Here is a 57671-nt window from a genome sequence, read left to right on the forward strand (position 1 = left end):
TGGATCAAACATGCGTAATCTGATTGGATCGTTGACCGGCTTGGTCAAAAAGGCTGATCCCCTGATGGATCCGCGTGCAACCAGCACATGGATGAAGGAGGTGCGCCAGCAGGATGTAACACGACAATTGCAGAATGTGCAAGAAGTGCTCAAACGCCTGGGAAGCATTGAGCGCCTCAATCTAGCTAACTTGCATGCCTTGCTGGTGATGGATGATGAGTCCCAGTATGCATTCGATATGCTGTGTCAGCAGTATGTGCAAAATCCTCACATGGGCAAGCAAGTTGAGGAGAAATTGTGGCAGGAAATTGTCACGCACATCAAGGCAATGCTGCATGCCTATCACCGCTTTGTTCGTCTGGAGGACATCAGCGAAGGTGAAGAGGCTGGCTTTCAAAAAGTCTCTGCGCTGATGCTGGCGCGTGGTCTTCGCTATATTGGCGTCTTGGTCAAGTGGCATCTTTTCAGATATGAGACCCCTGCTGCGAATCTATGGTCTGCTGCGAATCAATTCTACCGCTTATCCGAAGTGACACATGTTGATGTTGACCCTGTCGTACTTTACGGTGGGCAACAAGGGCAGCACACATCCTGTGCCGACGAATACCTGCATATTCAGATGCTCTGCACGCTGAACAGTGGTAATTTTAGTATCAGACAAATTGAATGGGCTGATCGCTGGCTTGGACTGTGGACGCATAATATCGAGATCGAACGAAAGTATCGGGCTGCTTTACATCAATTTTGTGCGGATTTATCCCAGACCCAGCCTGCAGTGAAAATTCACGAAGCAGTTCAAGGTGAAATGCTCCGTTTTTGGGGTGTGAATCAGCTAATTATCGAAATCACCCAGATTATTCAGCATCTGGAAAATGGTGAATCACCACAGAAAATTGGTCTGGGCGATGACGCGCGTATGCCTGGATGCCTGGATTTCATTCGCCAGCTTGAGATCATGTGGTCACGTGAGCCGAGCCGTCAGATTCAGCGTAGTACCCGCGAAAAGGTAAGTCAGACGGTTCTCGTTGTTCGTGGTCTGGATTCCATCTTCTCCGCAGTGCGGGGCGATGATGAGCGATTTATGGCCAAAGCTTCTAGCCAAGCCGTACCGGATAATGACGAGGCGCTTGATATGCGCCTGTACGGTTACGTCACTGAACGTACACGCCAGAAAATAGCCGCCGCACAGCAACGCCAGCAAGCCTGGGGCGTGCCTAAACCCAAAGCGCCTGAGGGTGAGCCCTGGGTACTGGAAAATGTATCGGAAGGTGGGTTCGGAGCGAATTTGCCATCGGCAAAAAATGACTGGGTAAGGCTATTCGCGCTCTTGGCTGTTAGAAATGATGATCAGTCGGGATGGAAAATTGCGGTAATCAGGCGTTTGATTCGCCAGAATCCGCAAGAACTGTACATCGGTGCGCAAATTCTGACCCCTGCAGCGGTATCCGTTAGTTTGATGCCAAAGCTGGAGGATATGGATACACCTTTGTCGACAGCGTTTGCCGGTCAAGCCAGTAATGCCATGCATGCCTTGTCGGCGTTGTATATTCCCTACCAATCAGCTGAACGACGTGCCAATACGATCCTAAGCAGGTCGTCAGACTATCAGCTTGGCAAGGTATATCAGGCGACCGCCCGCGATAAGCGCTTTATGCTGCGCATGGGTGAGGTACTTGAAAAAGGTGCAGACTGGATCTGGTGCGTAGTCAATATCGTCAAATGACATTGACCACGCCGTGAGGCTGATGCTGGCTGGTCAGGCAAAACGCTGATTGATCCAGCTGCCAATCAGACGAATTTCTTCAATGCATACCGAATGCTGCATCGGCCAGGTATGCCATTCCACCGGGTTGCCGCGTGTTTTGACGGCTTCCACTGCAGCTTGCCCTAATACCATCGGCACAACCGGGTCCATGCTACCGTGCCCTGCAAATACAGGTGTTGCTGCATTGGCTGGATGTGCTTGTTCCGCAATCAGTTCCGGCGACGGAATATAGGTGGACAGGGCAATAACCCCCGCCAGCTTCTCCGGATAGGTGAGGCCGACCGTATAGGCCATTGCGCCGCCTTGCGAGAATCCTGCAATCAGAATACGCTCAGTGGGAATACCGCGTTCATTTTCACGCTTGATCAGCGCTGTGATGTGCTCGACCGATGTCTCGATTCCCTTGCGGTCCGCGTGGCGTTTGATGTCCTCGAAGAACAAAATGTCGTACCAGGCGCGCATCACATAACCATTGTTGCAGGTTACTGGAATGGCAGGGGCATGCGGGAAGACAAAGCGGATGCCCTTGTCCTTGTTCAGACCCAACTCCGGTACGATCGGGGCAAAATCATTGCCATCAGCGCCAAGACCGTGCAGCCAGATCACAGCAAACTCGGGATTAGGACGCGTTTCGATTTCAATGGCGGGCAGGTAAGTGCTCACGAGTTGGATTCCTTGAGGTGGGCATGACGGAAGCAGGTGACGGGGTGGTCGTTGACCAGACCGGTTGCCTGCATCCATGCATAAATGATGGTGGGGCCGACAAAACGAAAGCCCATTTTCTTGAGTTCTTTGGAGATTGTTTCCGACAAGGCTGTTTGTGCGGGCGTCTCTTTCCCGCTGCCGAGATTCGACTGGATCGGGCGACCGTCCACAAAGCGCCATAGCCAAGCATCCAGCGTTTCACCGCGTTCGCGCATGCGCAGGTAGGCTTGTGCATTGCCAATAGTGGCATCTATTTTCAGGCGATTGCGGACAATACCCGCATCTGCCAGCAACCTTGCGCGATCAGTCTCATCAAAGCGGGCAATCGCCTCTGCGTTCCAGCCCGCAAAGGCATTGCGATAGCCTTCTCGCTTATTCAGGATGGTTTCCCAGCTCAATCCGGCTTGCGCACCTTCGAGATTCAACATTTCGAACAACTGAATCTCATTGTGGCAGGGTACGCCCCATTCTTCATCGTGGTAACGCAGATAAAGCGGATTAGTGGGATTGGCCCACGCGCAGCGTTCAATGGTCATGCGAACATCCAGGTTTTCCATGCCAGCCAGAGCTTGCGGATGGGTGTCAGACTGATACGCTGATTCAAGACCTTTCCGGCACCATCGGCGCGGATCTCCTCCAGCAAGGCGCGATAGATGGCGGCCATCATCAGCCCGGGCTTCTGAGTCTTGCGGTCGATCGCAGGGAGTTGCGCCAGCGCCTTCTGGTAGAACTGCTCCGCACGTTCGATCTGGAATTCCATCAACTGGCGGAACGCGTCGGATTCTTTGTATTGCTGGATGTCGGCGGCCAGCACATTGAAGCGCTGCAGGTCTTCAACGGGGAGATAGATCCGGCCGCGACGTGCATCCTCGCCCACATCACGAATGATATTGGTAAGCTGAAACGCCATGCCCAGATCATGCGCGTATTTGAGCGTTTGCTTGTCCTTCATGCCAAAAATCTGGGCAGACAAAAGCCCCACCACCGAAGCAACCCGGTAGCAGTACAGTTGTAAATCTTTGAAGGTCAGGTAGCGCGCGTGCTCCAGATCCATCTCCATGCCATCGATGATTTCGATGAAATGGTTTTGCTCTAGCTGCAGGCGTTGTACATGCGGCATGAGGGCCCGAGTGACTGGATGCTGCGGCTGTCCGGCATACATCTGGGCGATTTCATTACGCCACCAATTGAGTGTGGTGCGAGCGACGTTGTCATCGTGTGTTTCATCCACCACATCATCCACTTCACGACAGAAGGCATACAGCGCAGTAATGGCGCGTCTGGCTTCGTCGGGCAGGAAGCGGAAACTGTAATAAAAGCTGGAGCCGCTGCGAGCGGCTTTGTCTTCGCAATATTGATCGGGCGTCACGGTGGCTTCTCGTACGATATCGCCGCGATTGTAGCTGATCACGGCCTGCTTTGGCGCACTGCATCGTAAGCGACAGGGCAGGGTATGAAATGGTATCCTTATATGATCCTACCCTATTTAGAATCAGGTCCACCATGAGCATCAAATCTGATCGCTGGATTCGCCGCATGGCCGAGCAACATGGCATGATCGAGCCATTCGAGCCGAATCAGGTCAAGCAGGTTAATGGCGAGCGCATTGTGTCGTACGGCACATCCAGTTATGGCTACGATATTCGCTGCGCCGACGAATTCAAACTGTTCACCAATCTGAACAGCACGCTGATCGACCCTAAGAATTTCGATGAAAATAGCTTTGTCGATGTATCCGGCAAAGGCTACTGCATTATTCCGCCCAATTCCTTTGCGCTGGCGCGTACCGTCGAGTACTTCCGCATTCCGCGCAACGTGCTGACCGTGTGCCTCGGCAAGTCGACCTATGCCCGTTGCGGCATCATCGTCAATGTCACACCGTTCGAGCCGGAATGGGAAGGCTATGTGACACTGGAGTTCTCCAACACCACGCCGCTGCCGGCCAAGATTTACGCAGGAGAAGGTTGTGCGCAGGTACTGTTCTTTGAAGCCGATGCCGATGATGTGTGCGAAACTTCGTACAAGGATCGTGGCGGTAAATATCAGGGCCAAGTGGGCGTGACGCTGCCTAAGACGTGATCGGCTTATTTTGATGTTGCGACTAATCTGGCAACGTCAGATGTGAAAAAACCCGCTGCCACGCGGGTTTTTGTTTGAGCAGCTTTGTCGTTTAACCGACAAACTTGCGGGCATTGCGGAACATGCGCATCCAGCCGCCATCCTCGCCCCAGTTGTCCGGGTGCCAGGAGTTTTGCATGGCGCGGAAGACCCGTTCCGGGTGCGGCATCATGATGCTGAAGCGGCCATCAGCCGTGGTCACACCGGCTAGACCGTTTGGCGAGCCATTCGGGTTGAGCGGGTAGACTTCGGTCGGCAAGCCACGACCATCCACATAGCGCATTGCTGCGATGGTGCGAGCCGGATCAGCATTGCCCGTATAGACTGCACGGCCTTCGCCATGGCTGACCACCACCGGCATGCGCGAGCCCACCATGCCCTGGAAGAACAGGCTCGGGCTGGCCGGCACATCGACCATCACCAGACGCGCTTCAAACTGTTCGCTGGCATTGCGGCGGAACTTCGGCCAGTTTTCGGCACCCGGAATGATCTCCGACAAGTTCGACATCATCTGGCAGCCGTTACACACGCCCAGCGCGAATGTTTCGTTGCGGTGGAAGAAGGCGGTGAACTCATCGCGGGCCAGTGCGTTGAACAGGATGGACTTCGCCCAGCCTTCACCTGCACCCAGCACGTCGCCGTAAGAGAAACCACCACAAGCGGCCAGACCCTGGAAGTCGCGCAGGGACACGCGGCCGCTCAGAATGTCGCTCATATGGACATCGACCGCATTGAAACCAGCGCGGTCAAATGCAGCGCCCATTTCAATCTGGCCGTTTACACCTTGCTCGCGCAGGATAGCAATGCGCGGACGCACACCGGAGGCAATATACGGTGCGGCAATATCTTCTGCCGGATCGTAGTTCAGCTCGGCCCACAGACCACGCGCATGACGATCATTCAGCTGTTCGAATTCAGAATCGGCACAGGCTGGATTGTCGCGCAGACGCTGAATTTGGTAGCTGGTTTCCGACCAGGCACGTTGCAGGTCGACACGGGTCTCATTGAACACCAGACGATTGCGCTTCTTGATCTTAAGGCGGTCGTCGTCGTTCAGTGTACCGATCACATGCAGCTGGCTGCGGATACCGGCATTGAAGAAGGCGGCCATGACCTCAGGCGTGTCGCTGCGACGCACCTGAATCACCATGCCCAGTTCTTCGTTGAACAGGACACCCAGCATACGGCCATTTTCGGCGCGCTCGACGGTTTCCGGCGTGCTTTCACCGTATTCACGCTGATTGCGACGGCGTTCGATGCACAGCTCGTCGATGTCCAGTGTCACGCCAGTGTGACCCGCGAACATCATTTCGGTGACTGTGGCAAACAGACCACCATCCGAACGATCGTGATAGGCCAGAATGCGGCCTTCGCTCTTCAGCTTCTGGATGGTGTCGAAGGCAGCCCTCAGAATCTCGGCGCTTTCCAGATCCGGGGCATGACCACCGATCTGCTTGTAAACCTGTGCCAGCGCAGAAGCGGACAAGCGGCACTTGCCGTTACCGAGATCGATCAGGATCAGGTCGGTATCACCATCCTTGGTGCGCAGCTGCGGGGTCAGCGTCTTGCGTACATCCTGAACGGGTGCAAAGGCGGACACAATCAGCGACAGCGGCGATACCACTGCGCGTGACTCACCATTTTCCTTCCACACGGTCTTCATGGACAGCGAGTCCTTGCCAACCGGAATGCTGATACCCAGATCAATACTCAAATCACGCACAGCCTTGACGGTATCGTACAGCTTGGCATCTTCGCCTTCATGACCGGCGGCTGCCATCCAGTTGGCGGACAACTTGATGTCGGACAGGCTGGCGATATCGGCAGCGGCGATATTGGTGATGGCTTCACCAATCGACATACGACCCGATGCAGGGGCAGAAATCAGAGCCAGCGGTGTGCGCTCGCCCATCGACATGGCCTCGCCCAGATAGGTATTGAACCCCAAAGCGGTCACGGCCACGTCTGCCACCGGTACCTGCCATGGGCCAACCATCTGGTCGCGGGCAGTCATGCCACCCACCGAGCGGTCACCAATAGTGATCAGGAACGATTTGTTCGATACGGCTGGCAGGCGCAGTACGCGGTAGGCGGATTCTTTCAGGTCAAGCTTCGAAGAGTCGAATACCGGCTGTTCGCGTTCGACGCGCTTCACTTCGCGCGTCATTTTCGGCGGCTTGCCCAGCAGCACGTCCATCGGCATGTCGACAGGCTTGTTATTGAAATGGCTGTCTGCCACTTCGAGGTGTTCTTCCAGCGTCGCGTGACCCACAACTGCAAATGGACAACGCTCGCGCTCAGCCAGTTGGCGGAAAAGCGCCACATCTTCGCTGCGGATGGCCAGCACGTAACGCTCTTGCGATTCGTTACACCAGATCTGCATGGGCGACATGCCCTTTTCTTCCAGATGGATGTCGCGCAGATTGAATTTGGCACCACGGCTGGAGCCATGCACCAGCTCCGGCAGGGCATTGGACAGACCGCCCGCGCCCACGTCGTGAATCGACAGAATCGGATTCTTGTCGCCCAGTTGCCAGCAGCGGTCGATCACTTCCTGTGCACGGCGTTCGATTTCAGGGTTGCCACGCTGAACGGAGTCGAAGTCCAGATCCGCTGCATTGGCGCCGGTATCCATGGAGGAAGCCGCGCCACCACCCAGACCAATCAGCATGCCCGGGCCACCCAGCACGATAATCGCTGCGCCTGCCGGGATATCGTGCTTGCCAACCTGTTCAGCGTCGATGGTGCCCACACCGCCTGCGATCATGATCGGCTTATGATAGCCTCGCATTTCGCCATCCAGCACCTCTTCGAAGGTACGGAAATAGCCAGTCAGATTAGGACGACCGAATTCGTTATTGAATGCGGCGCCACCGATCGGACCTTCGATCATGATTTGCAGTGGCGACACAATGCGGTCCGGCCGGCCGTATTCGGCACGGAACGTGGAGAACTGCTCCCAGGGCTGTTTGAAACCCGGAATGTTCAGATTGGATACGGTGAAGCCAGTCAAACCTGCTTTCGGACGCGAGCCACGGCCTGTTGCGCCTTCGTCGCGGATTTCGCCGCCGGAGCCGGTCGATGCGCCCGGGAACGGGGAAATCGCGGTCGGGTGATTATGCGTTTCCACCTTCATCAGGATATGGGCTGTACGCTTGTTGTAGCCATACTGGTGCCCATTCGATGCCGGATAGAAACGCTCGACTTCTGCACCTTCGATCACCGAGGCGTTGTCCGAATAGGCAACAACAGTACCTTGTGGATGCGCTTTGTGCGTATCGCGGATCATGCCGAAGAGTGACTTTTCCTGCGCCACGCCATCAATCACGAAATCGGCATTAAAAATCTTGTGGCGGCAATGTTCGGAATTGGCCTGCGCGAACATCATCAGTTCGATGTCGTTCGGATTACGCTTCAGCTTCTTGAAGTTTTCGACCAGATATTCGATTTCATCTGCCGAGAGTGCCAGACCCATCTCGCGATTGGCGGCTTCAAGTGCAGCCAGACCACCGCCGAGGATATCGACCGATGCGAGCGGTTGCGGCTCAACGTGGCGGAACAGCACATCGGTTTCGTCCAGCTGCTGCCAGACGGCCTCGATCATGCGATCGTGCGCCAGTTCGGCCAGCTTGCTGCGCTCACTGGCGTCCAGATCACGTCCTGCATGAATCACCATGGCACGTTCTACACGGTTCAGCTTGCTCAGACCGCACAGGTGGATGATGTCCGATGCCTTGGATGACCACGGCGAAATGGTGCCTGCACGCGGGGTGACAACGATAGACGTGCCGACTGCCAGTTCGGGTTGAGCCGGATTTTCGTAGGTCAGAATACGTTCCAGCTTGGCCAGTTCATCGGCATCGAGATCTGCCGAGACTTCGGCGAGATGCCAGAACTCGGCATAGAGCGCCAGTTTGCCGACGCCAGCGGCTTCAAGGCTATTCTGGAGTTTATCGAGACGGAAGCGGGAGAGCGCGACACCGCCGCGGAGCTTGATCAAGGTGGGCATGGCAGGAACCGTGACTTGGGGTGCAAAAAATAGTCCGCAATTTTACCGGATGCGGGACGGAACTTGTCACATTCGTGACAAATGATTTTTCAATTCTAGCAAAGCATAAGGCGGACACATCGCTGGTCCGCCCTGATTTCAACTTCCTTATGCTGTCAAACTATCCAGACGGCGCAGCACTTCATCGCGTCCGAGTAACTGCAGTACGGCATCAACTGATGGTGTCTGCGTTGTACCGCACAACGCGGCGCGTACGGGCATGCCGACCAGCGGCATCTTGACGCCTTCCGCCGCGACGAATGCCTTGATTGCGGCCGCAAGGGTCGGAAGATCCCAATCTGGCAATGCGGCGAGCTCGGTGCGGAAGCGCCCCAGTCGGGCAATGCCTTCCTCGGTCAGATGCTGCTCGCGCAGGGCATCCGGCGCGGCATCGTGACGGTAGAAGTAGGTTGCCTGTGCAGCCAGATCACTCAGATTGGTCACGCGCTCTTTCAGCAAGCCAATCACACCAGCCAATGCCGGGCCGTGATCCGTATCGCAGCCAAGCGCACTCAGGAAGGGCTTGGTCAACGTGGCGAGGCGTTCGTTGTCCGCCGCCTTCATGTGCTGCTGATTCAGCCAGAGCAACTTATCGCGATCGAAACGCGAAGGTGAGGGGCTGACATCCTTGAGATCGAACCACTCAATGAACTGTGCCATGGTGAAGCACTCGTCATCGCCGTGACCCCAACCCAGTCGTGCCAGGTAGTTCAGGAAGGCTTCCGGCAACACGCCCTGATCGGCGTAATCCGCTACCGCCACAGGATCCTTGCGCTTGCTCATCTTCGAGCCGTCAGCATTGAAGATCAACGGCAGGTGACCGTAGACCGGCACCTGCGCACCGAGTGCTTGCAGAATGTTGATCTGGCGGGGTGTATTGTTTACGTGATCATCACCACGGATCACATGACTAATTCCCATATCCAGATCATCGACGACCACGCAGAAATTGTAGGTAGGCGTGCCATCCGGACGGGCAATGATCAGGTCATCCAGTTCGGTATTGCTGATCTCGATACGACCTTTGACGGCGTCTTCCCATACGACGCTGCCATCCAGCGGATTGCGGAAGCGGATGACGGGATCGACGCCTGCAGGCGCGGATGGCAATGTCTTCCCTGTTTCCGGACGCCACATGCGGTTGTAACGCGGCTTTTCGCCTTTTGCTTCTGCTTCGGCGCGCATCGCATCCAGTTCTTCGCGCGAGCAATAGCAGTAGTAGGCAGTGCCCGCTTCCAGCATCTGCGCGATTACCGCTTTGTAGCGATCCATCCGCTGCATCTGATAGAAGGGACCTTCATCGAAAGTGATGCCGCACCAGCTCAGTCCATCGAAAATGGTCTGGACGGATTCCGGTGTCGAGCGTTCGAGATCGGTATCCTCGATGCGCAGTACGGCTACGCCTTGATGGTGGCGAGCGTATGCCCATGCGAACAGGGCGGTGCGCACGCTGCCCAGATGCAGCATGCCGGTAGGAGAAGGTGCAAAGCGTGTACGTACAGTCATGTGTGCCGGGGATGCTTGAAATTGAACAAGAATCGCAATGGAACAATGCGAAAAAACGCATTTTACCCCATGCGTGCATCCTGCGCAGAACAGAAATGGTTGATTGGATGATGCAAGGGGCGCATCAAATGCTTAAAGCCCGCTTGCAGGCGGGCTTTAAGGGTTAGAAAGTAAAGTTGAGGTGACGTTCGGCATTCGCCGGGCCTGATCCAATCTGGTTGAGCAATGGCGCAAGCGCGGCCTCGCTTCCCTCGGCGGCCCGGAGTGTGAGATCAAAAATGAGCTTGCCGTTAATCTGCCAATTGCCATTGCCTTGCAGTTGCAGACTGCCCGATTGGGTGGATAGCTGGCCTTGCCATGATTTGCCATTCGGCATCAGATTGAGGCGGTAGTCTCCAAGGGGATTGGCACCTGTCACCAGGCTGGAGGATGCGTTTTGCCAATCGAGACTCATGCTGCCAGTGAGCGACTGACCATGTATGAGTAGCGTTGTGGCATTCAGGTGAAATGTACCACCTAAATTGAGAGGGTGTAGACGCTTGTCCAGTTGAAACAGTGGGGCTGCCGGTAGCGAGATACTTACATTTCGCAATTCAGTTTTACTGAAGCCGGCGAGTATCTCGGCATGCAAGCCGTTCGTGCCTTCGAGCGTATAGGCAAGCACGCCGCTGAGGAGCGATTTGGGCTGCCATTGCCAGTTAACCCTGTCAATCAAGCCTTGTTGCTGGAGTGCGAGCTGGGCGCCGCCTTGCCAGATCGTGCCTTCGGCGGAGTGCAGTGAGATGAGCCCGCCTGACTGCTTTTCGACAATGGATGCCATGATGCGTGCAGGCAATGTGGCAATCATCCAAGTCAGGCAGGCAATTACAAGGTAGGTCCACCACTTCCAGTTCAATCGAGTCATTGGGTCACCTCGATGTCAGCATCGATGATGTCTGGGGCATCCGTGGCTTTGACGTGCATGCGGGTGATGGAGACACCTTTTTGCTGGAGCTGCGCCAGTAGACCCACCACGAGCTTCCATTCGCAATGATTCAGGTGAAGTCTCGCTGACTTGCCATTGCTGCTATCTATCTGAAGGTGATCCGGCATGCCGGAGGCAAGCGAGCGTAAAATATCATCAAGTGATTTGGCTTGAGTGTCCTTGCCGCTAATCTGCTTGAGATCCCGCAGGAAGCTTGCCGTTTCGAGGCGCAAAGCGGGGAGATTGTTTCGAAGTTGCGACCTGACTTTAATGACGGGTTCAATGATTGCAAGGTCGATCAGTGCAATCGATACGACGATCGCAAAGGCGCCAATCATGCGTCGTTCGCCAGGTTCGCGCTGCTGCCAGTATTGCAATACAGGTGCCGGAATCTGAATTTTTTTCAGTATCGTATTCATCGTGATGTCACCACCTGCTTAATGTGCGGCTGACGCTTTAAACGTCAGACGGAAGGTGGTTGGGGTCAGGATGGTCATTTCTGCGCCTGTGCCTTGTGAAAGTTGCTGGGCTTTATCTTGAGCGCCCTGGTATTCGGCTGCCAGTGTCTGACCGTCGTAGGTGAGTCCGGTCAGCTTAATATCTGCAGGCTTGGGAACATTGCTCGCAAGTGAGATGAGTCTGCCAAGGCTGTCATCCGACGATTGATTCTGTTGGCCGGCCTTTAAGCGCGAGGCAAGGAGCAGGCGAGCATTGTGATTGACGGGTGTGCCGGGGAAGGCTTGCTTATAAGCGGCATCCATCGCGTCAAGCAGTGCCGCCTCCTCATGGCGCATGCTCAGTATGCTGGCAGCGATTGCAATGACCGCGCAGGCAAGTGAGGCACCGAGCAAGCGTGCAGGGAGCGCAAGTTTGCTCCAATCGATTTCCAGTTGAGTCCCGGATGCGAATTCACCCTGAAGCAGATTGATGGCATCGGCAGGTAGTGGGCGTGAGTAGGCATCGTGATCCTCAGTCTGGCCATTGAATGACTGCCATGCGTCAGTCATGTTCGAGCGAACCGAGTACGGAACATGCAATGTGTAGCCATTCTCCGGGGCAGATGGGAGGGTGGCTGGAGGGTAATCTGCTGATCGGACGTCGAGCCAGACCATCTGGCCTTGGTGTCTAACGCACCATCCATTGCCGCCCCACAGCAAATGACCGTCCTCTGTCGGGCATAGCTCGGCCAGGCTGAATGCGGCCTTGGCCTGGATGCCGGAGGCTTTAAGGGAGGCAAGTACTTCTGCAAGCCATGTGCGATCAATGATACGAAGGCGCGCAATGTCGCCCTGGCAATCAAAGGCTAAGTGTTGCGATTCGGCATCACCAATCAGGATGGTATCCAGTGAAAATGGCAGGAGCTTTCGCGCCTGCTTCTTTCCGCCGGGCGGTAGATCTGCTGTGGTGTGTAAAATGCGTGATGGCGGCAGGAAGAGTTCGATCCGCTTGGCATGCGGCAGTCGCGCCAACGTGGCGCGGCCGGACGTGACCCTGGTGTCCTCCAGCAGGTACCACAAGAGTTCAGCTTCATTGGCTGTGAATGTGTCGGGTACAAACAGTCTTAGTGTGCTCACGATGGCTGTCTTGGCTGCAAAATGGCCGCCAGTATGACACAAAGGCGCTGCATCACTTCAATTGAAACCGGCATGTGTCAGGTGATTACCTGGAAAGTGCATCGGAATTTTGATTGACCTATTTGAATTTATCCGCAGCTATCCTATAATCCGGAGTTCACTTTTTGTCGCCGTGTGCGCAAAGTGCGAGAGTGGCGGAATTGGTAGACGCACTGGATTTAGGTTCCAGCGCCGCAAGGTGTGGGGGTTCGAGTCCCCCCTCTCGCACCACAAACCGATTATTTTCACGCTGCCGATCGAAGCATCGGCGCTGGATCAGCTTACAGACAAGCGTTCTGACAGGATCGATCGAATATGCAAGCAAATTTGGAAGTTTTGGGCACCCTGGAGCGTCGTCTTAGCTTCTCCATCCCGATGGCGGAAATTGACACCGAAATCGAAGCGCGCCTGAAAAAGGTAGCACGTACCGCCCGCATTCAGGGTTTCCGTCCGGGCAAGGCGCCGCTGAAGATGGTTGCTTCCGTTCACGGCTTCCGCGTTCGCGAAGAAGTGCTGGGCGAGAAGGCTCAGGCATCTTTTGTAAAGGCTGCAAACGAGCAGTCTCTGCGCGTAGCCGGTTTCCCGCAGTTCGAAGGTGTGCCGGGCGATGCTGAGTCGTTCGCATTCGCTGCACGCTTTGAAGTGTTCCCGGAAGTGACCGTTGGCGATCTGGCTGCTAAGGAAGTTGAGCGCCCGGTTCTGACCGTTGGCGATGCCGAAGTCGACAAGACCATCGACATCCTGCGCAAGCAACGTACCCGTTTTGAACGTGTCGAACGCGCTGCCGAAAAGAGCGATCGCGTGATTATCGACTTCAAGGGCACCATCGATGGTGTTGCGTTTGAAGGTGGTTCAGCCAGCAACTACGCTTTCCCGGTTGGCGAAGGCCAGATGTTGCCTGAGTTCGATAGCGCCGTACTGGGTATGAAGGAAGGCGAAGCCAAGACGTTTGATCTGGCTTTCCCGGCTGACTACCATGGTAAGGATGTTGCTGGTAAGACCGCACAGTTTGAAGTGACTGTGAAGAATGTTGCCGCTCCGATCATGCCGGAAGTGGATGCTGACTTTGCCAAGGCACTGGGTGTGGAAAACGGCGACGTGGCAGAAATGCGCGCCGAAGTGAAGAAGAACATCGATCGCGAAGTGAAGCGTCGTTTGTCCGCACGCGCTAAAGAAGCGGTGATGCAGGCTCTGATCGATGTGACACCGCTGGAAGTGCCGAAGGCGCTGGTTGGCGAAGAAATCGGTCGTCTGATCGAAAATGCCCGTCAGGAAATGGCAAACCGCGGTTTCGATCCGAAGGAAATGCCGTTCCCGCCGGAACTGTTCGAAGAGCAAGCCAAGCGCCGCGTGTCCCTGGGCCTGATCCTGGCTGAAGTGGTTCGCGCCAATAGCCTGGAAACCAAGCCGGAACAAGTGAAGGCAATTGTTGACGAATTCGCTGAAGCATACGAACATCCGGAAGAGGTTGTGTCCTGGTACTACGCCAGTGCAGACCGTCTGGCTGGCCCGCAATCGCTGGCGCTGGAAGACAATGTGGTTGAATATGTATACAGCAAGGCCAAGGTGGTCGAGAAGCAATTGGGCTTCGACGAACTGATGGCCAACGCCTGAGGATAACGAATGAGCAACTGGCAACCGTCAGACTGGATCCGTCCCCAGCCGCAGAACAGCGGTCTGGTTCCCATGGTGGTCGAGCAAAGCGGACGAGGAGAGCGTGCATACGATATCTTCTCCCGTCTGCTTAAAGAGCGCGTGGTATTTTTGGTAGGTCCGGTAGATGATGTGTCTGCCAATCTGGTTGTTGCGCAGCTGCTCTTCCTCGAGTCCGAAAATCCGGACAAGGATATCTCGCTGTATATCAATTCGCCGGGTGGCTCGGTAACTGCTGGCATGGCAATCTATGACACCATGCAGTTTATCAAGCCCGACGTATCCACACTGTGTGTGGGGATGGCTGCAAGCATGGGTGCATTCCTGCTGGCAGGCGGCGCGAAAGGCAAGCGCTTCGCTCTGCCGCACTCGCGCATCATGATTCATCAGCCGCTGCTGGGTGGATTGTCAGGTCAGGCATCTGATATCGAGATCCATGCCCGTGAGCTGATGAAAACCAAGCATCTGCTGAACGAGTTGCTGGCAAGCCACACTGGTCAGGCCATTGAAACGATCGAGCGTGATACTGATCGTGACAATTACATGGCAGCCGCAGAGGCCAAAGAATATGGCCTCATTGATCAAGTCCTGACCACGCGTCAGGCACTTGAGTAAACACTCCGGGTAGTTTCAGAAAGCGGGTAGGATGAATGTCCTCCCGCTTTGTTCTCTTCGAATTCATTACGTCCGGATCTCGTGCATTGAGTGATGTGCGTATCGTGACGAGGCATCCATGTCCGATAACAAATCTTCCGATAAGCTGCTGTACTGTTCCTTCTGCGGGAAGAGTCAGCACGAAGTGCGCAAGTTAATCGCTGGCCCGCAGGTGTTTATCTGTGACGAGTGTATCGACCTGTGTAATGACATTATCCGGGACGAGCTTCAATCTGGTGCTGCGACAAAAAATCGTGGCTCAGCAGCCAAGCTGCCTGCGCCCAAGGAAATCAGCGAGACGCTGGATCAGTATGTAATTGGTCAGGAAAAGGCCAAGAAAGCGCTGGCAGTGGCTGTTTACAACCACTACAAGCGCTTGGCGAACCCTGCGAGTGACAAGTCAGATGTTGAGCTGGCAAAGTCCAATATTCTGCTGATTGGGCCAACGGGTTCTGGTAAAACCTTGCTTGCTCAGACTTTGGCGCGCTTGCTGGATGTGCCATTCGTGATTGCGGATGCGACGACACTGACCGAGGCTGGTTATGTAGGTGAGGATGTTGAGAACATCATCGCCAAGCTGTTGCAGAAATGCGATTACGATATTGAAAAGGCTCAGCGCGGTATCGTTTATATCGATGAAATCGACAAGATTTCCCGTAAGAGCGATAACCCTTCGATTACCCGTGACGTTTCCGGTGAAGGTGTGCAGCAAGCACTGCTGAAGCTGATCGAAGGTACTGTTGCGTCGATTCCGCCACAGGGTGGTCGCAAGCACCCAAATCAGGAATTCCTGCAGGTCGATACCACCAATATCCTGTTTATTTGCGGCGGTGCATTTGACGGCTTGGCCAACATCATCCGTCAGCGTTCGCAAAAGGGTGGCATCGGTTTTGGCGCCTCCGTGCATTCCAAGGACGATAGCCGTAGCACCGGCAAGGTACTGCGTGAAACCGAGCCAGAGGATCTGATCAAGTTTGGTCTGATCCCCGAGTTCGTTGGTCGTGTGCCTGTCGTGACTACCCTGGATGAACTGGATGAAGCTGCACTGATCACCATTCTTACAGAACCGCGTAATGCGTTGGTCAAGCAGTATCAAAAGCTGTTTGACCTGGAAGGTGCAGAGCTTGAAGTGCGTGAAGAGGCACTGATGGCGATCGCCAAACGTGCATTGGCGCGCAAAACCGGCGCGCGTGGTCTGCGCTCTATCATGGAAGGCGCACTGCTCGATACCATGTACGAGCTGCCAAGCGAACACAATGTGGTAAAAGTCGTCATCGACGAAAACGTCATTGAACAGTCTGGTAAGCCTTTGCTGATCTATAAAAATGATCAGGCAAATGCTGAAACAGCCTGACCAAAACTAGCCTACCATTGTAAAAACCGCCTCTCGCCGGGGCGGTTTTTGTTTTTGACCGTTGCAGCATGCCGTCGATTGGGTAATTATCCAACTCAGCGCAGTTGAAAATGCTTGATGCGCGCCCATCTAGCCATCAGACATAACGCATCTGGAAAAGCCATGTCCCAGCATAATGAACTCCCCGCCATTCCTCTTGACCTGCCACTGTTGCCTTTGCGCGACGTGGTAGTGTTCCCGTACATGGTCATTCCGTTGTTTGTTGGCCGCAGCAAATCCATCAAGGCGCTTGAGGCCGCGATGGGTGACGGCAAACAGATTCTGTTGTTGGCACAGAAAAATGCGGCTAAAGACGAGCCCTCGAAAGAGGACATGTTTGAAGTAGGCACCATTGCAACCATTCTGCAAATGCTGAAGCTGCCTGACGGTACCGTAAAGGTGCTGGTTGAAGGTAGCCAGCGTGCGGTGGCAGAGCATATCGCCGACGATGATGGACACTTCATTGCGACGGCACGTCCGGTCTCGATGGATGTTCAGGAAGGCAGCGAAAGCGAAGCCATGCGCCGTGCGTTGCTGGCGCAGTTTGACCAATTCGTCAAACTCAATAAGAAAATCCCTCCAGAAGTACTGACTTCGCTGTCTGGCATTGAGCGGGCAGGGCGTCTGGCGGATACCGTTGCAGCGCATTTGCCACTCAAGCTGGAACAAAAGCAGGAAGTGCTCGAGATGTTCAATGTGGTTGAGCGTCTTGAGCACCTGCTGAAGCAACTTGAAGGTGAAATCGACATCCTGCAGGTTGAAAAGCGTATCCGTGGTCGCGTGAAGCGCCAGATGGAGAAGAGCCAGCGTGAGTACTACCTGAACGAACAGGTAAAGGCCATTCAAAAGGAGCTCGGCGAGGTTGAGGAAGGTGCCGAGTTGGATGAGCTGGAAACCCGTATTCAGGCAGCCGGTTTGACGAAGGAAGCCAAAGCAAAGGCCGAGGCCGAACTCAAGAAGCTCAAGATGATGTCGCCCATGTCTGCCGAGGCAACTGTGGTGCGAAACTACATCGATACCTTGCTTGGCCTGCCTTGGAAAAAGCGAACCAAGATCAGCAAGGACTTGGCCGGTGCCGAGCTCGTGCTGGAAGAAGATCACTTTGGCCTCGATAAGGTCAAAGAACGCATTCTTGAATACCTTGCCGTGCAGCAGCGTGTAGACAAGCTGAAAGCACCGATTCTGTGCTTGGTGGGGCCGCCTGGTGTCGGTAAGACATCACTTGGGCAAAGTATTGCCCGTGCGACCAACCGTAAATTTGTGCGGATGGCGCTGGGTGGCGTGCGTGATGAGGCCGAGATCCGTGGTCACCGCCGTACCTATATCGGTTCCATGCCCGGTAAGATTTTGCAGAGCATGAGTAAAGCGGGTGTAAAGAACCCGCTGTTCCTGCTCGATGAAGTCGACAAGATGGGGCAGGATTTCCGCGGTGATCCGTCTTCGGCATTGCTGGAAGTACTGGATCCCGAGCAGAATAACAGCTTTAACGATCATTACATCGAGGTGGAATATGACCTGTCGGATGTGATGTTTGTGGCGACAGCCAATTCGCTCAATATTCCCGCGCCGCTGCTGGATCGGATGGAGATCATCCGTCTGGCCGGTTACACGGAAGATGAAAAAATCGGCATCGCTGAAAAATATCTTGTACCCAAGCAGATGAAGGCCAATGGGCTGAAGCCTGAAGAGCTGCTAATTCAGGAATCGGCGATTCGCGATATCGTGCGCTATTACACGCGTGAAGCGGGGGTGCGTTCACTTGATCGTGAAATCGCCCAGATTTGCCGTAAGGTCGTGAAGGCGACTCTGCTCAAGCCAACAGGCAAGCGTGTGCAGATCACTGCAAAGAATCTCGAAAAGTATTTAGGCGTCCATAAGTTTACCTATGGTCTGGCTGAAGAAAATAATCAGGTTGGTCAGGTAACCGGGCTTGCCTGGACCGAGGTGGGTGGCGAGTTGCTGACCATTGAGGCTGTGGGTCTGCCGGGTAAGGGCAAGATGATTACAACCGGCAAGCTGGGTGAGGTGATGACGGAATCAATCCAGGCTGCACTGTCTGTTGTACGCAGTCGTGCAGAAAGCCTGGGGATCGACGCCGACTTCTACCAGAAGCACGATATTCATATTCACCTGCCGGAAGGCGCTACGCCTAAGGACGGCCCATCTGCAGGCATCGCCATCGCGACTTCGCTGGTGTCTATCCTGACGGGTATTCCGGTGCGCGCGGATGTTGCCATGACGGGGGAAATCACCCTGCGCGGCGAAGTGCTGCCGATTGGTGGGCTGAAGGAAAAGTTGCTGGCCGCGCATCGTGGTGGAATCAAGCATGTCCTGATTCCTGAGGGAAACACCAAAGACCTCACGGAAATTCCTGATAACATCAAGCAGAAGCTGGAAATTCATCCGGTAAAATGGATTGATCAGGTGCTTTCGCTCGCTTTGGAGCGGGAGCCGCTGCCAAGCACCAAAACACAGGATTCTGCAATCGAATCCGACAATAGTGCTGCAACTGGGTCACCGACTGTTGCGCCGACCACGCATTGAGGGCCTAGGAAGAGTGTATATGGCGCAAACCGAGCATTGGCGCGGCTTTGCGCTTGACACCTAATTTTTGCCCTTGCTATAAAGCTCATGCGCTTGATCCACCGTTACACATCCTATTCATCTCGAAAGGGGACTGCAGTGAACAAATCCGAACTGATCGACGAGATCGCAGCACAAGCCGAAATCTCTAAAGCAGCAGCTGGCAAGGCACTGGATGCCGCTATCGTTGCCGTGACTAATGCACTGAAGGCTGGCGACCAAGTGACTTTGGTTGGCTTTGGTACCTTCTATGTTGGCGAGCGTAGCGCACGCAGCGGCCGCAATCCGCGCACTGGTGACACCATTGAGATTGCTGCAGCAAAACAACCTAAATTTAGGGCTGGTAAATCTCTAAAAGATGCTGTACAATAGCGTTCTTCGTCGCCAAACGAATGAGAACTGAGAGAAACAGCGGTTCGAAATTGTTTGACGATGGGTGGTTAGCTCAGTCGGTAGAGCGTCTGCCTTACACGCAGAATGTCAGCGGTTCGACCCCGTTACCACCCACCAGTATTTGATCCAAAAAGCCTCCACCTGGAGCTGGCTTTTTGTGCGATTTGGAGCGGTAGTTCAGTTGGTTAGAATACCGGCCTGTCACGCCGGGGGTCGCGGGTTCGAGTCCCGTCCGCTCCGCCAAACGCAAAAACAGGGTGAACGGCTTCCGTTCACCCTGTTTTTTTTTGTTTGTTCCTTAAGGCGCATGTCGCCACGCGAGTTCGCTACATGTTTGATTTTGTTAATAATAATCGGCGCCTGGCTAATGTCGCGCTGGGGCTTGTCAGTATCGGGCTGGTGGTAGGCGGTGGTTTCGCCGGGCTGGAACTGCTGGGGGCGGATGACTACGTGGCGAAGGTGGGTAAATCCAAGATTACCCAGCGCGATCTGTATGAGATCGCACGTGGTCAGGATATACCGGAAAACATGAAGCCTCAGGTGATCGAAACTTTGATTCGCCGACAGCTGATCCGCAATGAGTCGTCTGATGTGAATCTGGTGCCGGGTGTTCGCCAGTTGCAGGACGCTATTCTGAATATTCCCGAATTCCAGAAAGACGGAAAATTTGACCCGGAAACGTACCGCAGCCTACTGGCGGCAAACGGTATGACGGTCGATTCCTTCCAGGCCAAACTTCAGGACGATATCCGCGAGCGTGCCTTGCTAGGAATGGTGAACGACTCCGGAATTGTCGCAAAGGCATCGGCAGACCGTCTGCAAGGGGTATTCATGACCCCGCGCATGGTGTCGCAATATAACGTCATGCCAGAGAAATTCCTGGAGCGCGTGACCGTTGCAGATGCGGATGTCAAAAAGTACTACGACACACATCTGGTTGATTACAAGGTAGAAGAGCGGGTCAAAGTACAGTATCTGGTTTTATCGCCCGATACCGTAGGCGCACTGGCTCAAATGGATGAGGCCGCACTGCGCAAGTATTTTGATGAGCACAAGGCATCTTTGGCGCAAGAACAGCGCAAGGTACGCCATATCCTGATCAGTGCAGATAAGGGTGCATCGGCTGCGGATCGCGCTAAAGCAAAGGAAAAAGCCACCGCATTGCTGGCTGACTTGCAGAAGGATCCCAAGCGATTTTCCGAGCTTGCTAAAGCAAATTCGCAAGATCCGGGTTCGGCGGAACAAGGCGGTGATCTGGGTTTAGTTGCGCATGACGGCACAATGGTCAAACCATTTGAAGATGCTGCATTTAAGCTTGCAAAGGGTGAAGTGTCCGGTCTGGTTGAAACGCAGTTCGGCTATCACATCATCACTGTCGATGAAATCAAAACACGTGGTTTTGATGACGCACGCTCGGAAATCGAAACGCAGTTCCGCAAGCAGTTTGTGAGTCAGCAAATGGCTGCGATGGCACAGAAGCTGCAAGATCTGACGTATCAACACCCTGACAGTCTGGATGCGGCTGCAAAAGAGTTGAAGCTGACGGTGCAAAACAGTGACTGGATGACTCGCACAACGGCAACCGAACCGGTGCTGAATGATCCCAAGGTGCGCGAGACCGTTTTCGGCGATGATGTACTCAAGGCTAAGCATAATAGTGAGCCCATTGAGTTGAAGGACAGCGTCCAGATCGTTGCACGTGTGTTGGCCCACGAACCAGGACGTACACGCGCACTGGATGAGGTGAAGGCATCCATTTCTGCCAAGCTGCGTCAGAATGCAGCCGAAGCAATGGCTGCTGCCGAAGGCAAGCGTTTGCTGGCCGCACTGCAGAAGGGCGAAAAGGTCGATGTCGCCTGGGAAGCGGGTAAAGCCGTTAGCCGAATGAAACCTCAAGGTCTGGATGACGAAGGGATTAACACTGTGTTTGGCGTGTCGTCGTCCAAGCTGCCCGGTTATTCTGGCCTGGTGTCGGGTGGTCGCTACCTGCTGTTCAAAGTGGAAGCTGCCCCAGCCGAGCCTGTCGATCCAATGATGGCTAAAAACTTTGCGGGCGCAGTTGTGCGTGCACAGTCGGATGCGGTTCAAGGTGCCTATTTAGAGACGCTTCGCTTGAAGCATGAAGTGAAGGTTAAAGCATCGGGGAAGTAAGGCGCTAGGCGAGTTCCAAGCAAACGGCACCGGATGGTGCCGTTTTTTTATGCAATGATTGCTTGCAAATTGTTCGACCCTTAGGTTATGGTTACAGAAGTGCCGGTCTGTCTGGCGTTTACACCCTGAAGAATTTCAAATGTTTCGTTTTCCTTTGAATAGCACCGTGATTATTATCAAACGCACCATGATTAAACGATCATGGGGCGCGATGCTGGTTGGAAGAACGGAACAATAGTACAAAACCGAAATCCAGAGCAAAGCCCCCGAACCAGAATGGTCGGGGGCTTTTGTTTTGGCTTCGTCACGGAGGAGTAGGAAATGATGCGCGGCGCAGACTTGTTGGTTAAGGCTTTGGAAGCGGAGGGCGTGGAATACCTGTTTGGCTATCCGGGTGGAGCCATTATGCCGTTTTACGATGCCTTAGTTGGTTCTCCGCTCAAGCATATTCTGTGTCGCCATGAACAAGGTGCCGCGTTGGCCGCAAACGGCTATGCCCGTGCCAGTGGTAAGGTCGGTGTATGTATTGCGACAAGTGGCCCCGGTGCGACTAACCTGCTAACCGGAATTGCAGATGCCTATCTCGACTCTGTCCCTTTAGTTGCAATTACCGGGCAGGTTGCTCGTCCCTTCATCGGGACAGATGCTTTCCAGGAAGTGGACGTGTTTGGGATGTCCATGGCGGTCGTGAAGCATTCATTCATCGTTCAAGACATGGCATCGTTGCCTGTTGTGCTTGCTGAAGCCTTTGCGATTGCCCGCAGTGGCCGTCCTGGACCTGTGCTGGTCGATGTGCCCAAAGACATTCAATTAGGTCCCTGCGATGCGGACTACCACGTTTTGCCTGTTCAGCCTGCGACTGCGCCGGGAGTAGCCTCGCTACGCGATGCACGTGCCTTATTGGCGCAAGCCAAGCGCCCTGTTTTGTATGCGGGGGGCGGGGTGGCGCTGGCTGAAGCGGTCGATGCGCTACGCTACTTTGTAAACGAAACCGGTATACCAACGGTCACGACACTTAAAGCGATTGGAAGTTTGCCGCCGGATCATCCTGCCTGGCTGGGAATGCTTGGGATGCATGGTAGTAAGGAAGCCAATCTCGCCGTACAGGGATGTGATTTGCTATTGGTAGTAGGTGCAAGATTTGATGATCGTGCAACTGGCAGACTGGATCGATTTGCACCTGATGCGCGCGTGATTCATCTCGATATCGATCCTGCGGAATTTGGTAAATTGCGTAAGGCAGATATCGCCCTGAGCGGCGATCTTAGCGTGTGCTTGCGTGAACTGGCGCAGCCGCTGGATATTGCGGACTGGCGCGCTGCATGCGGCAGTCACCGGCCTTTACCGGATGGGGGCGTTGCGCTGCCGGACAACCGTATTCATGGCCCGAGTCTGTTACGCGAACTGTCCAGACAGTTACCGGAAGATGCGATTGTCTGCTGTGATGTCGGGCAGCATCAAATGTGGACGGCGCAACATTACCGTTTTCACCATCCAAGGCATCACCTCAGTAGCGGTGGATTGGGAACCATGGGCTTTGGCTTACCTGCGGCCTTGGGTGCGCAGTTTGCATTCCCGGATCGTATGGTGGTGAATGTCAGTGGTGATGGCTCCTTCATGATGAATGTTCAGGAATTGGTCACCATTCGCCGCTGTAATCTGCCGGTTCGCATTCTCTTGCTGGATAACCAGTTGCTAGGCATGGTGCGCCAGTGGCAAAACCTGTTCTTTGATGAGCGCCATAGCGAGACAGATTTATCTGACAACCCGGACTTCTGCAAGGTGGCCGAGGCGTTCGGGATTCCGGCGCTGCGTATCGAACGTGCTAGCGATATTTCGCGTGCGCTGGAGGCCATGTTACACACCGATGGGCCACTGCTGATCCATGCCGTTATCGACCCGCGTACACAGGTATGGCCGCTTGTTCCTCCAGGGCAGGATAACAGCGTCATGCTGGAAGACCCGGTGCATTGAGCATTACCCAATACCTGGATGCTTGCGTAAGCGGGCATCCGTACACTCATTCCATATTTGAAAGTCAGGATGCAAGATGTCTAACCGTATTGAAGTGACTTTGGATAATCAGGCCGGTGCCCTCGAGCGCTTGCTGCGTGTTGTGCGCCACCGTGGGTATCAGGTCGCAAGCCTGAATGCACAGACGCTGCAGGATGCAGGTCGACTGGAAGTGCAGATGGATGTGCTGGAGGGTCGCCCATTGCAGAATCTGATTGCGCAACTGGCCAAGCTGGCAGAGGTGCGTAGATTGTCTGCCAAGCACCGTCCGATTAGTGTGGCGCATTCTTAAGTGTTGGGGGGGTACATTGCCCCTGCGCCATCATGTCGGGAAAGGCGCACCCTGGCCTTGAATAAAAAACAGCCCGTTCAGGGCTGTTCAGGGTGCGCTACCAGAGATCCTGAGAGGCTTTTTCGAGCATCAGATCTTCCAGACGTCTGCGTACATCACCGCGTTTCGCCATGCGTTGAGCGTGCTGCTCTCGCGTTGCAGGCGGTTCTTTCATCAGCTTGCTCAGGGATGAACCTGTGTCCGGCTCACCATTTCCACGCTTGCTGTTTGAACCCGCGTTGTTCATCTTTTATCCCCTCGAAGTGCGACGATGATTCAGCGATTCGGGAAAGAGTATACGCCTGAAAATTGGGCGACGTCTGGTCAATTAAACTGTACTGTGGTGAAAATTTCTCAGTCGAATCAGGTGTTTCTTTACAAGTTTGCTGATTTGCGGTTGATCGCTCAGTCGCTTCGTTTGAGCGCATAGCCTGCCATGCGGGTGCCAGTGAGTGCGGCATGCGGGCTAACGGGCGCGGACGGATTAAAGGCGCGTTCAGATATGGCCAATATGTTGATTTCATGATGAAAAGTGTCTGTCATGATGGAAATGCTGGCCGATTGTACCGATAGGCAGCACGCGTTGGGCTTGCTATGGTAGCGACTTGATCGGAGAGATGAATTGAATCGCAGCCTGTCCTATGCCTGTCTGGCACTGAGTATGTCCCTGGTGGGAAGCTATACCGCTTTATCTAAACCGCTGGTTGCGGCCATCCCGGTGTTTTTGCTGGGCTGGATGCGTTTTGGTGTCGGGGCGCTTGCGATGCGCACCTGGCTGAGCAAACCTGCTGACGAGCCTGTGATGACGCCGCGGGTGCGCGGACTGGTGTTCCTGGAATCGTTCCTCGGCAACTTCCTGTTTTCGGTTTGCATGCTGTATGGCGTCAGTATGACCAGCGCCGTGTCGGCAGGCGTCATTATGGCGGCGATTCCTGCCGTGGTGGCCTTGCTGTCGTGGGTTTGCCTAAAAGAGCGCATTAGCCTGCGGGTGTGGCTGGCAATTGCATGCGCTGCGGGTGGTATGGGCATGTTAGCGCTGACGGATCATGGCAAGGTCGGCAGTCCACAGGGAAATCATGTCTGGCTTGGTAATCTGCTGGTATTGGGGGCGGTGATCTGCGAAGCATCCTATGCAGTCATCGGGAAGATGCTGACAGGGGCATTGAGCCCAAAGCGTATTACTTCCCTGATTAATATCTGGGGTCTGCTGTTGATGACGCCACTGGGTATATACCAAGCGCTGCAATTCAATTTTGCTCAGGTGTCACCAACTATCTGGGGATTATTTCTGTTTTATGCGCTGGCCGCGAGCGTATGGACGGTATGGTTGTGGATGACCGGGCTCAGGGGAGTACCGGCGAGCCAGGGCGGTGTGTTTACCGCAATGTTACCCATATCCGCAGCTGCAGTCGGTGTACTGGTGCTGGGTGAGTCCATGCAGCTGATGCAACTGCTTGCATTGGTGATTGCGCTGATTGGCGTTGTGCTGGCGACCTTACCACAGGACAATACAGGGTCTGCTGATTGATCTGACCCGTAATGACTGCCCCCCGAATTCTGCTGTGTACCTTGAATGCCCGCTATAGCCATGCTTCTCTTGGCTTACGCTATCTGCTCGCCAATATGGGCGATTTACGCCCCTATACCAGTCTGCATGAGTTTACGATTTCACGTGATCCAGCTTTGATTGCAGATGAAATACTGGCGCAATGCCCGCCTGCAGGAGAGGGAATAGGCATTCTGGGCTTTGGTGTGTACATCTGGAATGTGCGGCAAACCGAGGCTGTACTGACCCGTATCCGTGCGAGTCGACCCGATATCCGCATTGTGCTGGGCGGGCCGGAAGTGAGCTATGAAGTTAATCTGCAATCCATTACCGCAATCGCTGATTTTGTGATCACGGGCTGGGGGGATATTAGCTTTCCCAAGCTTTGTCGTGCACTGATCGATGGTCCGCGCCCGCTTCAGAAGGTCATTGCGGGCGAGCAACCGCCACTTGAGCAAATCGCCCTGCCTTACCGTGAATTCAGTGATGCTGATCTGGCGCATCGCGTTTTATATGTGGAGGCCTCGCGAGGCTGTCCGTTCAAATGCGAATTTTGTCTGAGTGCGCTCGACAAAACGGCCTGGGCATTTGATCTGGACACATTTCTGGATGAAATGGCGGGCTTGTACACACGGGGGGCGCGCCTGTTCAAATTTGTCGATCGCACATTTAATCTGAAGATAGATGCCTCATTGCGTATTTTGCAATTTTTCCTTGAGCGGATTGAGGCAAATGCGGCAGCAGGCCGGGCGCTCGATCTGTTCGTCCATTTCGAAGTGGTACCGGATCATTTGCCCGATCGACTGAAAGAGATGATTGCCCGCTTTCCGCCCGGGGCATTGCAATTTGAAATCGGCATTCAGAGCTTTGATGTCGAGGTGCAAAAGCGAATCTCGCGGCGGCAGGATAATGATAAGACTGCAGCCAATCTGCAGTGGCTACGTAGTCATTCGCACGCCCATATCCATGCTGACCTGATTTTTGGTTTACCCGGCGAAACGCTGGACAGCTTTGCCGATGGATTTGACCGCCTCTATGCCTTGCAGCCGCATGAAATTCAGCCGGGCATCCTTAAACGTCTACGCGGCACGCCCATTATCCGTCACACAGAAACGTGGGGCATGGTATTCGACCCCGAGCCTCCGTATCAGGTGAAATCGACCAGCACACTGGATGCTGCAATCTTCGAACAGTTCGAGCATTTTGCGCGGTACTGGGATCTGATTGCTAATTCTGGCCGCTTTGGCAAAACGATTGCGTTGATACTGGACACGGAATCCTCGCCGTTCCGCGCATTTTGGCGCTGCAGTGCGTGGCTTTGGACATCGCTGGCACGTACGCAGGGTGTGTCGCCGGAAATGCTGGTGGATCAGCTGTTTACGTATCTGACCGGACAAGCCGGTCTGGCTGCATCGACGGTGCGGGATTGCTTGCTGGCCGATTATGTCGCCAGTGGCGCGCGGAGTAATCCCGTGTGCCTTCAGGGCTATTTGCCGAAACTACCCGTGATCGACAAAAAGCAGGCACGCACTGCACGTCAGGATAGGCACGAAGGGGCTGCCTGATTCGATGGCGCCACGAAATGTCTGGCAAGGCTGTAGGTATCTGGCTATAAGAAAGAGTGGAGGCACTCGCTCGTAAAACGAAGGCAGACAGGGTGCCATTGATCCGACAAGGTCGACACTATGCCGAAGGATTCATGCAGACTGGCAAGGGGAATATGCTGCCTGATTGGGAGCGCTTGGCTGATGGCTGAGTCTTCCCCGAAGCCGGTTGTCATGTGGACGACATTGAATTATCCCCCTTGGGAAATCGCCAGTGGTCCCCTGCAGGACAAGGGCATTCTGGATCTTTTCCGAAAGGATCTGGTCGCCCATCTGCCGCAGTTTCATCATGAGTTGCAAGCAGGTATTACCAGCGAGCGTCGGGAGAGCTTACTGCGGCGCCGCATGGATGTCTGCGAGTTGTCGATGATCGAGACCCCGAAGCGTTTACGCTATACCGTTTTTACCCGCCGCAAATACCAGATCTTGGCCCCCCCGCGACTGATCGGTGAACGCCGGGATATGCTGGCACTGGACAATGCCGGTCGTGCAGTGAACTTGGCGCAGATGATGGAGTCAGGTGGATTGCGGCTAGGCCTATTAGCCGGGCGCAGTTATGGCGTGGATTTGGATGCCCAACTGGCGACGCTGTCCCAGCACTATCCCGATCGCGTGCTGATGCTCAAGACAACCAGTGAATCTGGCCTGGGTGGCCTGATTCAGCATCTCAAGCACAAGCGTATTGATCTCACTATTGGCTATAGCTACGAGGCAGAGACAGTTCGCCGTTCTGATCCCGATCATCCCAATCTGGCGTTTTTGCCAATTCAGGGGGTTGCGAAGCCTTTGGTGATCGGCATTTCATGTGCCGATACAGCGATTGGCCGCCAGGTGGTGAACGCCATTGATGCGCTACCTGCCAATGCGATGGATTTCTGGCAAGTTGAGCGTGCATATGAAGCCATGCTGCCGCCGGAAGAGCGTCGATGGGTGATGGAGCAGGCTGCACAGCACCTGCATCCAGTCGGAGGTGTAAAAGACAACGCCCAGCAGGAGTGACTGCCGGGCGCATCTTGATGCGTCACCTACTTATCGATAGGCGCGTTTTGCTGCGCCTGCATGCGCCGCGCAAGCGCTTCGTACAATGCAACATCGCGCACATTTTTCTGTACGGCAACCGCTGAAAACAGGCTCAGCACAAAAGCCATGGCATAAAAGCCCTTTTCGCTTGGTGCCAGTGTGGCGTTCCACAAACCGACCCCCAGCAGTAACAGCGACAAGCCGGTTGATACCCAGCAAAGGCCAAAATAAATCCCGCTGACACGTATGCCTTCCATGCGGTCACGCACAGACTTTTGCAGTGATACCGCTGAAAATAGTCCATACATCAGCACGGTGAAGTAATAGCCTTTTTCATTGAGTTGCATGGGGGCATTCCATAAACCCACCACAAATGTGATACCACCGACAAATAAGGCCAGCCATGAGGCGCCGACAAAAGCGGGTGTAGGGCGTTGAAGCTGGGGCAGCTGCATGATGTCTCTCCGATGATAAACGTGCTGCATCATGGGCAGAACACGCGCAATTTGCAGCAGAGCATAGCGGTGCGCCAGGAGCTTGTCTAACCCGCTGCACAAAAGTGCATCGGCCGATACCGGAGGTGTGTACTGAACGCTACTTGGGATGAGCCTGCGCTGCCTTGCGACGCAATCGACTGACATCAATCACATCCGCCGCACGTGCCCTCAGCTGTCCGCATCCCCCATCAATATCCTGTCCGGCCGAGTCGCGCACCTTGGTGAGAATGCGATGATTGTGCAGATAGCGTTTCATTGCCTCGACCGCTTCCGCCGTAGGACGCTGGTAAATGTCGCCGTCCATACTGTTGTAGGGAATTAGATTAAGGATGGCGTATTTGCCAGTTAGCAGGCGGATCAGGGCATCCATTTCTTCTTGCGAATCATTGACGCCGGCCAGCAGCGTCCACTGATACTGGATGGGATAACCCACGGTGCGGGCATAGGCTTCGCCCAGCTCGACCAGCTCGGCCGGGGTAATGCGCGGCGCGCGTGGCAGCAACTGTTCGCGCAGATCGGCGCGCGTGGTGTGCAGGGACAGTGCAAGTGCAGGCTTGACCGTCTGTTGCGGCAGTCGCTCGAATACCCGCATATCGCCCACGGTCGAGAACACCAGATTTTTGTGGCCGATATTGCCATCTGTGCCTAATAAATCAATGGCTTCCAGCACGTTTTCGATATTGTGCGCGGGTTCGCCCATGCCCATGAATACGACTTTTTTCACCGGGCGAATCCGCCGCGCCAGCACCACTTGCGCTGCAATTTCTGCACTGCCCACCTGACGCAGCAAGCCCGAGCGCCCTGTCATGCAGAAGGTACAACCAACTGCACAGCCCACCTGACTCGACACACACAGTCCATCACGCGGCAGCAGCACGCTTTCCACCATCTGCCCGTCGGCCAGCTCCACCAGCAAACGCAGCGACCCATCCGCCGCCGGATGCTGCGAATGAATCCGCGCCAGCCCGTCGTATTGCGCTGCAATCGGCGGCAATCCATTACGGACCGATAAGGGGAAATAATCATCGCGGCGCTGATGGCGTGTCCCGCTATCCAGCGGCATGCCTTTTAACCAGGCGCGGTTGATCCGGCCGATATGACAGGGGCGGGCGCCGATATCGGCGAGGGATTGATTGAGTTCGTGAATGCGCATGCGTCAACAGTGTCTGCGCCGGCCCGATGCCAGCGAGGGCGAAGGGTAGCGCAAGGATGCGGGAGATGCCAGAGGGGAGGGGCCAGACGGGCAGGATATGCAATGATCAACGTGGCCCCGCCACATGTGGCGGGAGTCAGCCCAGAACAGGCATCAGCGCATCCAGCGGGCTGGTGACACTTCGCTGAGCCATCACCACATGGGTGTAGATCATCGTGGTTTGCAAACTGCGATGACCCAGTAAGGTTTGAATGCTGCGCACATCCGTACCACCGGCCAGTAAATGTGTAGCAAAGCTATGGCGCAGACAATGCACGGACACCTGCTTGGTGATCCCGGCTCGCGTAGCAGCCTCCTTGAAGGCACGCTGGATGGTAGAATCCGAGGTGTGCCAGCGAACCAGCTTGCCGCTCTCGCCCCAGGGGCGCAGCACCCGTGACGGAAAGACAAACTGCCAGGGGAGCGACTGCGATGCGCTCGGATATTTGCGCTCCAGCGCATTGGGCATCGGAACCAGGCCATTGCCGTCGGCTTTGTCCTGTTCAAACAGCGAAGCGATCGTTTCCAGATGAATCGATAAACGTCCCACGATTTGTGCAGGAAGGACGGTTGTACGATCTTTGCTGCCCTTGCTATCCCGAACAGAAATGGTGCGTGCGGAGAGATCAATATCCTTCACCCGCAATGTCACACACTCATGTACCCGCAGCCCGGCGCCATACATCAATTCCGCCATCAGGCGTGTGGACCCTGACAATTGCCCGAGTACGGCGACCACCTCATCCTGATTCAAGACTACGGGTACCCGATGGCGTTTCTGTACACGCTTGAGCCCCGCCAAGGTACCGACGGGGCGCGATAGCACCGCTTCGTAAAGAAAGACCAGCGCATTCAGGGCCTGAGACTGAGTGGCGGATGCTACCCTTTTTACCACCGCCAGATGATTCAAAAAAGCCTCGACCTCAACCGACCCCATCTCGGCTGGATGACGTTTTCCATGAAACAGAATGTACTGGCGAATCCAGTACTTATACGCCTGTTCTGTATTGCTACTGTAGTGACGACGCCTGCAGGTGATGGACACTTGATCCAGTAATCTGGGACGGTTCATTCTTCAGCCCCTGCGCTTTGATGAACGAACATTAACAGCAGACAGGTGTGCAGGAATATATTATTGCAAAGGTCTGTTGTTATACTGACGCAGCTCTGGCAGGATTGAGGCGTGGTGCGGGTTTGAAGGGTATAATCCGACGCTCTTATAATAATGTTATGACTGACCGATGGGTCGTTATATTTAATGTTAGGCACCTTGGTTTCGCCCAATCTTTCACTCATAACCCAGGAATACAGGAGACTCTATGGCACTCACCGTCACCGAGATCGAAGAACTCAGGGCGTACCTAAACGGGGTCATGAACCGTGCAGATCACCATGCAGGGGCTGTCAACGAGATTGCGTTGGCACTAGCTGGAGCAATCCTCTGGCGAAAGAACGACGAAGAGCCGATCAAGGTCATGGCTCAGCACGGCGAGACAAAGAACGTCCTGTGGTTTCGCGTCGGCACGCAGCGGTACGCGTTTTCGTACAACCACGATTCCGGCTGCATTGAAATGCGCAAAGACAGCACCCAGGGTCCAACTCTCCACACGTTTACCAACGCTACGCCTCTTGCCGAAGTTCGCAGAATTTTTGCAGCTCTTTAGCTCGATGCCTAACCTCTCCATCGAGCGGACGTCTTTGAGCTGGCCGCGGCCAGCCCAAAGTCGCCGCTCATGTCGAACGTTAGGGAATTGCTTCATGCCCCGCTATCGACTGCACTACTTGGCCGATCAGGATGACAACGACCCGAAGCACTATCAAACTGACTCGAAGGTCCGGCCTGGTGACGTGCTTCAACTTCCTGAGACGGGCTACTTTCATCTGGCCACCCGTCTCCTAGAGCAAAAGACAGGTACGCGGATTGATCTTTCAAAATCGGCTCAATCAGAGGAAGAGGCGCGTCTTTTAGCCATGCAGTATGGACACTGGCCAAAAGCCTAGCTGCGGTTCTGGTTACATCTTCGTCGGTGAACGATGCATATGGGTGCATCAGTTGGTTCTTGGTCTTAATGCCAACGGCGGACGCCCCAAGAGTGGCGATCCAGATAGCAGCAGTTAGTTTTTTGTTTAGTTCTTGTTTCTGGTCCATGTTTACTCCCATAGTTGAGATTCCCTAACCCGTCTATAAGGACTTCCCGGTCCCCGCAACCATAACCGACCCACGGCCATGCATATCATGGCCTTTGTTTTTCAGTTTTCCCTTTGCATCTCATCCGCAGATCATGCCGCTCATGCCTGTTGAAACAGGAAACGTTGCGACTCTATAACCGGCTTCATGCGTCGTATCGTGCATGAGCCTCGATGCTCAACCGCGAATGTGGGCCTCATTCGTTCCTCGGCCTGGTCATGCATGGGGATCAGCCATGCATGTGATTCCGGCCAACGGGTTAGCCAGGTTCCCCACATCTCGGCCCTGCCGAACAGCATCGAACAGCAAGTCTTGCATACTGAGATGTACTGCCATTCCTTCTTTGCGTTTATCCAATCCGCCCGACTCGATGGCTGCGTTACGCAGGCATCGCGGCGGGTGGCATGGTGTCTGCGTGATATCCGGTTTTGCGGGTGAGCAAGCACCACACCAGTCGCGCCTGCTTATTTGCAATGGCGACCAGTGTTTTATGGTAACCAATCCGTTTGCAGGTATGGATCATCCAGACCTGTAATCGTGTTGGGGACGGGCTCGCCATCGCCACCTGCAATGCGGAGCGCGCCCCTTGAATCAACAGCGTGCGTACATAGGCATCACCCCGCCGGGTAATCCGGCCGAGCTGTGTTTTTCCGCCGGTGCTGTACTGCCTGGGCGTTAATCCCAGCCAGGCGGCAAACTGCCGACCATTTTTAAACTGCGTCCCATCACCAATCGTGGCACCGATGGCACTGGCTGTCAGCGGGCCAATTGAGGGAAGCGTTTGCAGGCGTGCATACTCGGTGGCCCGTCTGGATTTGGCCAGTTCTGCAATTTCCCGACTAAGCTGGTCAATGGCCGCATCCAGCAGTTGCATCCACTCGCGCTGTCGACGTATTTCCGCATGAAGTGCCGAAGGGATGCCGCTCAGATCAAATCGCATCATTTCAACCACGCCACGCGCCCCCTGAACAAAGCTAATGCCAAATTCGAGCAGCAGACCCCGCATGCGGTTGATGGCTGCGGTGCGTTCTTCCTTTTTACCTTCTCGCAGGCGATGCAGGCTTAACTCAGTTTGCTGCTCGATGCTTTTGACGGGCACGCCGGGTTCGTCACGATGATGAATGCAATCGGCAATGGCGCGGGCATCATTGCGATCATTTTTGCCCCCGATGCGATAGGGCACGACTCGCGATGCTGGCAGGATGATCACGGAGTGGCCTAGTTTCAGAAACGCTCGGGCAAAATGATGCGCCATACCGCATGCCTCCATACCGATCTTGCTGATGGGCCACTGTGCCGCTACGTCGAGTAGTCGATCGCGTGACAGCGTTTGATTTACAATCACGCCATCGCCGTCAATCCTGCAAATACTGACAACGCGTTTTGCCAGATCGATCCCGATTACATTAAGCTTGTCCATAACTTCCCCGCAGCGTGACTGGTTGGTGATACTCCGGTCTGGCACATTGCGATGCCGATTGCTGGCTGGGGAAGTCCTTTGTATTCGTTCAAAATCGCTCCATTTCGTTCCGCTCGGACGTCGCTGACGCGACGCCGTTTAACTTGTCGTTATGTGAATATGCCACAAAAAGCACCATTGTCGGGTAACTGTCGGGCGAAATTCGTACCCGACATCGTAGGAATCTATGAATACTCATGGTTCACTTACGTTGGAGTATTTAAATGATTCTTAAACAGTTGCGTGTCAGCCGCCATCTATCTCAAGAGCAATTAGCTTTAATGTCTGGTTTAAATGTTAGAACCATTCAAAGAATAGAAAGTGGTCAAAAACCTAGTTTAGAGTCTCTTAAATGTCTTGCGTCTGTGCTTGAAGTTGATGTTTCAACCTTAAACCAGGAGATATTTATGATAGATAAAAATACTGAAAATTGGCAAAGCTTGCCATTTTTGCTTAAATGTTGGTTCTTCTTTAACTTTCTAAATTTTCGTCCCACTAGGGCAGCGGCTAAAAGAGTAGAGGTCTTGTCTCATATTAGTGGGTTTGTATTTTGTGCTTTAGGTTTGCTGAATCAGGCGGCTTTAGCTGGTGGTTTATGCATGCTTTCAACTGCATATCTATTTTACCTTCTTATTTGGCAAGGAGATAAATACGGTATTTGGTATGAACCATTAGAAGCAAAAAGCACATAACAAGTCGTTGCAGCACGTTCCGCTTCGCTCCATTGGACGGGTTTTAAGTCGCAGTTTTGCGGTTCGCTGTGCTCACTGTACCGCAAAACTACAACTTAAAACCCGCCGCTGAACTCGGCGTTAGCCAAACAACCAGCCGCCTCATGACCATTCCTTCTAGAACATAGCTCCTGGCCGAAGCTGAGCACGAAGGCTTTCCAATCCACTTCCGCCGTCCGGAAGTTCGAGTCGCTGTGACCTTTCCCCACCACGGTATACCAAGAATTAGTTAGCATGGAGGGCGATAGGCGCTAACATGCGCAAGTCTCGGTTCTCCGGTCGCTATCTGCCGAGAGGGCGCCTGATGTTTAATCCTTTGGTGAAGCGTACCAGGGTCAGCTAGGCTGGCTTGCCCGCTTACCGAACATGTTAGGTTGCTTTAGCCATGGCCGCATCTGTCGTCTCTGTCCATCAACTATCGACACACTCATTCTCAAAGGCAACTGTGGCTGCGATCACCTTGGTCGCAGGGCAGGGTGTTCAAGGTGACGCACATTCAGGCGAAACAGTGAAGCATCGGTCGAGGGTCGCGAAAGACCCATCCCAGCCAAATTTGCGCCAAGTGCACTTGCTGCACAGTGAGCTTCTCGACCAACTGTATGACTGCGGTTTGCCAGTCAACCCCGGTGATATGGGAGAGAACATGACGACTCGTGGCATAGATTTGCTAGCACTGTCAGCTGGCACGGTTCTCCGAATTGGCAATGCGGCAGTCATTCAGGTTACGGGTCTACGGAATCCCTGCGCCCAGATTGAAAAATTCATGCCCGGCTTGCTCGCGGCCGTTCTAGAAAAAAAGGAAGATGGGACACTGGTGCGTAAAGCCGGTGTGATGGGTATTGTCTTGCAATCTGGTACTGTCGAACCCGGCGATGCTATCGAAATTGAGTTGCCGTCAGTACACCTACCTCTTGCGCCGGTGTAATACGCAACCAATCCCATCGGCATAGACTATCCGTGCGAAGTGAGTTCAGCGCCTGCCGCCAGCTCATAATGCAGCACCGTCGGAAATGGATCATAGAAATGGTGCAGCAGTGCCTTCCATTGCTGATATCCAGCCGACTGCCTGAATCCCTTCTCGTGATGATCTACTGTCTCCCAGCGAACCAGTAACATGTAATGATCTGCTGTTTCCAGGCAGCGCTGAAGTTCATGGCCGAGATAGCCCGGCATGGAAGCGATGATGGATTGTGCTTCGTGAAAAGCAGCTTCGAAGGCAGCCGACTGGCCGGGTTTGACCTGCAGTTGGGCGAATTCGAGGATCATGTCTTTATTCTTTTGCTTCCTTGGCTAGGACTTCGATAAGCTGCTGAAAGAGTACATTCGAGGCCCGATAATTTTCCGCGCCCGGTTTGTTATAGCGTCCGGCATAGAGCACGATGACTGCATCGAGTGCCGGCACGATGATGAGCCGTTGCCCGCCATTACCCATGCCGCCAATCCAGTGCACCGCGCGCTGATCGACTGACACATCGGCCATCCGCCATGTATAGCCATACTGCCACTTACCCTCGGCTTGGAGGGCTGGACGCAGGCTGTCTTCGAGGTAGGACGCAGGCACAATTGTGCGGCCATCGTATGCGCCATGTGCGAGGATGAGGGCGCCAATTTTGGCCAGATCACGTGCGGTCAGGCGTAAACCGGCATGAAAGAGAAGCTGCTGTTTGCGCCCGCGCGTCCATTCGACATGCTCGATGCCGAGTGGCTGGAACAGCTTGGCTTGCGCGTATTGCATGAACGGAACACCTGTTGCGCGTTCCAGAATCGCACCCAGCAGCGCGGTATTACCGCTGTTGTAGTCGTAACGGCTACCCGGCTCGAATGCCATGGGGCGACTCAGGACATACGACACCATGTCGGAGGAGAACTCCATCCGGATCTGGTCCTGAGACAGCACAAATCCCGCATCCTCATTCCATTGCAGCCCGGACGACATGGTCAGAAGATGGCGGAGGGTAATCGCGCCCAGCTTCGGATTCGCCTGAATGGCTGGATGATCGCCAAGCCAGGTCGAAATGGGCTGATCGACCGATTGTATCTTGCCCTGCGCAATGGCGATGCCGGTAAGCAAACCGACTACGCTTTTGCTGATTGAGCGAACGTCGTGCAAGGTCTGTTCATCGAAGGTGGCGGCGTGGCCGAACCAGTCACCCGGAATGCGATCGTCTCCATCCCAGTATTGCTCGACCACAATCTGCCCATGCTGCACGACTAGCGCCGCATGGAAGTTTGCATGCTCGTCATTGGCAGCTTGTAGGAGTGCGCACAGGGAGTGCGTATAGGCGCTGGGTGAACTGGACGGCTCAGAATGGCAGTCGGTTGCTGCGATGGCCGGAGACACCATGCAAGCCAGCATGAACAGGACAATACATCTCTTGAGCAATGGCATCCGATGCTTTCATTGGGGTTTGTGGTGAATCATCGGTCCGAGATATTACAAGGCATGAATGTCGAGTTGAATCAGAACCTTTAGAAATCGGCAATTTAGGCACGACTTCGGTTTTGTGATCATGGACATTGATCAAGCGGTCAGGCCGGGCCGCAGCAGGTCGGTGATCCAGTCCATAAATACGCGCAGGCGTCTGGGTTGCTGGCGATTCAGATAAATCAGGGACACTGGCATAGGCGGGGCAGTGTAAGCAGGCAGGATGGCCTGCAGGCGGCCTGCATCAAGATAGGGTTGTGCGCTTATCAGGGGAATCTGGGCGATGCCGAGACCTGCCAGACACGCGCGTAAATAGGCGTCGGTTTGATTGACCGTGATTCGGGCAGGCATGCGGATGTGTTTGATGCTTGTGCCTTGCACATAGGTAAAACAGTCATCGAGTCTACCCGGTGTGGCCTGGTAATGCACCAGATGAAAACGGGCCAATTGTTCGGGTTCACTGGGGTGCCCATATTGCTGTAGGTAGGCGGGGCTTGCGCAATTCACCAGATGCAAATGACCAAGTTGTCGAGCAATCAGCTGCGGATCATCAATTGTTCCGACGCGAATCACGCAGTCATAGCCATCGCGCAAGAGGTCGATCCGGCGATCTGTGCTGCCAAGCTCGATGCGCAGATCCGGGTGTCGCTGCATGAAAGCAGGCAGGGCAGGGATAACGGTTTCGCGGGCGATGGCGATGGGCATATCCACCCTGATGCGTCCGGCGATCGGCGTGTCTGTACGGTTGAAAAGACTTTGCAGCTCATCGAGGTCGCCCAGCAGGGTTTTGCAGCGAGCGAGGCAGGCATGTCCATCGTCGGTTAGCGTGACGCGTCGGGTCGTGCGATGCAAGAGGCGCGTGCCGAGTTGGTGCTCCAGTTGCTTGATCGCAGTGGAAACAGTGGCACGAGGGAGATTCAGCTGTTCCGCAGCTAGGGAGAAGCTGTTGAGTTCGGCGACTCGGACAAACACGTGCAGGGCATCAGTCAGGTGCATGGGTGAGATCGGCTTTGAATGGAGATGATTGTTCGTTAATTTGGAATAATCATGTCATAAATTGCGGATTTATTTGGGAAAGGTTGGGCAATACACTGCACGTGCTTTCCAAATATCAATCAGCTTCAGGAGTCATATCATGTTTACTACAGCATCCCCGGTCGCCCTCATTACGGGGGGAAGTCGCGGTCTTGGCAGGGAAGCTGCCTTGCATCTGGCTCGTCAGGGAACCGGTATCATCTTGACGTGGCAATCGCGGGAAGATGAAGCCGACCGCGTAGTCGAGCAGATACAAGCCTTAGGCGGGCGTGCTGCCGCATTGCAACTCGATGTCAGCCATGCAGCCGGATTTGCTGATTTTGCGGATCGGGTGCAGACTACATTGCGCACCGAGTTTGACCGCGAATGGTTTGACTATCTGTTCAACAATGCCGGAATCGGCATCCATGTTCCATTTGTCGACACCACCGAGGCGCAACTGGACCAGCTGTTCAATATCCACGTGAAGGGGCCGTTTCTACTGACGCAATCGCTGTTACCCCTGATGCGCGATGGCGGACGTATCCTTAATGTGTCGAGCGGGCTGACCCGCTTTGCCTTGCCCGGCTATGCAGCCTATGCAGCGATGAAGGGCGCGATGGAGGTCTTGACCCGCTATCAGGCCAAGGAACTGGGGGCGCGTGGCATCAGGGTCAACACCCTTGCGCCGGGTGCCATTGAAACAGACTTTGGCGGCGGCGCAGTGCGGGATAATGCAGATATCAATCGATATGTTGCCAGCCAGACCGCCTTGGGCAGGGTAGGGATGCCCGATGATATCGGCGGTGTGGTGGCAGCACTGCTCGGTGAGGGCACGGGCTGGATCAACGCGCAACGCATTGAGGCATCCGGCGGGATGTTTGTCTGATTAGGGGGATGAGCCTGCGGGTATCACTGCCCTGCAGGCGGCTCCCACAACTCGATCTTGTTGCCTTCAGGATCGATGACCCAGCCAAACTTGCCGTATTCGGATTCATCAATCTTATCCTCGACCTGCACGCCTTCGCTGCGTAAAACTTCGAGCAAGGCATGCAGATTATCGACGCGATAGTTGATCATGAAGGGGGCTGTGCTGGGGGCGAAATAGCCTGTGTCCGCTGCAAACGGGCTCCAGACGGTGGTACCCACGCCGTCCGGATTGCTGTCACCCCTCCACTGAAAAGCTGCACCTCCCCATGCTTGAACATCAATCCCAAGGTGTGTTCTGTACCACTCTCCCAGTGATTTCGGGTCTTGCGCTTTGAAGAAGATTCCGCCGATGCCGGTGACGCGTTTCATGGGTAGAGTCCTTTTGCGTGGGTGAGTCAATGTGTGTGGTTTGTACCGATTATTGTTGCGTACTTAATGTTCAGGTGAGGCAGTGTCAGTCAGTCTGGACCGCCATCATCCGCCCCACCGCCTCCCTCAATCCCCCTGTCCGCTCGGTCCGCCGGGCCGCTGCCTTGATCATCATGCCTTCGCTGGCTTCGATGAGCGTAAAGCACTGGCTGGCGCGGGTGATGCCGGTGTAGACCAGTTCGCGGGTGAGGATGGGGTTGTCGTGTTCGGGGAGCACGAGCGCTGTGTGAGCGAATTCGGAGCCCTGTGATTTGTGTACCGTCATGGCGTAGACCGTGTCGACCTCGTTCAGGCGGCTCGGCAGGCGCCAGCTGACGCTGCCATCCGGGTTCAGGAAGGCCACCCGCAGGCGGCATTCGCCAGATTCTGTGCGCGCCAGCGTGATGCCGATGTCGCCATTCATCACGCCCAGGCCGTAATCGTTGCGTGTGACCATGACCGGACGGCCGATGTACCACTGCTTTTTATCGGGATGGATGAGGTTGGCGGACTCGAGCACCTTTTCCACACGGGCGTTGAGCCCCTGTACGCCCCAGTCGCCCTCGCGCACGGCGCAGAGCAGGCGGAAGCGGCTGAAAGCATGGTGAATCGCTTTGGCCCACGCATCATCATCACCTTGCGGGCCTTGCTGAATCAGATCGAGATAAGCCCGGTATCCGCTGCAGGCTGTGTCGGGAGGAAATTGTTTGGCGTTTCCGTCGAGAATGAGCGTTTTGAGTGCGTACGGTGTAGTGGCTAGCTGTCCGATATCGGCAAAGCCCTCGCGCCATACACTAGGAATGGCTGCCGATTTACCGCTGTTGACGGCGCGGGCAAGCTGGCCGATGCCGCTCGACGCATTGAATCGATGGCTCTTGCGCAGGACGACGACCTGATCGGCCAGCGGGCCGGGTGTGCCTTGCGTGTCCACTGCATAGCCTGTGACATCCGCGAGCCAGCTGGCGTGCGCGGGCGTACAGGCGGACATATTGGCGGGGGCATCTGCTTCAATGGCATCAGCGCACAGGCTGCCGAGCACGGCACCCGCCTCGACTGAAGCCAGCTGATCCTTGTCGCCCAGCAGAATCAGGCGGGCATGGGCGGGCAGGGCATCGAGTAGCGCCGCCATCATGTCCAGATCAATCATCGAGGCCTCATCGACGACCAGCACATCCAGCGGCAACGGGAAATCCCGGTTGTGGCGGAAGGCACGGGTGTCAGGTCGGGCGCCCAGCAAGCGATGCAGGGTGCTGACGTCGGTAGGGATGTGCGCTTGCACATCCTGATCCAGCTCGCCAATCGCACGGCCAATTGACTCGGTGAGGCGTGCAGCGGCTTTACCCGTGGGGGCGGCTAGCCGGATGACAAGCGGGCGGGGTTCTGCTGTGTTGAGTGCGAGCGATTGCAACAGCCCCAGAAGTCGCACCACCGCGGTGGTTTTGCCGGTGCCGGGGCCGCCGCTGATGATGGTAAAGCGCTGGCGTACGGCGGTAGCGGCAGCAAGCGTCTGCCAGTGAATCTCTGCGCGGCTGGCCTCTTCGGCGCTGCGCAGTTTGGCAAATAGCGTATCCAGTAAGGCGAGCAGATTGTCCGGCAGGGGATCGGGAGCGGTGGTGATGCGGGTGGCAATCGCCGCTGCAATGGCCTGCTCGCATTGCCAGTATCGACGCAGATAGAGGCGGTTGCCATCCAGCACCAGTGGCGAGGTGGCATCGGTATCGGCGTGGCTGGCGCAGGTTGAGGCAAGCAAGGCCGCCTGCATCTGCGCAAGCGATATCTGACCGAGGATGGCTGTCAGCGAGGGCAGGTTCAGGGCAGGATCGGCGCGTCGCGTGTCGAGATGACGGTCTGGTCGGCTGACCAGGTCGTGTAAGTCCAGCGCCGGATGGCCGCGCGATAGCGCTTGGCTAACCAGTGCCGCCAGCAAATAGACATGCGGGTGCGCATCTGCTGCTTCCTGATGCAGAAAGCGGGCAAACGCAGCATCGAGATGGTTCAGGACGCCAGCATCGGCCCACAGATCAAGGGTGGTGAGGATGTCAGACATGGGCGGCCTCGGCTGCAGGGGTAAACAGGGCATCCAGCGATTCGATCAGGCTGAGCGGCGGGCGCAGCGACACTTGTCCACCACCGCGATCATCCATGCCGCGCAGGAAGAGGTAGACGAAGCCACCCATATGGGTCTCGTAACAGTAAGCATCGCCCAGCCGGACTTTCAGATGCCGGTGCAGCGCTAGGCAGTACAGCGCTGCCTGCAGATCGTAACGGTGCGACAGCATGGCGGCGCGCATGGCTTCCGGCGTGTAGGCTTGGGCATCGGGGCCCAGATGATTGGATTTGTAATCGAGCACGTAATGACGGCCCTGATGCACAAAACTCAAATCGATAAAGCCCTTCAGCATGCCGTGGGTGTGCTGGCTATCGAGCGCCGGACGGGGCTCGCCCGGCCAGATGGCGGCGCTGACCAGTGCATCAAGCTGCGCATACGACAAGTTGCCCACGGGCAGCCAGAATTCCATTTCGGCACGGGCAGTCTGGCGGCTCAGGGCAGACATGGGCAGCACACTACCATCCGGCAGCGACATAGGCAGGCCGATGACATGCAGCAGCCAGTCATGCAGACGGGGTGCCCAGTCTTGCCAGTCGCGGACCTTGCATCGGGATTCGATATAGGTCAGCAGCAGTGAAGATTGTTGCGGGATGCGGTCGAACCCTTGCAGCGACATCCACTCGAACAGATCATGCAGAAACACACCCGCATGATTGCCGCGCGGGAAATCGTGCAGATGCGGCGGGGCGAACAGATCGGGCGTTTCTTTGATGCTTTCCAGCTCGCTGGTGAAAGCGGGGGACGGATCGTCCATGCGCTCGGGCAATATTGAGTTGACTGGCTCGTGCGGCGAAACGTGATGCACATTGGCAATCAGCGAAGAATAGCTGCTCAGCCACCACTGGCGGTCGATGCGGCCCTTGAACTCGCGAGCATCGGCGAGCGTTTTGGCTGCATTGGGCGCAGCGTATGCACTCACCGGTATCAGATCAGGAATCTGATTGAACGCGAAATGCGATGGGTGCGCACTCGCCAGTGCTTGCAGGCGGTTTGCAATCTGCGCAGGCGCAAGCGGCTGGCCTTGTCCCAGCAGATGCGCGAGTCCACCTGTCTCCTTGAGCGGCGCAATGCCGATCCATAGTGCGTGGCGGGCGCGGGTAAGGCCCACATAGATGAGGCGGATATCTTCATCGAGCTGGGCGGCTTCGGCGTATTGCTTTGCCCGTTCATCCTTGCCGGTGAGATCGATCCGCAGCGATTCGCCATCTCGCCAGCGCAGCGCCTGACCGGCGCGTAATGACTTACCCTGCCAGGCAAAAGGCATGAAAACTAGCGGATATTCCAGACCCTTTGACTTGTGCAGTGTCACCACGCGCACCAGCTCGGCTTCGCTTTCCAGGCGCAGGGTGGATTCGGCGGCGGCCTGTTCGTCGCTGACCAGTGCAGCCAGATGACGGATCAGGCCCTGTTCGCCATCGGTATCGGCTTCCACGGCCTGCAGGCGCTCGGCCAGATGCAGCAGATTGGTGAGACTGCGTTCACCGCCACGCTCGGCTGCGGCTAGCAATTTGCCCGGTAGGGCTTCCTCGCGCAGCAGGGCGAGGATGGTGGCCAGTACGCCTTGTTGTTGCCAGATCTCCCGGTAGCGAATAAATCGCTGCACCTGCTCTTCCCACGCCAGCTCGTTGTGAACCAGATCATCGAGTCGTGCCAGTGGCCAGTCCAGCGTGTAGGTGGCGAGTGCGGCACGCACGCGTCCGGCATGGGAGGGTTCCGCCATCGCGCGCAGCCACACCAGCAGATCAACGGCTTCCTGACTGTGATACACCGAATCGCGGTTGGACAGATACACGCTGCGCACCCCGCGCACTTGCAGGGCATCACGGATGGCTTTGGCTTCACTGCGGTCGCGAACCAGCACTGCGATATCGCGAGGACGAACCGCGCTCATTTCCTTTTCGCTGGTGAAACAGGCATGGCCTTTGCCCGCATCGATCAGCAAGGTGGCAATCTTTTCCGCAGCGGCGGCAGCCTGCACACGCAGATAGGTCTGCTTGTTCACGGGCTCGTCCACTGGCTGCCAGATAAATTCGATGGCAGGCTGCGGCTGATTATTCAGGGTCAGGGCTTCGCTGCGTCCTTTTGCCTTGACCGCTTCAAATGGAATATCGCCATGGCGGAAGGCGCCGAGCGGGCCGACGCTGGCTTGGGTGAAAACCGTATTGATGGCTTCGACCACGGCATGGGTCGAGCGGAAATTGGTATCCAGCGTATACCGCTGTCTGTCGTCCAGAGAACGGCGGGCGGTGAGGTAGGTGTGGATATCGCCGCCCCGGAACCCGTAAATGGCCTGCTTGGGGTCGCCAATCATAAAGAGGCCGTGATCGCGGCTATCGCTGAGTGGGTAGATGGTGTCGAAGATGCTGAACTGCTGCAGATCGGTATCCTGAAATTCGTCGATCATCGCCACCGGATACTGGGTACGCAGCACGTCGGCAAGCGTATCGCCGTCCTCGCGATTCAGCGCCTCGGCCAGCTGGCGGATCATGTCGTCAAAGCCGATCTCGGCGCGGCGGGCCTTTTCTGTGCGCAGGCGGCGCTCCACCCAGCGGGCGGCATGATTGAGGACAGTCAGACCGGGGTCGGGCAGGTCCGACAGTGCAGCCAGTGTTTGTTCATGTAGCACGATTTCCGTGCACTCAGGCAAAGGGGCGCCGCTGGTGTTGATGTCGTCGAGCCCTTTTCGGGTCAGGCGGGATTGTGCAGTGCTGGACTTTGGGCGTTCATCGTTGCCCGTCGCCCAGATGCGCAAGTGCTCGACCCAGTTTTGCCGGCTGGCGCTGGTCAGGCTGCGGCCGTTGACCAGCTTCCGCTCGCACAGACTGTCCAGATAGGCCTTGAGTGCCGTCAGGCGCTCTTCAGTCCACTGCGCTTTGAGGCTGGTGAGTGTCTCGTCGCGTTGAGATTTCGCTGCGCCGAGCACGGTGTGCAACGGTGCCTGTCCGTCGCAATCCGGCAGACCATCGAGGTAGTTGATCAGCGGCAAAATCTGCTTGCCCAGCGCATCAGGTGTCTGCGCGACATCCTCCACATAGGCCAGCAGGCCCGCATCCAGCGGATACACCATCGCTCGCCAGTAATCGCGCAGTACTTCGTCGCGTAGCGGCGCTTCTTCAGTATTCACGGCAAGCGAGAACAGATTGCGACTATCGAAGGCGTGGCTGCGCAGCATCTTCTGGCAATAGCCGTGAATCGTGTAGATCGCGGCTTCATCCATGGATTGCGCGGCGATGTCCAGTTTGCGCGCGAGTCCGGCCCAGCTTTCTGCTGCATAGGTACCGCGTAGCGCATAGAGCGCGGCGTCCGGCTTGTCACTTTCGGGGATATCGGAGAACCCACGCGAATCGCGGAACACCGCAACAGCCTGAATCAGGCGTGCACGGATACGCTCGCGCAGCTCTTCGGTGGCCGCATCGGTAAAGGTCACCACCAGAATCTCTTGCGGCATCAGCGCACGCACAAAGGCTGCAGCATCCCCTTCATGCGTGGCACCGAGCACGAGTCGCAGATACAGCCCGGCGATGGTGTAGGTCTTACCCGTACCGGCACTGGCTTCAATCAGGGCGCGGCCATGCAGCGGGAAGAGGAGGGGGTTAAGCGTTTGCATCGGCGATCTCCTCTACCGCAGCATGGAATGCGCCATACAGCGTGTGCGCCAGATCGATAAATTCCGTCTCGTCAAAGGAATCAAACTCGGGATAGACGCGCGCCAGTTCAGGTGACCTCTGCACCTCGCCGGTACTGGCGAAGCAGCCCTCGAATGCCTTGCGGGCCGCCTCGATGTCGTTTTCATTTTCCAGCAAGGCCAGTGCGCTGCTGCTGGCAATCGGCAGGGGCTGATTGAGGCCGGTTCGCATGGCCTGTACTAGCGTGTTGAAGGCGGTATGGGCATCTTGCTGTTCGATTGGCGTGAGTGCCAGCGTCGTGGCCGATTCGCTCACCAGCAGGGTGCGCAGGGTGTGGCCGCAGGCATTGGCCAGTAGATGTTCGGCCCAGAAGGGCAGCAGGTGGGCCAGTTTGCGCGGCTTTTTATGCGGCGCGGATTCGCCCACCCGTACAATCAGGCGTGTGTAGCTGCCATCGGTATGGCGCCAGAGACGGTCGAGCGGATGCTGGCACAGCCAGGCAGGGTCGCCGCCTTCGGCACGCAGCGGCAGCGGACGTGCTTCGGCGCTGAGGCCGTTTTGCAGCGCACCCAGACGCTCGCGCAGCGCCACGCTGCGTTCGTATTGCTGATCCAGCCAGCGTTGTCCAGCGGTACCAACGGGCAGCACACCCTCGCCGCGCAGACGCTGGCTCAGCTCGGACCAGTCGGTTGCGATCTCATCAGGCGCTGCGTTGAGGACAGCCTGCAATAGCCGTTGTTTTAAGCCGAATCCGGTCAGGCCATCCAGCGCAAAGGGTTCGATATCATCTACCGGATCGCTTTCCTCGAAGCGTACCTTGAGTCGCTCCTGCATGAAAAAGCTGACAGGCTGGCGCAGGAAACGGGTGAGGGTGGCGATGCTGACCTCGGTTTCCGGTGCTACTTCTGGCAGCGCGTGATTTACTTCCGTTGCCTGAGTCTGATTGTGTACATCGCGCCATTCATGCGCATAACTGAACAGGGAAGATGCCTGATCGCTACTGGCAAAATAGCGCTCGCTGAAGGGTTGCAGCGGGTGCGTAGTGACAATGGCCCGGGTCACGAGCGCATCTGGCCCGGTCTTGTCAGGAATTATCCAGCCTGCATCCACATAGTCCATCAGCTGGCCGAGCAAAACGGACGGCGGCTTGGCATGATCATCCGCCACGCTGCGACCCACATAACTGAGATAGAGCCGTTCCCGCGCCGACATCACGGCTTCGAGGAACAGGTAGCGATCGTCCTCGCGGCGCGAGCGGTCGCCGGGGCGATAATCCTGTGCCATCAGATCGAAATCGGGCGCGTGACTCTGGCGCGGATAATCGCCATCGTTGAGGCCCAGCAGGCAGATGACCTTGAACGGAATGGCGCGCATCGGCATCAATGTCCCGATATTCACGCTGCCACCGAGAAAGCGCATCGACACACTCTGGCCGGAGAAATCGCCCAGAATCACGTCGCGCACCACCGTCATCGGCAGCAGGGTATCCAGCATGCCGGTATCACGGCAGCGATCCAGCCAGCCATCCAGCGCCGACTCGAAGCGCGCCAGTACCAGCTGATCCTGTTCGGATTGCGCATCCAGCACCTCGGCCAGCAAGGCGCGGCAGGCCAGCACCCAGTCTGCCGGGGTATGTTCGCCCTGCAATACCGTGGCGTGGCGGCCAAGCGTTTGCATCAGACGCGCCAGTTTGCCTGCGAGCTGCGCTTCCAGTCCGGCGACTTCGTCGTAGGGCACGATGCCCGACCACATGCCCGCATTGCCACTGGCATAGCCGAGCAGCATGCGGTTGAGTCCTGCCTGCCAGCTGTTCTCTGCAAACGGGCGGGTAAAGCGGCTGCGATGGGTGTCGTCCAGCCCCCAGCGGATACCGCTGTCGTGAATCCAGCGGCGCAGCGTGAGGTGATCGCTTTCGCCAAAGCCAAACCGCTGTGCTACGGCGGGCACATCCATCAGATCCAGTACGTCACTCACCGCAAAGCGTGCATCCGCCAGATTCAGCAGATGGTCGATCGCGCGCAGAATGGGTTCGGACTCGCGTTCGGCCTGATCGGCAATCGCCCACGGAATATAGCGGTCATCCTTGCGCTCCAGCCGCCCAAACACAGCGCGCACAAAAGGCGCATAGCCGTTGATATCGGGCACCATGACCAGGACGTCGCGCGGCTGCAAGTTTAGCGAGGCATCGGCGAACAGTGCCAGCAGCTGATCGTGCAGTATTTCCACCTCGCGCAGGGCGCTGTGGGCTACATGGATGCGGACAGAGCGATCATCGGCCTGATAGGCTCGTTTTGGCTGGTCCCGCTGCGGTAGCGGCTGCAGATCGGTGATCGCCCATTGCAACTGATTCAGTAAGGTGGGTGGGGTGGCAGGATCACTGTCGAACAGGTCAATGTCTGCATTGGCAAAGGCGTGCTTGTAGTCCTCCCAGCGATCATGGTCGGACAGGAGATTGATGTAATCACGCCCCTGTTTGCCCCATGCAGCCAGCAAGGGATTGGCATGCTGGTGCAGCAGGCTCTCGTCGATGTTCACCGGCATGCCGGGTTTCAGGCGATGGCGGGTTTGCTGGCGCAGCAGGTGGCGATCTTCGATGATGTCGCCCCAGTAATGGCGACAGGGATTATTCACCGCCATCAGTACATGACAATGCTCGGACAGGGCGGCCAGCGCTTCCAGCGTCTGCCGGGGCAGGGACGACAGGCCAAATACAATGACCCGTTTGGGCAGACGATTGACCGGCACCCGAGCCGGATCGCGCATGGCAGCAAGAAAGCGCGTGTGAATGAGCGCCCGGCTGGTGTCTGTTTCCTTTCCCAGCGCCTGATGCAAACGTCGCCACAGCGCGGCCTGCCAGTGCGTGCTGTCGTTCTCGACCGATTTCCCTTTGATCGCCACATCATCATGACCTGCCTGCCAGTGCAGCAGCCAGTCGGCACGGTAGACCTGATACTGGTCGAACAAATCGGCCAGTTGTTCCGCCAGCTGATAGCGCTTACGGGCGTCCTTATCGTCTTCCAGATAACTCGCTAGCCGCGCAAATAGCGGATCGCGGCTCCAGTCCGGCAGCACGCGGTACAGAATCCACACCAGCCGGTCTTTATCCAGCAAGGAGTGCTGCGGCGTATCGGCCTCACCCAGCACGGTGCGGTAGATGCTCCACACAAACTGCGAGGGCAGCTGGAAATCGGCGCCAGAGGCAATCCCCAGCCGTTCGGCCATCGCCATTTTCAGCCACTGCTGCATCCCCTGGCTCTGGGTGAGAAAAATATCTTCATCAAAGATGCCGGGCAGGGGATGTGCAGCCAGCCAGCCAATGACGACATCGCGCAGCGATTCGGCGCGGTTGGCATGCAAAATCGTGAGGCCGGTAAAAGGCGTGGAAGCAGTCATGTAATCAGAATCATGCAAATGGATGAACGGTATGGGCGAAAGGATACAGGGTGTTCGCGACAAAGTGTGTCCCGTCCCCGCGTCATTCGCGGCAGAAATACGTCACTCACCGACAGCCAGCGGTGATTCGCGGAATCCATGCTGCATCTCGCGCCGGGCTTGGATACAGTTCACCTCACTGAATACCGCAAGGAGGAAACCATCATGGTGTACGAACACGAAGACGATCTGGTTCATGTCTGTGGCCGCCGCAAGCGCAATCGCCCGGCTCGCCGTTTCATTTTTGGTGGCATGCTGGTGGTGATTGGCGCTGCGATGCTGACCGGTGGATTCGGCTTCATGGCGATGCCCAATCTGTGGAATATGTGGCCGCTGTTGTTTGTGGCATCCGGCTTATACAAGATTGTCGAGGCAGATTATCCGGCGCACTACATCAAAGGTGTGGCCACAATCGGGTTGGGTGCATGGCTCTATGCCTGTGTGAATCATGTGGCAGGCTGGACTTTCCAGACGACCTGGCCAGTGGTGCTGATCATTATTGGTGGCAGTATGCTGCTGCGCGGCTTGCCCGGCATGTATGGCCGTAAAGGAGAGTAATCATGCGACACGCTCACTTTCGCATCAATCATCTGATCATCGGCGCCTTTATCCTGATTTTCGGGCTGATCAGTTTGCTAGACAATATGGGCATCCTGCGAACCAATGTATTTGAAGTGTTCTGGCCGCTCGTCCTCTGTGCATTGGGTGTAGCCCGTATGACTCGACCCGGCAATGGGGATCAGCGCACCTTCGGGATGATCCTGATCGGGCTGGGGGCATTTCTGGTACTGCATAACCTCGGATACATTGCCGCAGGCATGCATGTGTTCTGGCCGGTTGTCCTGATTCTGGTCGGGCTGCGCATCATGTCGCGTAGCTCGCGGCGCGGCAGTGATGAACTGGCATTCCAGTCCTACAACCGCCATGGCGATACCAACGAATTCATCGATCTGTCTGCCTTTATGGGCGGTGGCAAGGTCGGCAATGATTCGAACAACTTCAAGGGCGGCAATCTGAGCGCCATCATGGGCGGCATTGACGTCGATCTGCGCCACGCCGTGATGCAGGAACCCAAGGCCGTGATCAAAGTGTTTGCCTTCTGGGGCGGCATTGTCATCCGCGTGCCGCAGGATTGGTCGGTAGTGGTGAACGGCATGCCCATCATGGGCGGGATTGAAGATAAAACCGTGCCCGCACTGGGTGATGCCAAGCAGCTGATCATCGAAGGTGAAGTGATCATGGGCGGCGTAGAAATCAAGAATTGATCATGCTTCATCCTCTGATCAATGATCTCCGCAAGGCTGGCTGGTATGCCGGCCTTTGGACTTTGGCAGGTGGCGCACTCGCCGGCCTGCTGCGCTTTCTGGGCTTTGCCGACAAGCAGGGCGCACTGAACTTTGCCTTGCCTCTGGCGCTGGTGTTTGGTGTGGTTGCGTTGTCGGCATGGTACGTCTGCCGCAGCTTTCCGCATGCACAGCGTGCACCTGCGCGCATGATCGTGGCGTTTACCGGCTCGGCTGCCGTGTCCGGACTGATCTGGTTAGGGATGTGCCTGGCGTGGAACGCCGCGGGCGCATCGATGGGCTGGCCGGGTGGATTTGTGCGGATGACAGCCGAGCTAGAAACGCTGCTATTCGCGCTGGGTGCGGGTCTCTACATGATGTCGCTGCTGGCGCATGATGCGCTGCTGGCAGTGAGTCGTCTGCATGAAATCGCCCGAACCGAAGCCGAAGCGCGGGTGCTGGCACGCGATGCCGAGTTAAAGCTGCTGCGTACCCAGATTGATCCGCACTTTCTGTTCAATAGCCTGAATTCGATTAGCGCACTCACGGCGATTGATCCGGCAGGCGCACGCGCGATGGCGATTGATCTGGCGGGATTCTTCCGCAATACCATTGCACTGGCCTCCGAGCCGCTTATCCCGCTATCACGTGAAATCGAGCTGTGCCGCCAGTTTGCCGCGATCGAACAACGACGCTTTGGCGATAAGTTGAACGTGACATTCGACATTGATCAAGCTGCTGAAGTGGCGCTATTGCCGCCCATGACCTTGCAGCCGCTGCTCGAAAATGCCATCAAGCACGGCATCCGCACGCTGGATGTGGCGGGTATGGTCAGCATCGTCGCCAGGGTGCAGGACGGCTGGCTGCATCTGCGGGTGAGTAATCCGGTCGGGGAAGACGCGATGCCCGCAAGTGGAACCGGTACTGGACTCAATAACATCCGCGAGCGCCTGAAACGCAGCGTAGGCGAGCGCTTCCGCCTGCAGGCAGCCAGAAAAGAAGCAGGATGGCAGGTGGACATCACTCTGCCGATGGAGGAAACAACATGAGTCATACACTGACCGCCCTGATTACCGACGACGAACCGCTGGCACGGATGCTGGTGCGCGAATACCTGTCGCACCACCCGGATATCCAGATTGTCGGAGAGTGCAGCAATGGGCTGGAGGCCGTGAAACAGATCGGCGCGTTGAACCCGGATCTGGTCTTTCTGGATATCCAGATGCCCAAGCTCACTGGGCTGGAGGTACTGGAACTAACAGAGCGGCGACAGGGCGTGATTTTTACCACTGCCTACGATCAATTTGCACTGCAGGCGTTTAACCTGCATGCGGTCGATTACCTGCTCAAGCCCTTTAGCCAGACTCGCTTTGACGAAGCACTGGCGCGTGCCCGCAAGCTGCTGCCCGAACCACAGGCCGCGCTCGACAAACTGGTACAGGACGCCAGCCAGCAGCAAGGCCGGCTGCTGATCAAGGATCGTGAGCAGGTGCATGTGGTGCCCATCGACCGCATCAGCTATGTGCTGGCGCAGGATGACTATATTTCGATTCATGCAGATGGCAAAAGCTATCTGAAAACCCAGTCACTCTCCGATCTCGAAAGCAAGCTCGACCCGCAGCGCTTTGTACGGATTCACCGATCCTGCCTGATCAACCTGCAGTTTCTGAAGGCGATTGAAAAGCCTGCCAAAGATACGCAGCTGGCGTGTATGCAGGATGGCGAGCGCCTGCCGATCAGCCGGACGGGGCAGGAGCGATTGCGGGAGTTGATGTAGGGCTCTCCTTCGACAGGCTCAGGGAGCGGTTGTGTCCGTTGGCTGAGCTTGTCGAAGCCCGTTGTCGTACACTCATACGCAGCTAAAACCAACCGGAACCCGCCATGTGGAACCCCGATCAGTACCTCAAGTACGCTGGCCCGAGATTACGTCCTGCGCTGGATTTGCTGGCGCGCATTGATTTGGAGGCTCCTGAGCATATTGCTGATCTCGGATGCGGACCGGGGAATGTGACGGCCTGTCTCAAGGCGCGGTGGCCGGATGCATCCATCACCGGCATCGACAACGATCCATCCATGCTGGCAGCGGCACGGCGCGATTTTCCGGATATGCACTGGCAGGCAGGCGAGGTGAGCACATGGTCACCCGATACGCCGGTCGACCTGTTGTATACCAACGCGGTGCTGCACTGGGTGCCGGATCATGCGGAGCTGTTTCCCGCCTTGCTACGCACAGTCAAACCTGGCGGGGTGATGGCCATCGGCATGCCGGGAAACTTCCGGGCTCCTTCGCATACGCTGATTGCAGAAACAGTGAATGCAGGCTCATGGCGCGATAGTTTGCAGCATCTTTTGCAGGCCGTGCCGATTCTGGAACTGGACGACTACTACCGCATCCTTGCCCCGCATGCTGCCTCGCTGGACATCTGGGAAACACATTATATGCAGGTGCTCGAAGGCGCTGATCCGGTGAAAGAATGGATCAAAGGTTCGTGGCTCAAGCAGTTTCTTGATGCCTTGCCAGAAGGGGAGCGCGAGGCGTTTGAACAGGACTACGCAGCTCGCGTGCGCGCAACCTACCCTGCGCAAACCGATGGCAAAACGCTATTTCCGTTCCGGCGGATATTCATGGTGGTGCGGGCAAAGTGAAGCGCCGTCTGCGTGAACCGGAGACATGGTATGTGCCGCCTTCGGTGGAAATCTGCCCGCTGTGTGGCCGGGAAATTCCAGCCTCACAGCGCGATGAGCATCATCTGGTTCCGCGACTAAAAGGCGGCAAGGTGACCACTGCGCTGCACCGCATCTGCCACAAACAAATCCACGCACGCTTTACCGAAGCCGAATTAGCCCGCCAGTACAATTCGGTTGAGGCACTGCTTGCCCATCCGGATATCCAAACCTTTGTCGCCTGGGTGGCAAAAAAGCCACCCGAATTCGCCGAGCGGGCGTTTAAAAGCAAGCACAAGCATTAAGAGATACCGATGAATCCTGCCAAAGTTTCCCGCGATCGTCTGAATAAACTGACCGACTTGCCCAATATCGGGCCGGCATCAGCAAAGGATTTGCAGTTGCTGGGCTATGAAACGCCGGATGCGCTCAAAGGCGCTGATCCCGTCGAGATGTACTGGCGATTGTGTGATCTGACCGGCGTACGACACGATCCCTGCGTGCTGGATGTGTTTATGTCGGTGACGCGGTTTATGGATGGGGAGCCACCGCGCGCCTGGTGGGACTTCACCGAGGCGCGCAAGCGGCTGATGGCTGTGAATTAGCCCTTACTTACCCAGCAACTTCTCCACCACCGGCACCAGCGCAGCCGGACGGCAGCCATAGCTGGCGAGGCGGCCCTGTGCATCGGGTGCCAGACCGAGATCGTAGGGCAGGCGACCCGCCACCAGCCACAGGCGCTCCTGCGGCAGTGCGGCGACCAGTATTTGCTGGCCGGGCACCAGCATGGCATTGTAGGTTTGTACGATGATCTGCTCGGCATCCTTGGCAAACTCGATGGCGGCTGCCACCTCTTCCGGATGGGCCTCTGCAGACATCGCATATTCGCGGATTGTCAGACCTCCGGCCTGCAGGGCGGGCAGCATCGAGCTGCGCGGTTCCTTATTGCGTGCCAGTGCGACCTCATCGATTTCGCTGCGATTGCGCACTTCGATGGTAATCAGGGCAACGGAGCGTGAACGGTCCAGCGGGCGGTAATCTCCTTCTACGCGCAGTGCTTCACGCTGCACGCGCTCAGCCAGTGCCACGGACTCGCTGCGCATCAGGCCGGTTGGCGGAACGGTGACATCGCGCCAGTTGCGTACGCCACGCGCCTGCTTCAGGCGGGCTATGCGTGCCAGTGCCTCATCGATCCGTGCCTGCGGAATCTCGCCCTGATCGACAGCCTCAATCACGGCTTCAATGGCAGCCAGCTGGCGCTCGGGCAGATGCGATTCCAGTACAATATCGCAACCGGCTGCGACTGTCCCCACTGCGCCACGCGCCACGCCAATGCCCTCGGAGATCGCGGCCATTTCCAGGCAGTCGGAAATCACCACGCCCTTAAAGCCCAGCTCGGTGCGCAGCAGATCGGTGAGGACAGTGCGCGACAGAGTTGCAGGCAGGTGCGGATCAGATTCGATGGCAGGAAAGGCGACGTGGGCAGTCATGATCGCATCTACGCCTGCGTCGATCGCGGCCTTGAAGGGACGCAGCTCGACGGCATCCAGACGGGCGCGGTCATGCGGTACGCTTGCCAGCGCATAGTGCGAATCGGTATCGGTATCGCCATGACCCGGGAAGTGCTTGGCGGTCACGATCTGGCCAGCATCCTGCAGGCCCTTCATGGCCTCGATGCCGTACTGAATGACGGTATCGGCATCCTCGCCGAAAGCACGCACGCCAATCACCGGATTCAGCGGGTTATTATTGACGTCCAGTACCGGACCCAGAATCATATTGATGCCGAGCTGACCCATTTCGTCGCCATTGATCTGGCTGACTTTGCGGCAATCCTCGACCGAACCCGCCTGCTGGAATGCCATGGCGGCCGGAATCGGGGTCACACCCTGCTCGATCCGCATCACCATGCCGCCTTCCTGATCCAGTGCAATCAGGAGCGGCTCGCTGCTGACTTCGGCGTTGATCGCCTGCAGATCACGGCACAGCTTGGCCACCTGTGCAGGCGTGTGCACGTTGCGGCGGAACAGAATGATGCCACCCACGCGATAGTCACGGATCATCTGGATGATGTGTTCATTGGGTTCGAGCGCATCAAATCCGACCATGAACATCTGGCCGATTTTCTGTCTCAGGGTGAGATCCATGTCAAAGTCCTTTAATGATCGAATATCGTTCATGCCTGGCTCCAGTCTGTCAGGCCAAGCAGTTTTTCTCCCAGAGGAGATAATTCTGCCGTTGTAAAACGGGTTTGCTCCCACTGGCGGGGATCGCCGTGCAGGCTGTATCCCTCCGGTGGAACGCGATCGCGCCAGCTGCGAATCCGCCATTCGCGCAGCGCCGTATCGTCGGGGCGCGCAGGCATCATCGAAATGTACTGCGCAATCCGCACCTTGTCCTGCGAAACATTCTGGCGGATACCATGGCACAGGCGGCCATTGAAAATCAGCAGGTCGCCTGCCTGCATGCACACCGGTTCCAGCCTGAAGCTGCTGATGTCGGGGCGGTACCAGTCCCAGTCTGCGGGCTGTCCGGCACGCCAGCGATCGTAATCACGGTACAGATCAGGCACACAGACAAACCCGCCCACCGCCGGATCGGTCTGATCGTTGACAGCCAGCACACCCTGCACATGCTCCTCCGGGGCGTCCGGATCGTAGTCCCAGTGCATGAAACTCTTGAACTCGAAGCCCGGTTCCGGGGGGAGGTTGAAGTTCATGCGGTCAATCGTGACCCATAGGTCGTGCCGATCCCAGATATCTGCAAACGCATCATACACGCGTTGTGCCTGTCTGGTATTCCACAGGTATTGGTGATTGTACAGCTCGATCATACCGGCGTTGAAGCTTAATTCACTTTTTCTCAGCCTGGACTTTTCTTCCGGATACCAGGTGGATGGGTCGTTCGGCGACATTTCCTCGAAGTTCCACGCCAATTTTTCCAGATCGCTCACCATTTTCTCAGGAACGGCCTGACGAATAACGACGTAGCCTTTGTCCTGCCAATGTTGCCAATCTGCATCACTTAATACCTTAAGTGGTTTCTTACTGGTACTTTTGCGGAATTGAAATACCTCATGCGAGATGGTGGATAGGTTCCGCTGCTTGATGCTGTATTTGCTGATTTCATCAATGGTCTGAGTCACGGGCTAGATTCCTGTTAGCTGGTTTGCGAGTGCCATCTGCACTTATGCACATTCGGGTGCGGTCTGAACGGGAGCGGGGATATCCCGGACGTATGTAACGGGGACGCCGGACGAGCAGGACTGGGTGACCGGCAGCGCCATCATGTGCAGGCGATCGTAAAATACCGGGTAGGCATCGCCGAACAGTCCGGTCTGATAGAAGCCCTTGCTCAGGTACACCTGATAGGCATCGCTGTGTTCCCATACCGTGAGCACAATGCGGCGACAGTGCAGGCGACGCGCCCGCTCACGCATTTCGTCGAGCATGATGTTGAACAGTCCCTGACCGCGAAATGTGCTTTCAATTGCAAGGCTGGAGACAAACAGATCATCTGGCTCCGTATGTGCGGCGACGAAGGCGTCATACGCCGCATCCATCTCCCGCATCTCCGGACGGTAGTAGGAAGGGCCTGCCAGTCCGGCAAAGGTATCCAGCGTGGCTGCCGTAAAAAAGCCGGCAAACTGGCCGTCTGTAGCAAACAGCAGGTGCGAGCAGGAAATGTACGGGTCGATATTCTGTCGTCTTTGCAGCTGGATAAATGGAAGATGCAGCACATTGCCGAAGCTGCAGTATTCGAGGTAGCTGGTATCGAATAGCAATGCCGCCATGCGATCCCGGATGGCCGAGGTAGCATCGGTACCGGGCAGAAAAATAGGCTGCCCCGTCTGCGACGGACGCACGCGGAGCGGTTGTTTAAAGGCAGTCGCATGTCCGCCTCGCTCGGGATAGAAATGACTGTCGTTGCGCGCAATCATATAGGCGCAGAACAGCGCATTGACTCGATCCAGGTTCGGGTCTTCGCTGAGAAAGGAATAATAGTGGCAATGGCCCTCGATGCTGCGTAGCTGCGGGTGATAGGCCAGTCGCGGCGTTTCCATGACAACAATCGGTTCGCAGCATGCCGCCAGATCAAGCGGATCGTCCAGTTGCCATGCCCGGGCGGCGAGCAGGTCGATGCATGCCTGATAATTTTCCTGCTCCGCATGATCGAGCGGACATTGTTCGCCCGTCACTGCATCTACCTGCAGACGCATGCCTTTGATGCCGATGAGGACGGGTTCGGTATCCGATGACGCCCATGGCGAGGTATGCCGGTACAGCTGGTCAAGCGAGATAAAGCTTCGCGCCATTTCATCCCGCCAGATCCCGTAGCTCGCATCATGCAGCAATCTGGAGAACTGCCGTGCAACGGGATCAGTTCGGCTGGCGCGCGGCAAGCACGCAGGTAGGCTGGACAGGAAATGCTGCATGCGCAGGCGCAACTGACCCAGTGCGGCATTCCCGGATTTGCTGATGAGGCCGCCGTTTTCATCCTGATACAGGTTCAGCCAGCTGATATGGCGACGCGCATGCTGGTCTGCGCCATATTGCAGATGCAGATCCGGAACCGCGGGTTTGGCCAGAAAGGGCAGGCACGCGGGGTGCGGTATCGTATCGGCATCCAGATACATTCCACCCAGCTCGTGCAGGATCAGAATGCGGAAATAGTCGGATAGATTCACGTAATAACCGGATGCCAGAAGGTTCTCCAGTACGGGTATCAGTTCCGGTTGAGTGTTTTGTACCAGTCGACGGAGCGAATGCACACGCTGGCCGGCACCGGCCGTGCGGTAATGGCCAATCAAGGTTGTTTGTCCGAATTGCTGGGGTACAAAGGCGGGATCAGCGTGCAGTTGCTGTTCATCCCATACCCATAACAGACACTCCCAGGTCAGGTGAGCCCGTTCGCTGACCTGACCCAGCAGTGTCGCCCACTGATTGATTGCGCGTATAGCTGTTGCTGGTGGATGCCCGCCCAGCCAGATGCGGTGCATAAGGCGTTCGCGGTGCTCTAGTGGCAGGGAGGGGGTGGCGAACAGACTTTGCGTGGTCTGAAAATCAATCATATCCAGACTGGATTTCAGCTTGTTCAAGCTACTTGCGTAGATGGATTCGGTCGACAGTCGATAGCCCTGCAATCCGCCGGTGGTCTTTTCCGATTCACATCTAGGAATAATGACAATTGCATTTTCTGCATGCGAGCGCAAGCCGCGCATCACATGCTCGAATTGATTCTGAGTGTACATGATCATCACTTTCGCGGAGACAATCATCCGGATGCCTTGATGCACTGCCAGCATCCGGACTGAAACGAGGTTAACTTCCCTGAGGCGCGGGAATGGCGGCCTCCGGGGCAACATGGCCTTGATGGATGAAGTAGCGGATGCCTACCCAGGCAACGACCGCCACGACCAGATTGCAGCCTGCAAATGCACCGAGTGAAAATCCGGTGTGGTCGCCTATCAGGTTGTAGGCTTCCAGACCAATGGCGATATAGATGCAGTACAGCAGACTCATGGCTGCAGCCGTCATCGACATATTGCATTCCGGCGCAGTCATCGCCACGCGGATCAGCGCGCCATTAAACAGCCCGAAGCCGCCCGCAAAGAGGGTCATGCCCGTGAGGAATCCGGGCAGCGATCCGGAC

51 protein-coding genes and 3 tRNA genes (1 of these 54 running past the window's edge) are annotated in these 57671 nt (G+C 56.2%); 28 read left to right on the plus strand and 26 right to left on the minus strand.

The annotated features are described in order from the left end of the window. Nucleotides 1-10 precede the first annotated feature (10 nt). Nucleotides 11-1723 carry a hypothetical protein gene (locus tag KSF73_10260; protein ID MBV1776095.1) on the plus strand — a complete coding sequence of 571 codons (1713 nt, stop codon included), beginning with the start codon at nucleotides 11-13 and terminating at the stop codon, nucleotides 1721-1723. 33 nt (nucleotides 1724-1756) lie between these two features. Here KSF73_10260 and KSF73_10265 read toward each other — a convergent pair whose 3' ends face one another. From KSF73_10265 to hpnD, 3 genes are read right to left on the minus strand one after another with little or no spacing between them, the layout of a single operon-like run. Continuing rightward, nucleotides 1757-2428 carry a dienelactone hydrolase family protein gene (locus KSF73_10265; GenBank protein ID MBV1776096.1) on the minus strand — a complete coding sequence of 224 codons (672 nt, stop codon included), beginning with the start codon at nucleotides 2426-2428 and terminating at the stop codon, nucleotides 1757-1759. After that, nucleotides 2425-3006, minus strand: a complete 582-nt coding sequence (locus tag KSF73_10270) for a DNA-3-methyladenine glycosylase I (GenBank protein MBV1776097.1) — start codon at nucleotides 3004-3006, stop codon at nucleotides 2425-2427. Before KSF73_10270 ends, KSF73_10265 begins: the two co-directional genes overlap by 4 nt. Continuing rightward, entirely contained in the window at nucleotides 3003-3839 is an 837-nt protein-coding gene (gene hpnD / locus KSF73_10275; GenBank protein ID MBV1776098.1) for a presqualene diphosphate synthase HpnD, read from the minus strand. Before hpnD ends, KSF73_10270 begins: the two co-directional genes overlap by 4 nt. A 134-nt stretch (nucleotides 3840-3973) precedes the next feature. Here hpnD and dcd point away from each other — a divergent pair, with 134 nt between their 5' ends. Further along, complete coding sequence (gene dcd / locus KSF73_10280) at nucleotides 3974-4549, plus strand: dCTP deaminase (GenBank protein MBV1776099.1); 576 nt, start codon at nucleotides 3974-3976, stop codon at nucleotides 4547-4549. A 91-nt stretch (nucleotides 4550-4640) separates the two neighbouring features. Here dcd and purL read toward each other — a convergent pair whose 3' ends face one another. Both purL and gltX read right to left on the minus strand, forming a co-directional pair. Further along, complete coding sequence (gene purL, locus KSF73_10285; GenBank protein MBV1776100.1) at nucleotides 4641-8588, minus strand: phosphoribosylformylglycinamidine synthase; 3948 nt, start codon at nucleotides 8586-8588, stop codon at nucleotides 4641-4643. Between the two features lie 156 nt (nucleotides 8589-8744). Then, nucleotides 8745-10142, minus strand: coding sequence for a glutamate--tRNA ligase (gene gltX / locus KSF73_10290; GenBank protein ID MBV1776101.1), 1398 nt, complete (start codon nucleotides 10140-10142; stop codon nucleotides 8745-8747). Between the two features lie 11 nt (nucleotides 10143-10153). Between gltX and KSF73_10295 the strand changes: the two genes are divergently transcribed. Next, on the plus strand, nucleotides 10154-10309 hold the full coding sequence (locus KSF73_10295; protein MBV1776102.1) for a hypothetical protein: 156 nt from the start codon (nucleotides 10154-10156) through the stop codon (nucleotides 10307-10309). Here the strand turns inward: KSF73_10295 and KSF73_10300 are convergent. Genes KSF73_10300 through KSF73_10310 form a run of 3 tightly spaced genes read right to left on the minus strand, consistent with a single transcriptional unit; the run spans nucleotide 10306 to nucleotide 12680 of the window. Beyond that, nucleotides 10306-11046 carry a type II secretion system protein N gene (locus tag KSF73_10300; GenBank protein ID MBV1776103.1) on the minus strand — a complete coding sequence of 247 codons (741 nt, stop codon included), beginning with the start codon at nucleotides 11044-11046 and terminating at the stop codon, nucleotides 10306-10308. The two genes, KSF73_10295 and KSF73_10300, sit on opposite strands and share 4 nt — an antisense overlap. Then, nucleotides 11043-11525: a type II secretion system protein M gene (locus tag KSF73_10305; protein MBV1776104.1), complete on the minus strand. Its 483-nt coding sequence runs from the start codon at nucleotides 11523-11525 to the stop codon at nucleotides 11043-11045. Before KSF73_10305 ends, KSF73_10300 begins: the two co-directional genes overlap by 4 nt. 18 nt (nucleotides 11526-11543) lie before the next feature. After that, nucleotides 11544-12680 (minus strand): hypothetical protein, encoded by a 1137-nt coding sequence (locus KSF73_10310; GenBank protein MBV1776105.1) that lies wholly within the window; start codon nucleotides 12678-12680, stop codon nucleotides 11544-11546. A gap of 185 nt (nucleotides 12681-12865) precedes the next feature. Between KSF73_10310 and KSF73_10315 the strand changes: the two genes are divergently transcribed. The 11 genes from KSF73_10315 (at nucleotide 12866) to KSF73_10365 (ending at nucleotide 23851) form a co-directional block, all read left to right on the plus strand. Beyond that, a tRNA-Leu gene (locus KSF73_10315) sits at nucleotides 12866-12950 on the plus strand. A gap of 84 nt (nucleotides 12951-13034) precedes the next feature. Next, nucleotides 13035-14333, plus strand: a complete 1299-nt coding sequence (gene tig, locus KSF73_10320; protein MBV1776106.1) for a trigger factor — start codon at nucleotides 13035-13037, stop codon at nucleotides 14331-14333. A gap of 9 nt (nucleotides 14334-14342) precedes the next feature. Beyond that, the gene (clpP, locus tag KSF73_10325) at nucleotides 14343-14987 is read left to right on the plus strand and encodes an ATP-dependent Clp endopeptidase proteolytic subunit ClpP (protein MBV1776107.1); all 645 of its coding nucleotides are present in this window, start codon (nucleotides 14343-14345) and stop codon (nucleotides 14985-14987) included. A 118-nt stretch (nucleotides 14988-15105) separates the two neighbouring features. Further along, nucleotides 15106-16380 (plus strand): ATP-dependent Clp protease ATP-binding subunit ClpX, encoded by a 1275-nt coding sequence (clpX, locus tag KSF73_10330; protein MBV1776108.1) that lies wholly within the window; start codon nucleotides 15106-15108, stop codon nucleotides 16378-16380. 162 nt (nucleotides 16381-16542) lie between these two features. Continuing rightward, nucleotides 16543-18963 carry an endopeptidase La gene (gene lon / locus KSF73_10335; protein MBV1776109.1) on the plus strand — a complete coding sequence of 807 codons (2421 nt, stop codon included), beginning with the start codon at nucleotides 16543-16545 and terminating at the stop codon, nucleotides 18961-18963. Between the two features lie 138 nt (nucleotides 18964-19101). Next, nucleotides 19102-19374: an HU family DNA-binding protein gene (locus KSF73_10340; protein MBV1776110.1), complete on the plus strand. Its 273-nt coding sequence runs from the start codon at nucleotides 19102-19104 to the stop codon at nucleotides 19372-19374. 62 nt (nucleotides 19375-19436) lie between these two features. Then, a tRNA-Val gene (locus KSF73_10345) sits at nucleotides 19437-19512 on the plus strand. Nucleotides 19513-19561: 49 nt separating this feature from the next. Next, nucleotides 19562-19638, plus strand: a tRNA-Asp gene (locus KSF73_10350). 87 nt (nucleotides 19639-19725) lie between these two features. Next, nucleotides 19726-21546: a peptidylprolyl isomerase gene (locus tag KSF73_10355; protein MBV1776111.1), complete on the plus strand. Its 1821-nt coding sequence runs from the start codon at nucleotides 19726-19728 to the stop codon at nucleotides 21544-21546. A gap of 324 nt (nucleotides 21547-21870) precedes the next feature. Then, a complete protein-coding gene (locus tag KSF73_10360; GenBank protein ID MBV1776112.1) occupies nucleotides 21871-23520 on the plus strand; it encodes an acetolactate synthase 2 catalytic subunit in 1650 nt (549 codons plus the stop codon). Between the two features lie 76 nt (nucleotides 23521-23596). Then, complete coding sequence (locus tag KSF73_10365; protein MBV1776113.1) at nucleotides 23597-23851, plus strand: ACT domain-containing protein; 255 nt, start codon at nucleotides 23597-23599, stop codon at nucleotides 23849-23851. A gap of 97 nt (nucleotides 23852-23948) precedes the next feature. On the opposite strand, the gene KSF73_10370 is transcribed toward KSF73_10365, so the two are convergent. Both KSF73_10370 and KSF73_10375 read right to left on the minus strand, forming a co-directional pair. Next, on the minus strand, nucleotides 23949-24137 hold the full coding sequence (locus tag KSF73_10370) for a hypothetical protein (protein MBV1776114.1): 189 nt from the start codon (nucleotides 24135-24137) through the stop codon (nucleotides 23949-23951). Nucleotides 24138-24295: 158 nt separating this feature from the next. Further along, nucleotides 24296-24433 (minus strand): hypothetical protein, encoded by a 138-nt coding sequence (locus tag KSF73_10375; protein MBV1776115.1) that lies wholly within the window; start codon nucleotides 24431-24433, stop codon nucleotides 24296-24298. Nucleotides 24434-24551: 118 nt separating this feature from the next. On the opposite strand from KSF73_10375, the gene KSF73_10380 reads away from it, so the two are divergent. From KSF73_10380 to KSF73_10390, 3 genes are all read left to right on the plus strand, one after another. Continuing rightward, nucleotides 24552-25418: a DMT family transporter gene (locus KSF73_10380; protein ID MBV1776116.1), complete on the plus strand. Its 867-nt coding sequence runs from the start codon at nucleotides 24552-24554 to the stop codon at nucleotides 25416-25418. A 95-nt stretch (nucleotides 25419-25513) separates the two neighbouring features. Continuing rightward, nucleotides 25514-27001 carry a DUF4080 domain-containing protein gene (locus tag KSF73_10385; GenBank protein ID MBV1776117.1) on the plus strand — a complete coding sequence of 496 codons (1488 nt, stop codon included), beginning with the start codon at nucleotides 25514-25516 and terminating at the stop codon, nucleotides 26999-27001. Nucleotides 27002-27184: 183 nt separating this feature from the next. Then, nucleotides 27185-28039 (plus strand): hypothetical protein, encoded by an 855-nt coding sequence (locus KSF73_10390; GenBank protein MBV1776118.1) that lies wholly within the window; start codon nucleotides 27185-27187, stop codon nucleotides 28037-28039. A gap of 26 nt (nucleotides 28040-28065) precedes the next feature. Here KSF73_10390 and KSF73_10395 read toward each other — a convergent pair whose 3' ends face one another. From KSF73_10395 to KSF73_10405, 3 genes are all read right to left on the minus strand, one after another. Further along, nucleotides 28066-28515, minus strand: a complete 450-nt coding sequence (locus tag KSF73_10395; GenBank protein MBV1776119.1) for a YiaA/YiaB family protein — start codon at nucleotides 28513-28515, stop codon at nucleotides 28066-28068. Nucleotides 28516-28654: 139 nt separating this feature from the next. Beyond that, nucleotides 28655-29710, minus strand: coding sequence for an RNA methyltransferase (locus KSF73_10400; GenBank protein ID MBV1776120.1), 1056 nt, complete (start codon nucleotides 29708-29710; stop codon nucleotides 28655-28657). Between the two features lie 136 nt (nucleotides 29711-29846). Further along, nucleotides 29847-30821 (minus strand): integron integrase, encoded by a 975-nt coding sequence (locus KSF73_10405; protein ID MBV1776121.1) that lies wholly within the window; start codon nucleotides 30819-30821, stop codon nucleotides 29847-29849. Between the two features lie 247 nt (nucleotides 30822-31068). On the opposite strand from KSF73_10405, the gene KSF73_10410 reads away from it, so the two are divergent. Beyond that, nucleotides 31069-31413 carry a hypothetical protein gene (locus tag KSF73_10410; GenBank protein ID MBV1776122.1) on the plus strand — a complete coding sequence of 115 codons (345 nt, stop codon included), beginning with the start codon at nucleotides 31069-31071 and terminating at the stop codon, nucleotides 31411-31413. A gap of 92 nt (nucleotides 31414-31505) precedes the next feature. Here KSF73_10410 and KSF73_10415 read toward each other — a convergent pair whose 3' ends face one another. Continuing rightward, nucleotides 31506-31898 carry a hypothetical protein gene (locus KSF73_10415; protein ID MBV1776123.1) on the minus strand — a complete coding sequence of 131 codons (393 nt, stop codon included), beginning with the start codon at nucleotides 31896-31898 and terminating at the stop codon, nucleotides 31506-31508. 418 nt (nucleotides 31899-32316) lie between these two features. Then, nucleotides 32317-33357, minus strand: a complete 1041-nt coding sequence (locus tag KSF73_10420; GenBank protein MBV1776124.1) for an IS110 family transposase — start codon at nucleotides 33355-33357, stop codon at nucleotides 32317-32319. 263 nt (nucleotides 33358-33620) lie between these two features. Between KSF73_10420 and KSF73_10425 the strand changes: the two genes are divergently transcribed. Together KSF73_10425 and KSF73_10430 are read left to right on the plus strand one after the other, a co-directional pair. Then, nucleotides 33621-34088 carry a helix-turn-helix domain-containing protein gene (locus KSF73_10425; protein ID MBV1776125.1) on the plus strand — a complete coding sequence of 156 codons (468 nt, stop codon included), beginning with the start codon at nucleotides 33621-33623 and terminating at the stop codon, nucleotides 34086-34088. A gap of 424 nt (nucleotides 34089-34512) precedes the next feature. After that, a complete protein-coding gene (locus KSF73_10430) occupies nucleotides 34513-35052 on the plus strand; it encodes an MOSC domain-containing protein (GenBank protein MBV1776126.1) in 540 nt (179 codons plus the stop codon). 26 nt (nucleotides 35053-35078) lie between these two features. On the opposite strand, the gene KSF73_10435 is transcribed toward KSF73_10430, so the two are convergent. From KSF73_10435 to KSF73_10445, 3 genes are all read right to left on the minus strand, one after another. Then, on the minus strand, nucleotides 35079-35393 hold the full coding sequence (locus KSF73_10435; protein ID MBV1776127.1) for an antibiotic biosynthesis monooxygenase: 315 nt from the start codon (nucleotides 35391-35393) through the stop codon (nucleotides 35079-35081). A 4-nt stretch (nucleotides 35394-35397) separates the two neighbouring features. Then, nucleotides 35398-36516, minus strand: a complete 1119-nt coding sequence (locus KSF73_10440) for a beta-lactamase family protein (protein MBV1776128.1) — start codon at nucleotides 36514-36516, stop codon at nucleotides 35398-35400. A gap of 132 nt (nucleotides 36517-36648) precedes the next feature. After that, nucleotides 36649-37548: a LysR family transcriptional regulator gene (locus KSF73_10445; GenBank protein ID MBV1776129.1), complete on the minus strand. Its 900-nt coding sequence runs from the start codon at nucleotides 37546-37548 to the stop codon at nucleotides 36649-36651. Between the two features lie 139 nt (nucleotides 37549-37687). On the opposite strand from KSF73_10445, the gene KSF73_10450 reads away from it, so the two are divergent. After that, nucleotides 37688-38455 carry an SDR family oxidoreductase gene (locus KSF73_10450; GenBank protein ID MBV1776130.1) on the plus strand — a complete coding sequence of 256 codons (768 nt, stop codon included), beginning with the start codon at nucleotides 37688-37690 and terminating at the stop codon, nucleotides 38453-38455. 23 nt (nucleotides 38456-38478) lie between these two features. Here the strand turns inward: KSF73_10450 and KSF73_10455 are convergent, their stop codons facing one another. The 4 genes from KSF73_10455 to recC form a co-directional block, all read right to left on the minus strand. Further along, complete coding sequence (locus tag KSF73_10455) at nucleotides 38479-38865, minus strand: VOC family protein (protein ID MBV1776131.1); 387 nt, start codon at nucleotides 38863-38865, stop codon at nucleotides 38479-38481. An 85-nt stretch (nucleotides 38866-38950) separates the two neighbouring features. Next, nucleotides 38951-40951, minus strand: a complete 2001-nt coding sequence (gene recD, locus KSF73_10460; GenBank protein ID MBV1776132.1) for an exodeoxyribonuclease V subunit alpha — start codon at nucleotides 40949-40951, stop codon at nucleotides 38951-38953. Beyond that, on the minus strand, nucleotides 40944-44621 hold the full coding sequence (gene recB / locus KSF73_10465; protein MBV1776133.1) for an exodeoxyribonuclease V subunit beta: 3678 nt from the start codon (nucleotides 44619-44621) through the stop codon (nucleotides 40944-40946). Before recB ends, recD begins: the two co-directional genes overlap by 8 nt. Continuing rightward, a complete protein-coding gene (gene recC, locus KSF73_10470; GenBank protein ID MBV1776134.1) occupies nucleotides 44608-48033 on the minus strand; it encodes an exodeoxyribonuclease V subunit gamma in 3426 nt (1141 codons plus the stop codon). Before recC ends, recB begins: the two co-directional genes overlap by 14 nt. 204 nt (nucleotides 48034-48237) lie before the next feature. On the opposite strand from recC, the gene KSF73_10475 reads away from it, so the two are divergent. The 7 genes from KSF73_10475 to KSF73_10505 all read left to right on the plus strand — a co-directional run bounded on the left by KSF73_10475 (nucleotide 48238) and on the right by KSF73_10505 (nucleotide 52624). After that, complete coding sequence (locus KSF73_10475) at nucleotides 48238-48630, plus strand: hypothetical protein (GenBank protein ID MBV1776135.1); 393 nt, start codon at nucleotides 48238-48240, stop codon at nucleotides 48628-48630. 2 nt (nucleotides 48631-48632) lie between these two features. Further along, on the plus strand, nucleotides 48633-49337 hold the full coding sequence (locus KSF73_10480) for a cell wall-active antibiotics response protein (GenBank protein MBV1776136.1): 705 nt from the start codon (nucleotides 48633-48635) through the stop codon (nucleotides 49335-49337). Nucleotides 49338-49339: 2 nt separating this feature from the next. Then, nucleotides 49340-50404 (plus strand): histidine kinase, encoded by a 1065-nt coding sequence (locus KSF73_10485; protein ID MBV1776137.1) that lies wholly within the window; start codon nucleotides 49340-49342, stop codon nucleotides 50402-50404. 8 nt (nucleotides 50405-50412) lie between these two features. Next, a complete protein-coding gene (locus KSF73_10490; protein MBV1776138.1) occupies nucleotides 50413-51132 on the plus strand; it encodes a LytTR family DNA-binding domain-containing protein in 720 nt (239 codons plus the stop codon). Nucleotides 51133-51236: 104 nt separating this feature from the next. Then, on the plus strand, nucleotides 51237-52001 hold the full coding sequence (locus KSF73_10495; GenBank protein MBV1776139.1) for a methyltransferase domain-containing protein: 765 nt from the start codon (nucleotides 51237-51239) through the stop codon (nucleotides 51999-52001). Continuing rightward, a complete protein-coding gene (locus tag KSF73_10500) occupies nucleotides 51998-52324 on the plus strand; it encodes an HNH endonuclease (protein ID MBV1776140.1) in 327 nt (108 codons plus the stop codon). Before KSF73_10495 ends, KSF73_10500 begins: the two co-directional genes overlap by 4 nt. 9 nt (nucleotides 52325-52333) lie before the next feature. Beyond that, the gene (locus KSF73_10505; GenBank protein ID MBV1776141.1) at nucleotides 52334-52624 is read left to right on the plus strand and encodes a helix-hairpin-helix domain-containing protein; all 291 of its coding nucleotides are present in this window, start codon (nucleotides 52334-52336) and stop codon (nucleotides 52622-52624) included. Nucleotides 52625-52627: 3 nt separating this feature from the next. Here the strand turns inward: KSF73_10505 and nagZ are convergent, their stop codons facing one another. From nagZ to KSF73_10525, 4 genes are all read right to left on the minus strand, one after another. Beyond that, on the minus strand, nucleotides 52628-54166 hold the full coding sequence (gene nagZ, locus KSF73_10510; GenBank protein MBV1776142.1) for a beta-N-acetylhexosaminidase: 1539 nt from the start codon (nucleotides 54164-54166) through the stop codon (nucleotides 52628-52630). Nucleotides 54167-54195: 29 nt separating this feature from the next. Beyond that, complete coding sequence (locus KSF73_10515; protein MBV1776143.1) at nucleotides 54196-55164, minus strand: phytanoyl-CoA dioxygenase family protein; 969 nt, start codon at nucleotides 55162-55164, stop codon at nucleotides 54196-54198. A 42-nt stretch (nucleotides 55165-55206) separates the two neighbouring features. Beyond that, complete coding sequence (locus KSF73_10520; protein ID MBV1776144.1) at nucleotides 55207-57270, minus strand: GNAT family N-acetyltransferase; 2064 nt, start codon at nucleotides 57268-57270, stop codon at nucleotides 55207-55209. Between the two features lie 70 nt (nucleotides 57271-57340). Then, nucleotides 57341-57671: the 3' end of an MFS transporter gene (locus KSF73_10525; GenBank protein ID MBV1776145.1), read on the minus strand. Its footprint extends 890 nt past the window's final position; the window shows 331 of its 1221 coding nt (coding positions 891-1221); its start codon lies beyond the right edge, outside the window — the gene reads right to left on this strand; the stop codon is at nucleotides 57341-57343.

Source organism: Burkholderiaceae bacterium DAT-1 (assembly GCA_019084025.1).
Lineage (GTDB): Bacteria > Pseudomonadota > Gammaproteobacteria > Burkholderiales > Chitinimonadaceae > DAT-1.

Coding starts and splice junctions, on each gene's coding strand:
- KSF73_10380 (MBV1776116.1), top strand. CDS start 24,552: ATGTCCCTGGTGGGAAGCTATACCGCTTTATCTAAACCGCTGGTTGCG.
- KSF73_10300 (MBV1776103.1), bottom strand. CDS start 11,046: ATGACTCGATTGAACTGGAAGTGGTGGACCTACCTTGTAATTGCCTGC.
- KSF73_10410 (MBV1776122.1), top strand. CDS start 31,069: ATGGCACTCACCGTCACCGAGATCGAAGAACTCAGGGCGTACCTAAAC.
- KSF73_10455 (MBV1776131.1), bottom strand. CDS start 38,865: ATGAAACGCGTCACCGGCATCGGCGGAATCTTCTTCAAAGCGCAAGAC.
- recC (MBV1776134.1), bottom strand. CDS start 48,033: ATGACTGCTTCCACGCCTTTTACCGGCCTCACGATTTTGCATGCCAAC.
- nagZ (MBV1776142.1), bottom strand. CDS start 54,166: ATGGATCTCACCCTGAGACAGAAAATCGGCCAGATGTTCATGGTCGGA.
- KSF73_10440 (MBV1776128.1), bottom strand. CDS start 36,516: ATGCCATTGCTCAAGAGATGTATTGTCCTGTTCATGCTGGCTTGCATG.
- tig (MBV1776106.1), top strand. CDS start 13,035: ATGCAAGCAAATTTGGAAGTTTTGGGCACCCTGGAGCGTCGTCTTAGC.
- clpX (MBV1776108.1), top strand. CDS start 15,106: ATGTCCGATAACAAATCTTCCGATAAGCTGCTGTACTGTTCCTTCTGC.
- KSF73_10450 (MBV1776130.1), top strand. CDS start 37,688: ATGTTTACTACAGCATCCCCGGTCGCCCTCATTACGGGGGGAAGTCGC.
- KSF73_10305 (MBV1776104.1), bottom strand. CDS start 11,525: ATGAATACGATACTGAAAAAAATTCAGATTCCGGCACCTGTATTGCAA.
- KSF73_10405 (MBV1776121.1), bottom strand. CDS start 30,821: ATGAACCGTCCCAGATTACTGGATCAAGTGTCCATCACCTGCAGGCGT.
- KSF73_10520 (MBV1776144.1), bottom strand. CDS start 57,270: ATGTACACTCAGAATCAATTCGAGCATGTGATGCGCGGCTTGCGCTCG.
- dcd (MBV1776099.1), top strand. CDS start 3,974: ATGAGCATCAAATCTGATCGCTGGATTCGCCGCATGGCCGAGCAACAT.
- KSF73_10400 (MBV1776120.1), bottom strand. CDS start 29,710: ATGCGCATTCACGAACTCAATCAATCCCTCGCCGATATCGGCGCCCGC.
- KSF73_10430 (MBV1776126.1), top strand. CDS start 34,513: ATGGCCGCATCTGTCGTCTCTGTCCATCAACTATCGACACACTCATTC.
- KSF73_10435 (MBV1776127.1), bottom strand. CDS start 35,393: ATGATCCTCGAATTCGCCCAACTGCAGGTCAAACCCGGCCAGTCGGCT.
- recD (MBV1776132.1), bottom strand. CDS start 40,951: ATGTCTGACATCCTCACCACCCTTGATCTGTGGGCCGATGCTGGCGTC.
- KSF73_10475 (MBV1776135.1), top strand. CDS start 48,238: ATGGTGTACGAACACGAAGACGATCTGGTTCATGTCTGTGGCCGCCGC.
- KSF73_10365 (MBV1776113.1), top strand. CDS start 23,597: ATGTCTAACCGTATTGAAGTGACTTTGGATAATCAGGCCGGTGCCCTC.
- clpP (MBV1776107.1), top strand. CDS start 14,343: ATGAGCAACTGGCAACCGTCAGACTGGATCCGTCCCCAGCCGCAGAAC.
- KSF73_10270 (MBV1776097.1), bottom strand. CDS start 3,006: ATGACCATTGAACGCTGCGCGTGGGCCAATCCCACTAATCCGCTTTAT.
- KSF73_10355 (MBV1776111.1), top strand. CDS start 19,726: ATGTTTGATTTTGTTAATAATAATCGGCGCCTGGCTAATGTCGCGCTG.
- KSF73_10390 (MBV1776118.1), top strand. CDS start 27,185: ATGGCTGAGTCTTCCCCGAAGCCGGTTGTCATGTGGACGACATTGAAT.
- gltX (MBV1776101.1), bottom strand. CDS start 10,142: ATGACTGTACGTACACGCTTTGCACCTTCTCCTACCGGCATGCTGCAT.
- KSF73_10295 (MBV1776102.1), top strand. CDS start 10,154: ATGCTTGAAATTGAACAAGAATCGCAATGGAACAATGCGAAAAAACGC.
- lon (MBV1776109.1), top strand. CDS start 16,543: ATGTCCCAGCATAATGAACTCCCCGCCATTCCTCTTGACCTGCCACTG.
- KSF73_10445 (MBV1776129.1), bottom strand. CDS start 37,548: ATGCACCTGACTGATGCCCTGCACGTGTTTGTCCGAGTCGCCGAACTC.
- KSF73_10480 (MBV1776136.1), top strand. CDS start 48,633: ATGCGACACGCTCACTTTCGCATCAATCATCTGATCATCGGCGCCTTT.
- KSF73_10420 (MBV1776124.1), bottom strand. CDS start 33,357: ATGGACAAGCTTAATGTAATCGGGATCGATCTGGCAAAACGCGTTGTC.
- KSF73_10395 (MBV1776119.1), bottom strand. CDS start 28,515: ATGCAGCTGCCCCAGCTTCAACGCCCTACACCCGCTTTTGTCGGCGCC.
- KSF73_10505 (MBV1776141.1), top strand. CDS start 52,334: ATGAATCCTGCCAAAGTTTCCCGCGATCGTCTGAATAAACTGACCGAC.
- KSF73_10415 (MBV1776123.1), bottom strand. CDS start 31,898: ATGGACCAGAAACAAGAACTAAACAAAAAACTAACTGCTGCTATCTGG.
- KSF73_10495 (MBV1776139.1), top strand. CDS start 51,237: ATGTGGAACCCCGATCAGTACCTCAAGTACGCTGGCCCGAGATTACGT.
- KSF73_10260 (MBV1776095.1), top strand. CDS start 11: ATGCGTAATCTGATTGGATCGTTGACCGGCTTGGTCAAAAAGGCTGAT.
- KSF73_10425 (MBV1776125.1), top strand. CDS start 33,621: ATGATTCTTAAACAGTTGCGTGTCAGCCGCCATCTATCTCAAGAGCAA.
- recB (MBV1776133.1), bottom strand. CDS start 44,621: ATGCAAACGCTTAACCCCCTCCTCTTCCCGCTGCATGGCCGCGCCCTG.
- KSF73_10385 (MBV1776117.1), top strand. CDS start 25,514: ATGGGCGATTTACGCCCCTATACCAGTCTGCATGAGTTTACGATTTCA.
- KSF73_10370 (MBV1776114.1), bottom strand. CDS start 24,137: ATGAACAACGCGGGTTCAAACAGCAAGCGTGGAAATGGTGAGCCGGAC.
- KSF73_10360 (MBV1776112.1), top strand. CDS start 21,871: ATGCGCGGCGCAGACTTGTTGGTTAAGGCTTTGGAAGCGGAGGGCGTG.
- KSF73_10485 (MBV1776137.1), top strand. CDS start 49,340: ATGCTTCATCCTCTGATCAATGATCTCCGCAAGGCTGGCTGGTATGCC.
- KSF73_10375 (MBV1776115.1), bottom strand. CDS start 24,433: ATGACAGACACTTTTCATCATGAAATCAACATATTGGCCATATCTGAA.